Source organism: Bdellovibrio bacteriovorus (assembly GCF_001592735.1).
GTDB lineage: Bacteria > Bdellovibrionota > Bdellovibrionia > Bdellovibrionales > Bdellovibrionaceae > Bdellovibrio > Bdellovibrio bacteriovorus_D.
Genome location: NZ_LUKE01000004.1, coordinates 1 through 57,671, shown reverse-complemented (window position 1 = coordinate 57,671; position 57,671 = coordinate 1). Strand labels below are relative to the sequence as shown.

Here is a 57,671-nt window from a genome sequence, read left to right as displayed (position 1 = left end):
ACCGACGTTTCATGCGCAGAAGGACCTTGCAGAAAGTTGATTTGATCTTGCGCTTTACCCCAAGCATAAATCTCCTCATGAAGCTGCATCAAAACCAGACCCACGTTATCAAATCGGCCTACGATGTCAGAGTCGTACCACAACTGATCATCACGACGTATGACGGCCTGAAGCTCTTTGCAATACACTTTATCGATCTCGTTTTCTTTTAAAAATCCAGAATCCTGAACATCCATTAAGCCATATTCACTGGCAATACCACTTTGCTTTAGCCAGCCCAGCTTATTATGTATTAAAGAAACTTTCTCATAGGCCGCAGGCAAAGTTTTAAGCGAAGTGATCACTTTTGTATAAGCTTCCTCTGTAGACATTCTATTCAGTTGATCTAGCATGGCTTGGCGACCGCCGATCTTTTCAAGCAAATACTGCTCCAGGGGCTTCGCTGAAACGATAGCCGCACGACCTTCCGCGGTCATACGCCAAACCGCCGTAGCTCGGGGGGTTGATCCAGAGTTACCACTGCTAGAGCAACCTTTCGTGCAATCCTCTTCTTGACCAAAAGATTCTTTTACAACCGCCCTTTGCACGGGAATGCTAAAACAAACCAAGGCATCACCACCATGCCCTTCTTGACCTATGAAATCCCGTTTCCATCCTGTCAAAGAATCGTCTGAATCTGGAGCGGCATTGGCTTCCGGCTTGGCAGGCAAAAATGGTTTTAATTCGGAGCCTCCCCCACCCTGACAAGAAATCGTAAGAACTGAAATGAGCAGAAGGGCTATTGCATTATTCATGGTGACTCCTTAGTAAGTGAAAAAAACGAGAGGCTTAAATTATAGACATCATCGGGCTTCGTTTTTCGTGGACGCTCAAGATATTCACAAAGATCGCGACGAACTTGAGTTAATCTTTTTTTAACTTCCGGAATGTCCTCAGTGTGAATCGCCATACAAATAGATGTATGGTCTCTTTGACTGATATCTTCATTCCAAAGTGACTGACGGGCCTTGCTTAAAAGTTCATCCTGCATTTTTTTAAAGGCCAGGGCTGTAAATTCATTCTTCGTGGTGGTGTTTCCGCCAGAGGTCACACGCAGCTGGCCATGTATTTCTTCGAGCAACTCCAGGTCAATCAATCTTTCGATGGCACCTTTGGCTTGGTTGGCCGTAATCCCTAGACGAGCCCCGATCCATTCTGCATCATTTTTAAAATCTTGGACATGCGTCAGTTCAAGAATGGCATAATGAAACCAGTCCGAGATCAGTTTAAAGTATTCTAACTGAAGACCATGAAAATCCAGCTCGCCCTTGGTGGCACCCACGAAGTTTTTAAAGGAATTCATTTGTTCGGGTTCCAAATTCAGATGCGTGGAAACTTTTTTAAAAATCTCGTCTGTGATTCTTCTTTTGCCGTTCAGAATTTTACTTAAAAAAGACGGCGAAAGATCCAGAGATTTTGCAAAGCTCCTTAAGGAGTACGCCGGGTTTTTGCGACAGCGCAAAACCAACTCTTCCTGAAGATAATTTCTGAAATCCGAACTTCTTTGTTCCATGCAAAAAAGTATCGGAATTTGATCTTGGGATGGCAAGAGGTTTGTACACAAACTGTGTCCAACCCTTGGATACACATCCTTTAGGTGAAGTCAGCGAACCTAGGCTTACCGTAAACTCCTCGCCCTTATTTCCATCAATAGATTCGAATTAAGACTTCTCTCCCTGCGCTTACCAAGAAACATGGAGTTATAAATTTAACAACTTTGTTCTTGCCATGATTTTCTTATTCTTAAAATCCTCGATAATAAATGTTTTTGCGCTCTTCGCGATGGATCTCAAATGCAATTTTATCGGTTCACTATGGCTTTATAAACGTCTTTGCGGGTCTTTTGTAAATATCTTACTTAGGCCAAATGCCTCAGAAAAAACCTTAAAAGTCGAGTTTTAAAAGTGATGTTATAACTCTGGCAAAGAGGAAATATCATGACAACGGAATCAACTATGAAGGCAGACTTAAGGCATCTTTCAAACTCGGATCTTGTTTTAAGTTTAAAACGCCTTGCCAAGGCAGAGCGAAAAATCACTCATTTGGTTTTGTTGCATATTATTGAAGTGGAAAATCGCAAGCTGCATTTGCAGTTGGGGTATGATCGCATTTTTTCTTACTTAACTAAAGAACTGGGGTATTCCGAATACAGCGCCTATGAACGCAGGAACTTTTAAGTCATGTTTGTCCCAGCGGCTCCTGGTCAGAGGTGATTACCACTTTGGCAAAGAAAATAAATCAAAGCAAGTTGGGGAAAAATACGTTCGGAATTAAAAATTTGGAATTGGGAGAAGCGATAAATAATAACCCCTTGGCGACGCAAAGCTTCTTGGTAAGCTCAGAACAGAAGACCGCGGGGAGTCGCAAGCAGGATAACAAGGATGTTCGAGATAGAAATAAAATCATGCAACCATACCGGCCCTATATTTCGGTAAAAACCAAGCGCTTGCTTTTATCTAAGGCCCAATACCAATGTGAACATCATCATCCCCACGCCGGTCGATGTCGCTCTAAGTATCAATTGCAGGTGGATCATATTCAACCTTTGTCCGCAGGTGGCGACCAGAAGATTTCGAACCTGCGAATTTTATGTGGGGTTCACAACCGCGCTCGAAACTAAAATTTTAATTCAAGGCGCTGATCAGCTTTCCGGACATCACCGGCTTGCAACTAGCTTTAGCAACAAGATCTGATTCCAGAATCATCTTGAACGATTCATTTTTGCAAGTTTTAACGGAATAACCTTTAAGCATTTCATCACTTAGGTCGCCTTTAAGAGTCTTTTCTGAAGCGCATTGATGAGTGACGTACTGATTATATCCCGCACAAGTTGCGTCTGCGGCAAAAGCACTGAGCGGAAGTACCAAAAGAGTGGCCAGATTAGCGATGACTAGTTTAAGCATGTAAGCTCCATTTATTAGTTATGCGAAAGACGGTTGCAGTTCGCATGCCTAGGTAAACGGAGCCCCAATTTGATATAGAATATTCATGACCGTCAAAATTTTAAACAGCTACAAATTTTGCGCCAGGGGCTAAGGCCACAGATCAGAGCAACCACAGGTCCTTATCTAAGCGAATGACCCAAATAAAGCTCAAAGTCACTGCGCGATCTTTCTAGATCGCTGTATAGGTCGCGGGCTAATTTCTGATGAACCTTCCACTGAGCACCGGATTCTTTATCCAAAACCTCGATGGTTTGTTTTAAGGCTTCAAGTGCCAACTTTTTTTGAACTTGATCTAACTCCCCTGCTGGGGCTTTGCCATTTTCAACATTGAAATAAGCACGAATACCGTAATGATCAGAAAGTGGTTTTTTCGGTGAACCTTTTAAGTTCACTTCAGCGGAAGCAAGTTTTAGCGATGTCTCGGCTGTGCCCGCATTCGAATAAAAGATATAGTCAAACACATGATCTGAAGGCAACCAGCTTAAAGGATTGGCTTTACAATAGGTGCAAAAGTCCGCGGGATAATTGCCATTTGTAAAACTCTCTGCCATGGCGTCTTTCAACCCGACGACACTCATCAGCAGTTTTCTTTCCAAATCTTGCGGATCCGAATTGAAATCGCCAGATAAAAGCATTTTCAAGTTTTGGTTTTGTAAACGCCAACGCAATAAATCCAAAATTTGGGTCAGGCGCACCGCCTGGGAAGAAGGATGAAGATGCGTATTGATGATATAAAACTCTTCATCAATCGCTGGAAGTTTTACGCGCAAGACATGGAAAGCCTTATCAACACTCGCCACACTGCGGGCGCGATCTAAGACTGATCCGGAATTGTTCACCGCAAACGTAAAGGTCTCGCGCGAAAGAATATCCCCCATCACCAAATCCATAATACCGATGCGTGAGTCACGATTCGGTGAGCTGAAGCTGTAGTGGTCCTTCAACGAATTTTCGATATGATCGATGTGGGACTCCATCCAAACTTCTTGCAACTGAACGATGTCACATTTGGGGCGCGCTTTGAGATGTCCCAAAATTCCTTGAGTGCGCTCCGTCCGGCCCGAAGCATAAAGCGGTCCGTAAGCATTGAAGTTTTGAAAACAGAATTGCGGCGGGAGGCTTGAATTTTCCCAATAAGAGGTCGCAAAAGCCGTTTGCGCGGAAAGGGCCACAAAAGAAACCACCAAGAACCCAAAAGCCATGATTTTTAAGAATCTTGTTTTCATGGGGGTGTTTGTACTTGAGGTTCCCCCTTAAGTAGCTAAAAAACCTCGGCCCCTGGAAAGATTTCCATTGGCAGGGTCAAATTTCGAGCGTTCGGTTCTGCCCTAAATCGTGGATTTCAATGCGAGAGATAAAGCTGCCCGAGTCTATTTTATGGCCTTTTAACGGCTCTAATTGCGATATAAGAGCTTCGGCCTCTAAAGCCATCAACGGTTTTAGCAGTTTAAAGCTTTCGTGAGAATAGTCGGCAAGACTTCCCGCTTTGTGCTGCCAATAGATTCGGACCTTTAAAAGACGGGCCGGCGCTTGCGGCGGCAGGATTTCGATGAAATGGGAGTGAAAGAATTCAAGCTCTTCCGGGGATTTCACCGGCACTCGGAAGTTTGAAAAACCGAAGCCCCTTTCTTCGCGAAACTGCAGGCTGGAGAGTTGAATGGGGCCCGAAGACTCCCCGGCCAGCGTCGGATCTTTGACGGCTTTGATTTGGTCTTTTAAAAACTGCGCGGACTCATTATAAATTTCGGCAAAAACGAGATTCAGGCTTTCAGTGGGGGCTTCAAAGGTTTGGGCTTCCAAGTGTTCTTTAAGAGCGGCAAGCAATGTGTCTATGATGGGCAAATTGACGGTCATCCCTGACAGAGGTTTGACCTCTGCCGTAACTCCTACCGCCACATGAAAATGAAAACCCCGTCGATGTGACAGGGTTTTCTGGATTTTTATTGAAATAGGAATCTCACGAACAAATTGCAACATTAGTTCAATTGCAAAGCGTCAGTGTTCATTGTGACGTGAGATTTAGAGCGGAAGAAGTTCATCCACGCATCGACCATGCCGTCCCCACGACGTTTTTGAATCATTTCAACAGCCATGGCCTCAAGAGGTTTTGCTTCTTCCATTTTGCTGTCTTTTAATTTCAAAACGTATTTTGAATTGCCATCACGAACCAAGCGTTTCAAAAGAGGCTCTGACTTTTTAAGATCAAAGATCGCTTCTTGCGCCACAGAGCTTGTGATCTTTGGGAAATTTTCAGCCGTCAATTCCGTCATACCGGTTTCATCCCAAGTTGCTTTAAGGTCTTTCAGCTGAGCATTGACAGCCGCTTCATCACCCTTGTTCAAAGCTTCGTCCAAAGCTTTGATCGCCGCTTCGGCTTTTTCTTTGCCTAAAGCTTTTGTGGCGGCTTCTTCGTCCACTTTTGCGAACGCGACATTCATTTTAGCGGAACGCATTTTTTGCAAGACGTTCATCTCTGCATCCGTGATGCGTGAAGAAAGCTCAAAAAGATAGCGAGTGCGCACATTCGCCACGTCTTTACGAACTTTGTCCTCAAATTTTCCCGGAGACATATGAGTTGATTCTAAATAACGATTGTAAAATTCACGTTGAAAGCGACCGTCTTGCTGAAAAAATGGGATGTCTTTCACGATAAAATCACGCACCTCAGCGTCTGTCGTCATAATGCCATCTTTTTGCGCACCTTGAGAAACGAGCTCCATACGCACGAGGTTTTCCAACGCTTGTTGGCGCAGAAGTTGACGCTGAGAGCTAAAATCCATCTGACTGCCAAAGAGATTTTGGTAGTACTGTTGAATGCGGTTTTCTTCTTGCTGGAAGTCCGCGACCGAAATCAACGTGTTATTTACTCGAGCGACAGAACCAACACTCGCTCCCATATGTGACGGCAAACCGAAAAATACGAATACCATGATGATCGCTCCGAAGAGGATAATAGCCGTCACGCTCTTTGCGGAAAGCTTTCTTTTCATCTTATCTGCCATGCTGTCGCTCATAAATGCCCTTCCTTGTCCTACACTGATTTTTAAGTCGGAAATCATTACCTTACGAATTTCTTATTTTTTCAAGGGGAAATTGTTGAAATCTTTGAGCCTTTTGGTAGCGTTGAGAAAATGAAATGATTGGTTAGTAAATCGCATCGCGCCATAGGTGCCTAAAAATGCGAAAATCCAACGAGGGTACTTTTGAATTTCTTCAACTTTGATCTCAAAAAAATCATCATGATCGGCATTGTGCTCGCTTTGCCTCTGATCTCTATCAACATGCAACAGCGTCCTCAAGAGTCCAACTGGTTGGTGAAACCTTTTGCCCTTTTAGGCAGCGGGATTTCCCAAACCTTCTATGGATTCAGCCATGGAGTCACTGAAACCACGGCGATGTACGTGAATTTGATCAATATCAAAAAAAATAGCGAGCAGTTGCAAAGTACGAACAACGAACTGCAAGCACGCTTAGAAAAAATGAACGAACTGACAAACGAAAATGATCGTTTGCGCGGACTTTTAAGCTTCAAAGAGCAAACCAAAATGAAATTGGTCGCAGCCCAAGTCATCGGCCGCGACTTAGTGATTGATCACAACACTGTCACGATTAACAAAGGAACGACCGACGGTTTGACTGCGGGCCAAGCGGTTATCACGACGGGTGGTGTTTTAGGCTATATCTTTAAGCCCGAACCTTACACTGCTCACGTGATGTTGATCACAGACCGTTATGCGGTTGTCGATGGCATCGTTCAGCGCACGCGCGCTCATGGGATCGTTGAAGGTAAAAGCCAAAATGGTTGCACATTGAAATATGTCGAAAAAACAGAAGATGTGAAAGAAGGCGATCTTGTGGTGACGGGCGGCCTGGACAACATTTTCCCGAAGGGTTTCCCTGTGGCGATTGTTGAATCGGTTGAAAGAAAAACATTCAGCGTTTCGTTGAAAGTTGACTTGCGTCCGGTCGTAGATCCCTACAAAGTGGAAGAAGTTTTTGTCGTGAACCAGGCGTCTAACGAAGATTTCGGCAATCGCTTTGCGCCCCCCCAAGCCGAAAATAACGAAGCCGGAGCTGATACCACAGTAGCAGCGGTTGCGACGACACCCGCTCCCGCCGCAAGTCCCTCGCCGTCTCCCACCGTGACGGCAACTCCGAAGCCTAAACCGGCAACGACCCCTGCGATACCCCCCTCACCCGCTCCGTCTCCAAGCGCTCAAGGGGCTGCGCAGTGAAAATTCGTTGGAATACTCTTTTAAACTTTCTGATCATGTTGGCGGTTTTAATGACCGTCGCCGGATTTCAGACAACCTTCTGGTTTCAAGTCTTCGGACATGTGCCAGCACCCATGTTATGGCTGAACCTTATTGTGTACGTGATTCTTTACCGCCGCCCTAGCCAAGCCATCACTTGGATTTATGCGATGGGATTTGTTTTATTGGCGTTCACCGCGATGCCATTAAAAATGATGTGGTTCAGCCTTTTGATTCTTTTCCTTTTAGTTTACGGGGTTAAGTCCCGCGTTTTCTGGAGTGGTTCAGGATATTATACGATCATGTGTACGTTTTCGGCCGTGGCCTATCACGTCCTGTTTTTGTTGATCTCTTGGGTTTTAGAAAAAAACATGGCGAGCTTTGAAATCGTGGATCGGTTAGTGCAAATCGTTTTAACTCCGTCATTTGCCTTCCCTGTTTACTGGATCTTAGCGAAAATTGATAAGCTCACCCAAAATGAAATGCTTCAAGAATCAGGAGGGCTGGAACTATGAGTACTTATGTCAGCAATCCTGATGAAGCTAAGGAATATCTAAGCCGTTACAAGCTCTTCTATATAATGATCGCTTTTGCCATGACTATCTTCACGATGCGTTTATGGTATCTACAAGTGATCTCGGGGAATGAATTGCGTGAATTCTCGGAAAAAAATCGTATTAAGCAAAACAAAATCACCGCTCCACGCGGCTTGATGCTAGATCGTGACGGCAAGGTTCTGGTAGAAAATCTACCAGGCTTTGAGGCGATCTTAACACCTCAATACATTGAAAATCTAGAAGCCTTGTCTAAAACCGTGGCCCCGGTTCTGAGTATGGATCCCGAAAAGCTTATGCAAAAAGTCCAAAAGAGCCGCCGTCAAAACGGTCCTTTTGCGCAGATTCGTCTTAAAGAAAACTTAAGCCGCGAAGAAGTGTTTCGTCTTAAGCGCATGCGCCTAGATACTCCGGGACTTGAGATCCGTGAATCTATCATCCGTTATTACCCACTCAAAGAAGATGGCGCCCAGTTATTCGGGTATGTGGCCGAAATTTCTAAACGTCAGATTCCGATTTTAAATGAACTTTATAAAGGCTCTTTGAGCTTTGAACAAGGTGACGTGATCGGAAAAAGCGGCTTAGAAGAAACTTTAGAGCGCGACATCCGCGGCACTGACGGTGTCAGCTTTATCCAGGTCGATGCCCATGGTCGCGAGACTGTCACGCAAACACCCAATATTTATGGTGAACAAATTCGGGACCAAGTTCCTATTCACGGGAACAACGCCGTCTTAACTATTGACCGCGAGATTCAAGAAGCCGCTTATAAATCATTTAAAAACTTAAACCGCATTGGCGCGGTTGTGGCGATGAAAACCAATGGCGAAGTGTTAGCTTGGGTGAGCGCGCCTTCTTTTGATCCGAATGAGTTTTCGACCGGTATTTCGGGCGGAACTTGGTCAAAGCTTATCAATGATCCGTTTAAGCCTTTACGTAATAAAGTCATTCAAGACCACAATGCTCCGGGTTCGACTTTCAAACCTTTGGTGGCTGTCGCCGCTTTAAATGAAAAAGTCATTACGCCAACCACGATCGTCAGTGCCCCCGGGGTTTTCTTCTTTGGCCGACGTCCCTACCATGATCACTTAAAAGGCGGTCACGGTAACATCACGGTGTTTGAAGCTTTAGAGCGTTCGTCGAACGTGTTCTTCTATAAAATGGGTATCGCCTTGGGTGTAGATAAAATGTATGACTACATCCACCTTTTAGGTATCGGTCAAAAAACGGGTATCGAGCTTGCGCGTGAGGTTTCCGGCACAATGCCAAACTCGGCGTGGAAAAAAGCCACCGTGGGTGAAGAATGGCAACCGGGTGAAAACTTAAGTACGGCGATTGGACAGGGTTTCGTGAACGTCACTCCGTTGTCTATGGCCGTGGCTTATAATGCCATCGGCACCGAAGGCAAAGTCGTCCGTCCATTCTTAGTCCGTAAAGTCATCGATCAAGATGGAAAAGTTTTGCGCGAAAACTTCCCGCAAGTGGTGCGCGATCTGCAACAAATGCAACCTAACGGCGTGCAAATCACTCCGCAAACTTTCAAAACAGTCAAAGAAGGTATGCGTCGCGTGGCTAACGGCAGCCGGGGTACCGCTCAACGATATAAAGTTCCGGGTGTCGAGATGGCTGGTAAAACAGGAACTGCTCAAGTCATGGGCTTTTCGGCCGACCAGATCTATGTGAAGTGCGAAGGCCGTCCGATCCATATGCGCCATCATGGTTGGTTTGTGGCCTTTGCTCCGGCAGAAAATCCAGAGATCACCATTGCGGCATTGGCTGAACACTCGTGCCATGGTGCTTCGGGGGCGGCTCCGATTGTGCGCGATATCGTGCAAGCTTACTTTGAAAAATATCACCCCGAGGTTATTGAAAATGCGCTTAAAGCTAAAGGCTTAAAAAAAGCGGAAGCCCCGACGGCGCCTCCACCTCAAGAGTCGGAAGGAGAGTAAAGTGTTAACTGCCTTGCACGTTGAAGAACGAACACTTTTTAAAAAATTAGATATCAACTTGATCATTGTGATCTTTGCTTTGAATGTTATCGGCTTAATCAACCTGTACAGTGCCACTCACGGTCCGACATCGACAGACGTGGCTTCGCTGTTCATTCAACAAATTGTATGGCTGGCGGCGGGCTGGTCCATTTTCTTGTTAGTGACCATCGTTGATTATTCCATCGTCAGCCGAATTGCGTTGGTGATTTATGGTTTAAATCTTTTAGCCATTCTGTACGTGACCTTCTTTGGTAAGGTCGCTCTGGGGGCGCAACGCTGGATTGATTTAGGCTTCTTTCGGTATCAACCGTCAGAGACGATGAAACTGGCTTTGATTATGTTGATGGCAAAAATTCTTTCCACTCGCAGCACGCATGGCCCCGGCATGGGCTTTAAAGAAATGTGGCTGCCATTATTGGCCTTGTTAATTCCCTTCGGCTTAGTCGTAGAACAACCCGATCTAGGAACCGCGATGATGTTAGCCGCCATCGGGGGCTCGATGCTTATTTTTGCCAAGATCCGAAAAAGCATCTTGGCAAGCTGTATTGTCCTTGGAATTATCGCGATCCCGGTGGCGTGGAAGTTCGTATTGCATGATTACCAAAAAAATCGCGTTTTTACTTTCCTAAGTCCGGCAAGTGATCCAAGAGGAACTGGTTACAACAGCATCCAATCAAAAATCGCCGTAGGTTCCGGCCGCTTTTTCGGCAAAGGCTTTATGATGGGAACTCAATCTCAACTAGAGTTCTTACCAGAGCGTCACACGGACTTTATTTTTTCGGTACTAAGTGAAGAACATGGTTTTGTTGGTTCACTCGCCGTCATCGGACTCTTCGCCTTTTTATTTATCACAGGAATCAGAATCGCCTCTAACGCCAGGGACAAGTTTGGCGCCCTGCTGACGGTGGGGGTCCTCTGCTATATCTTCTGGCATATGTTTATCAATATCGGCATGGTTATCGGACTCCTTCCCATCGTCGGTGTCCCTTTACCACTGCTTAGTTACGGGGGATCGGGCATGATCACAACCATGGCCGGAATGGGCCTAGTCTCCTCCGTCGCCTATCGTCGCTACTTGTTCTAAAATTCTTGGAACCCGGGAGATGCTTGGTCACCAAGGACGGCTTTTTTCCTAGGAATGGGTAAAGCCGTCAGCTTCGTGGCACGCCATCCGGGCTCATCGTCGCCACCCTTCGGGTGGTTCGCGCATCCATGCGCCGACGAAGGCCACTTCGTGATCGACTTTACCCATTCCTAGGAAAAAAGCCTCTTGCTAACTTCTCATGCTCCTGCCTTCTGCGGAGTTTAGATCAAATAATTTTTCGCTAACGCCTTCAAAGATCTTTTTGAGCCCTCTGCGCTGTTTGAAGTTAGATACGTCATTCGAACTAGATTTTTTCTTTGCAAAGGCTGCTTAGCTTCTTGTGCGGCAGGGCCTTTGCCGGCGCCACGATGGCGCGAACCGTGGCTTTCAGCCACGGCGGCAACTGAGCCTGGAAGGCGCGCCCAGAGCACGAGAAGCTAAGCAGCCTTTGCAAAGAAAAAATCCAGCGTTCGAAGCCCGTTCCCAGACAAGACGTCTCAAGATGAGAAGATGCCCGAAAGTGACTCACTAGTTTTCAGTCAGTGACTAAACTCTGGTAGACACCTGTTCGGCCAACTCGAATGGATAGCTTTTATCCCGCGCTCCAATCTAAGACCTGAAAGATCCCGCATAGTTAGTCCGTCGGCACGACCATTGAACTATTTGGTTGGTAACAGGAGGTCGCGGATATGAAAACGAAACATCTCAAAATCGGACTTGCGCTTATCACCGCAACACTCACCATGGCTCTTTTTAATAACTTCAACTTTGTCTCTTTCAAGTTTCCAGCGGTGCTTGAGAGTGTTCTAGAGTCAGCCCGGGTTTCCCATGCTAAAGAGCTTTTAGGAAAGAAATATTCCGGCAGCGACGCGGAAAAAATGGGAGGCCAAAAAGCTCTCAACTTGATGATTCAAAAGAAAATTCAAAGCTCGCTCGGGCCTAAATATAAAGCTCAAGCACGCGCGATTGCTCGCACCGTTATTGCGGAAAGTGCGAAATATGAACTGGATCCCGTGTTTGTCTTAGCGGTGATTGCGACTGAATCTAAGTTCAATCCCGAAGCCATTGGCAGCGTGGGTGAAATCGGTTTAATGCAAATCCGTCCTGAAACAGCTAAGTGGATGGCGCAAAAAATCGGCATGAAATGGAAGGGCAAAGAGTCTTTGAAAAACCCTACCGTGAACATCAAATTAGGTACGGCTTACATGGATTACTTGCGTAACAAGTTCACTAGCAAACCAGCTCGCTATGTGAGTGCTTACAATATGGGTCCATTAAACGTGCGCCGCTTGGTTGCTAAAAATGTTGTCCCTGCCGAATACAATTCGAAGGTGATGAAAAACTATAAAGATCTTTATGCTAAGATTGCGGATAAAGCGCCGCGCATGGTGGCGACAAACTAAACTCAAATAAAATAAAAAAAGGGAATCTTCACAGATTCCCTTTTTCATTAGAATTTTCTAGTCAAAAACTATACGTTCTTGTTTAAGAAATCCAAGATCGCGTCTTTGGGATGATTTCCCACCAATTGACCAATCTCACTGCCACCTTTGAAAAGCAACATCGCCGGAATTCCACGGATGCCGTACTTGCCTGGTGTCCCTGGATTCTCATCCACGTTCACTTTTACGATTCTAACTTTGCCACCCAACTCTTGAGCGACTTCTTCTAGTTTTGGAGCCAGTGCACGACAAGGTCCGCACCACTCAGCCCAAAAATCGACTAGTACTGGAGTTGATGAATTAAGAACTTCTGTTTCAAAAGAGCTGTCAGTAACAGCTGTTGTATTAACGCCCATAAGGCCTCCGTAATCTTCCCTTAATTTGAACATCAAAACCGGACTCGTCAAGGTCCCAGTCGATCAATCACTTTTTAAAAAGAGCCTTCGTAAACTCGCGACGTAACTTATCGAGTTCGTTCAGGTTTTCAGCATCCCATTCTGCAGCCATTTGCTTCTGACGCCGCCGTGCCTCAACCCGGGACACCGTACTTTTTGGAGCGACCTTCACATCCGCCACCAGGGCAGCATACTTTTCCATGCGATTTTTGAGTGCTTTTTCAGCAGAAGCCAGCTCTCGTTGCGCTTTGGCTTGAAGATCTTTAAGCTCCCTCGCCTCGCTCGTCACTACCGCCGAATCAATGCTCTCTGGAGGCCCACCGCGCACAACCTCACCATCAATAAGGTCTTCTAAAGTCATATCATTCACGGACACATCTTCAAGCGACTCTGGAGGCTCGGTGATCCCAGCGGCAGGTTCAAACTCGCCCTCGGCCGAAGCTCGCAGTTCTGCAGGCGCTTCGGGGACGACAGGCTTTTCTAATTCTTGGGGCTCAATGCGCTCCATTTCGGGAGTTCCGCCGCCCAAGAGCTCTTTTTCCAAAGCCTTTAAATCGACGTCGGCAAAAAGGCTGGAAGATTTTTCGTCCGTGGTTTTGCGGGCGCCTCCCGAAGCGGCGTCGGACATCCGATCCCCAAATTTAAAGGAGACTTTGCGCTTTTCTTCGGGCTCTTGATTGTCGAATGAAAAATTAACGCCGTCTTCCGAACCGATTTTTTCAGAACGCATCGAACGTTCTTCTGAATTTTTATCCACCTCTTCCGTGCGACCCTTGATATAAATCGCTTCGGATTCAAGGTTGAATTTGCCGCCCACCGACGTCGCCGACGACGAAGCTTTTTTTTCAGACTCGGTTGTGGAGTTTTTATTTAAACGCTCTAGCAGCACAGCTTCATCGTGATTGAGCAACTTGCCGATCACTTGAATGAGGCGCAGTGCGGGAACCGGAGCTTCCAACATCATGTCAACGCGGATGCGAATAAGATCTTGAGGTTCAGGTTTAAATTTTGCGGGAAAAATGAGAACGGATTTTCCCTGCCACCGATGCATTTCTTTAAGACGTTTACCAACGCCTAAAGAGTTGACCTTGCCACCGCGGCCCGAACCCACGACAAGATCCGGATTGAAGGCTAAAACTTGTTCCGCCACAGTGTATTCATTGGTAAGACCGATCACATCAAAACCGACTTTTTTCAACGTGCTTTCCACGTTCATCAGATCTGCATAATCTTCGTACACCAAGAGGATTTTGTTCATTAATCTTATTCTCGAACAAGCAAGGGGCAGCGTCAATCCGAGGTCCTGGACAATGGAAGAGATGACACCTTTGTCGTCCCGGTTTAGACTGGGGCTCGGGACTCGTGCACCAGGAGACAGTTTTTTGAGCATTTTTAACGGTAAAAAAGCAGTTCAGTACATTTTCTTTGAGATGCTTCCAAGTTTCATCCTGGGACTTTTGGTTTTTATTTCAATCATCCTCATGTTTCAGGTCCTCCGCCTGACGGAGTTCGCTTTAGTTCACGGCGTCGCCATCAAAGTCATCGCCCAAATTATTGGGTTTGTGATCATCTCTTTGCTGCCCGTCCTGTTTCCGATGGCCCTCTTATTCTCAGTACTACTAACTTATGGGCGCTTAAGTCAGGATTCAGAGATTGTTGCTATGAAGGCGTCCGGATTACCAATGGGAACCTTGCTTTTACCCGCCTTGGTATTAGCCACCTTGGTCGGGATTATTTCAGCTCAAATGTCGTTTAACATCGCCCCTTGGGGGAACCGGCAATTCGAGGTTTTATATTCTCGTTTAGCAAGCACCAAGGCCGGAGCCGTTATTAAAGAAGGTACTTTTTCAGACAGTTTTTTTAATATGGTTGTTTATGCCAACAAGGTGGACTCCAACAAAGGCCAATTAGAAAAAGTATTTATTTACGATGAAAAATCTGGCGACGTTCCACTCACCATCATCGCGAAAGAAGGCGAGATCATTCCCGACCCGGTGAACCCTGGTCATGAAGTTTTATTGCGTTTAAAAAGTGGCGAAATTCATCGCCAAGCCCAAAATCACACCAAGATCAGTTTTGACACCTATGACGTGCGCTTTTCAACGCCGCTAAATATTCAAGAACGTGAAAAATCACCTCAATCTTTGACTCTGCAAGAAGTTCGCGGCCGACTCAAAGAAGATCTTAGCAAAGATCCAGAGTTAGAGCGCACCTTGCGCACGGAGTTTCATAAACGCATTGCGATCACCGTTTTATGTTTAGTCTTTGCGATGATTGGTGTGGGATTAGGAACGACCACCAACCGCCGCGCCGCTAAAGCCGGAGGCATGATTCTTTGTATCGGTTTAATTATCTTTTACTGGGTTCTGTATATCGCGGCGGAAGGCATGGCTCGCGGAGGATCAGCTCCTGTTGCGCTTGCGATCTGGGCACCGAATGTTATTTTTGCGATTTTAGGTGTGCGAGCTTTGCAAAAGAATTGGAACTAAAACAGAGCGATGTAGCAGCGTCCATACTACCACGGTCATCCTTGACCACATCGCCCCTCCCTAGAGCAAATGGTAGAGACAATCTTTAGGCCAGGCAAAAGATTTTTTCAGGTGATTTCATTTTTTCCTTTGAAGTTTTGGCAGTTTAGAAAGCTCACTACCCCTAGTGTTGGCACTCTAAGGTCCCCACTATAGCTATACTAAAAATTCTAACTGCCCTTTTTTGGGTAATGGCTCAGAGTTAAAAGACATGAACAAATCCTCAGCATCACGGATTAAAAAGGCCCCTTCGCTCAAAAGATCTAAACTTCCCCCAAAGTGCACATCGAGGGGATGACCCGGAACAACCCACACCGGTCTTCCCAACTGCAAAGCTTGTTGAGCGGTGATCAAGGTTCCACTGCGTCGACGGGCCTCAATCAACAGACTGGCGCACCCTAAAGCGGCAATCAATCGATTGCGATGATGAAACAGATGTTTATGCATCCGCTGTTCAAACGAATATTCACTTAAAAAACAACCGCCACTAGCAATCACCGGCTCTATCCACTCGCGCAGACTTTCTGGATAAAGATTGCCTAAACCTGAAGGCAGCACCACAACCGTGCTTAAATGATGTCGAAGTGCAATGGCATGCGCTTTTTGATCCACGCCGCGTGCGCCCCCACTCACAACCACGGGCTTTGCGCGTTCACAGAAATCAGAAAACTCTTTTTCCATCCACTGTGTGGATTCAAAACAAGGTTCACGACTGCCGACCACGGCCAAGCTTCTTCCGCCTTGCCAGGAGGGCTGTCCCCAATAACTTAATGTCAGCGGTGGGTCCTCCATCAAATAGCAAGAACGGGGATAAGCCTCTTCACCGTAAGAAATCATCTGCACCCCTTTTTCACTCATACGCCAAGTTTCCTCGCAATGGCGTTTAAAAAGATCATGATTTTGCTGAAGAGCGCCGTGCAATTCAGGAATCTGATATTTTAGAGCTGCTAACAAAGAGTCCGCATTTAAGTTTTTCTGCGATCCTAAAAGAAAATAAACCCGCAGAACCTCATCGCGACGTGTGCGAAACAGGGGATGGTGTTTTAAAATTTGAGAAAGGGAGTAAAGATCATTCATGACGACCGGGCTGTGCAAGACACAAACCCGGCCTTAAAGTGCTTTATAATTCTAAATCAGAATCATCAGATCCGGAATCCGGCGATGACGCATCTTCCACCGGCGCATCGTCCAATTCGAAATCATCTGCAGATCCCGCCTCGTTTTCAATCACGGGTTCAGAGCTTACGGCCGCTGTCGCCACCGACTTACCCGCATAATCCCCGATCATAACGTCATCAATGGCACTGGTAATATAAGCGGTGGCAAAATTATTAGTCACACGCACAACTTTAAGTTTTCCAATCACGCGGTCATTCATCACCGCTTTGACATTTTTATTGCGAGCTCTTTCATCCGCATAAATCGAAAGCGTTTGCCCCTCTTGCAGCCCCTGGCCGCTTCCCGCATCCAAGAACACCAAAGAGTTTTGCCCCATCAAAGCACGTTTCTTTTCAAACTGCCCGCCCATGATGGTCGCCCCTACCCCCGATGTCACCGGACCGGCGGCGGGGTCGATCATTGGTAACGATCCCGCGATCAAAGTAGAACCCACTTCAACCGGTTGAATGGTTTTCGTCACCAAAGCGCGATACATGTTTTCAGCGTCATTCACTTTTTCAAGAACTTGAATCTCGCCTTGCAATTGAACCATTTGGGCCTTGCGCTCTTTATTGCGTGGGTCCTCGAGTTGAGTCAGATTTTTTTGCACAACGTACTTTTTATCCGGAGTTCCCGCAAAGCTGACGTAAATGTATTGATACTCTCCGGCCGTCGAAAGCCCCATTTCCGTACCGGTGATTTTACCGGAACCTTCCACCGGGGCATCATTAATGTAATATTCCAAATACTCATAAGCCTTGGGATATTTATGCTTTAACAAATCCAAACGAACATCATCCTTAGGTCGGATGACAGAGCTGACACGCGATCCAGGTAAACTGCGCGGCAGTTTTTCCACTAAGCCTGCACGTTTTTTTGGTGCCGGAATTTCCACACCGTCCATGGCACCTTTAGGGGGTGCCATCGGAACCGGAATACTTGTCGAAGTGACTTTCTTTTCTTCGGCTTGAGCCGTCACCGCCAATGTGGGTGCTTCGCCCATGCTGCCCGGGAAAAATTGAATTCCCATGCCCGGAGAAATTTCATGCGGATTTAAAATTTGATCATGATTTAAGGACCACACTTTGGGCCAAAAAAATGAGTCCCCGAATAGCGTCGTCGAAATTCCTGAAAGTGTGTCACCGGATTGAACCTTATAAGTTTCCGCATTGCGCTCGCCTAAAGCTTTTTCCCAAGATTCTTCAGAGGTCGGAGCTTCGTTGTAGGTTTTGTAAATTCGATGAAACTCGGACTCTTTTTGGGCATCCGGATCATCGGGAGTTAAATTTTCAAATTGCGCCGTAGATTTTTTTGCACGCTTCGATTTTTTAGGAGCGGGCATTTCTGGCGGCGGCGGAGGAGGCGCGGGAGCCGCGATCTCTGGCGAAGGTGTAGATTCAACCTGAACTTCACCTGGCACTTCTTTAAATTCTGGCATTGCCGGTGCCGCGGGTTCCGCCGAAGGCTGAGACTCCAGCACATCTAAAGGATCAGTTTCCCAATTCGCATCTGGAGGAGCATCTTGTGCTTGCACTAAAAGCGCACAAAAAATCATAGCCAGCATTACGGAGAAATTCTTTTTCATCACTCTTGCATCCTTGCAAAGGTAAAAGGGTCAATCGGTAAGCCGGAGCTGCGTTTCGTCTTCGCCGAAAGCGGCTCGGTAAGCCGGGGCTGCGTTTCGGCTGACGCCGAAAGCGGCCCTACTTAATAATTTTTAGTTCAGCGTCGGCGCGGAAAGACTCGGGGCTTCCTGGGTATCTAGCACGAACTTCTTTAAGCGAGCGAGCCGCATACTCTGGCAAATTCATTTTTTTATAGGTCATGCCTTTAGCAAATTTTGCGGCCGCAGCTTTGTTGCTCTTTCCGTATTTTTTTTCAATTTGTGAAAAGTATTTTATGGCTTGGGCGAAATCGTTGTTGTCGACGGACATGCGGCCCGCTAGGAAAAGTGCATTGTCAGCGTACACACTTTGCGGAAAACGCGACATCATGCTTTGCAAACGACTCTTAAATGCAATTTCATCATTTCTCTCATAAGCGCTTACCATTTCAGCATATAAGGTGATGTCATTTTCTTTAGAAATATCTTTTCCTGTGAGCTCAACAAGCAAAGCTTGTTGCTTAGAATTGATAACCGGCTTCTTTGGCGACGGCTTGGCGAAAGCCGAGATAGCTAAAGGCACAGTGATACAAACGGTTGCTGCTAATCGTCTAAGTTGCTTCATCTCTATTCACCTCTTGATCTTCCTCTAGTATGACACGCAATAAGAATGGCAAACAAGTAAGAGTTATCCACATAAAATGTTGAGTTATTGTAATGCTAGACCTTAGACCTATTTGTTTTCAAGGGTTTCAGCGATTTGCCTAAATAATAATCAGCATTTAAGCATTTGTTTTTACTTAATTATTCTAAAAATACACCCTGCGTTTCAAGCTTGAAATGTCAGATCTTAAAATCCGATTTTCAAAGTTCTGCGGACATCATGACAGATTATTTTAGAAATGGTGCGTGAAACGCTTTTTGCTAAGTCCTTAGAACCATGCTCTTTCTATTGATCATTGCACTTGCTTTAAGCATCACGCCTCCAGACTCATTGCTGAAAAACACATCAGCTCTGTCGAAAACTTATCAACAAAAGTGTCTTAAACAAGTGCCTACAGATGCAACAACCCGCGCTTCGATCCAAGCTCTGCTGTGTGGTGAAAAGATCACAGACTCACGGCTCAAAGAAAATCTCTCAAAGACGTCCCTGATCCATATTTTCATCGTGTCTGGATCCCACTTGATTTTGCTTGATCGTTTTTTAAGCATTCTTAAAATTCCACTCTTTTTAAGATTTCTCAGTCTGGGGTTCTATTCACTGGCCGTGGGCTGGCAGGCGCCGGCAGTTCGCGCTTTGGGAGCGCTTCTACTGCGTTCCGGGTTGCGCTACGGACGTATAGCTTTTCCGGGGGATCTTGTGGTTCTGGCTTGCGGTCTGCTGACATTGGCGATCTTTCCGACCTGGTGGCAGTCCTTGTCTTTTCAAATGAGTTGGTGCGCGGCTCTAGCGCTCAGTGCCCCCTCGGTCTTGGGCCTGTCTTCTCGTTCATGGAAAGGCGCGCTGCTTTCCCACTTTTTGATTCTTTTAATCATGGCACCGCTCTTATGGGGCTGGGCCTCGCTGCATCCAGTCGGCGTGTTAAGCAATCTCTTACTCGCCCCGCTTGTCGCGTTGGTTTTATTGCCTTTAAGTTTCACCGCTGTCTTTCATGAAAAACTGCTGCAACTGTTTTCGCATGTGATGAGTTTTTTTGAGGCCACACTAAGTGCAGTGGCTGAACCCGTTGTCATTCCATCCAGCGGCGTCGGTTCTAGCTCTAGCTTTTGGATCTGGATTTTTCTTTTACACATCTTGTTTCATTTTTTACGTCTGCATCTTCGCCAAGGAAAAGATCTTTTATGAAAACCCTGGTCATGTTTGTCATATTATTTAGTGCCAGCCGAATCGCCCCAGCCACATTGGCTCGAGGTATTGTGGTTTGGAATGTGGGCCAAGGCCAATGGATTACCATGCCGGAACAAAACACCTGTTTTCATTTTGATATGGGTGGCGAGTTCTTTCCTTGGGAAAGTTTAAAAAAACTTTGTGCCCACAGGGCGAACGAAGTGCTTTTAAGTCATTGGGACTGGGATCACATCGGCGCCCTGGCTCAAAGTAAAATTATAAAAACTCTTCCTGACATCTGCATTCGCTTTGCACCGCGGGGTCCGGCCTCCCCTCGCAAAGTAAAGATCTTAAAAAAATTTCGAAGCTGCTCAACAGAACCCCTTTCGATATCATCATGGACCCCGCCCCTTTCGAAAAACTCAAATGACTCAAGCAGAGTTTATCTTTTTAAGAATATTCTTATGCCCGGCGACTCGACGAAAAAGTTGGAAGAACTATGGAGCAAAACTCCTTGGGTTGCCTCCGCCCAGGTTTTAGTTTTAGGCCATCATGGCAGCAACACTAGTACGTCCGAAATGCTTTTAAATCGCTTGGCGAACTTGAAGATTTCAATCAGCTCGGCTCGATGGCGGCGCTATTCTCATCCCCACCCGCAGACGATCGCTCGCCTCAAGAAATTTCGCACCCCCTTGTTGCGCACCGAAGATTGGGGACATATTTGGCTGGAGTGATATCGTACGCAGGACTCAAGGATCTCAAAATATCCACCCTCTACGAGGATTTAACCGTTTTGGACTCTTCATCAACGGAACTTCGCCGAGAAGAATAACTGCGGAACATTTTCTTAAGGGGTTGCACATGACTCAATTGTCTTCGTGGTTTCACGGCATCAAAGGTAAACTTCTTTTAGCGGCCGCCCTGCCGATCGTCGGATTTGGAGTCGCCAACATCATTTCTTCGACAGGCATTTCCAAAATCAATTTTCTCTTAAGCAGTTCTCATAAAGAGATCATTCCCAACATAGAAGCACTTCAGGAAATGCGCCACTCGTCTACCAAATTCGCATTTCATGTCACATCGGCGCTCGCCGAGCTTGAATCTGGCAGACAAGCCGATAGTGATATCAAAGAAGCCCATACGGCGATGCAGTCCTACGAAAAAGCTTACAAAGAATATGTAAACTCTGCATTCATGCCGGATGAAAAGAAGGCCTTTGAAGCTATCAAAGGTACGTTTCCGCAAATGATTGCGCTGATGGAAAAGATCCATTCGCTAGTGGCCACTCACGACCTTGAAAAAGCTAAAGAAGCCCATGTCTTGGCAAAAAAAGATTTTACCGCACTCAGTGCTCCGGTTTCCGCATTTTCTTCGGATACTTTGCAGATGTATCGCCATCGCGCTGAGAGCGAAGGAAAACTTGCCGCGACAACCCAATCGGAAGTCGCAACTTGGACCATGGCGACCATCATAATCTCAAATATCTTTATTTCAGGTTACCTACTGTGGTTAGCATCAAATATGTCTAATACGATGGCCACGATTGCATCAAGCTTGAATCAAGCCGCTAGCAATGTGGCGACGTCCGTTGACCAATTAAATCACGCCGGCACGGGCCTTTCACAATCCTCAACCGAAGCCGCCGCGTCGTTAGAAGAAACGGTGGCCTCTTTAGAAGAACTTTCTTCCATGGTGCAGATGAATTCAGATAATGCCAAACAGGCGGCGTCTTTATCCAGGGCTTCTCGCGAAGCGGCCGAAAAAGGACAAAGCGAAATGGCCAGTTTAAATTCTTCGATGACGAAAATTTCAAGCTCTTCCAAAAAGATCGAAGAAATCATTCATGTTATTGACGATATTGCCTTTCAGACAAATCTTTTAGCACTGAATGCCGCCGTCGAAGCCGCCCGTGCGGGCGAACAAGGAAAAGGCTTTGCGGTCGTGGCCGAAGCCGTCCGCTCGTTGGCACAAAGAAGTGCTTCCGCCGCAAAAGATATCACTCATCTTATTAAGGAGTCTGTACAACAAGTCGCCGAGGGCAGCCGCCTAGCCATCCAAAGTGGCGAGGCCTTAAACACGATTGTAAATGCCGTCAAAAAAGTGTCAGATCTTAACAACGAAATTTCGACGGCGAGCACGGAGCAAACCGCCGGCATTCAACAAATCAGCAAAGCCATGAATCAACTAGATCAGTCTTCGCAATCCAATGCCGCGTCGGCGGAAGAAATCGCCGCCACCGGCACTGAAATCAATGGCCTAGCACAAACATCTTTAAAGCTAACAATGGATTTAAATAAGGTGATTTACGGAAACCAAGGCGCCCCCCACACAGAGTCTGCGCCCGCGACCACTTCAGTCCCACCTAAAACAACAGAAAAAATGCCAGTAGCTTCTCGCGAGGCTAAAGTCATCCCCTTGAACTCAGCGCCGGCGGCCGTTGCCAATGCTAAAGACGCCATCCCGTTTGATGAAGACTTTAAACTTGGAACCACCGACGGCTTTTAGATGCGGCACCTATTTGTAAGGACGATATTCCATGTGCAGGTCGCGCGCTACGGGCTCGTAGCAGACGTAACCGTTGTACACGTTCAAACCTTTGAACAATGCTGGTGATTTTGCAATCGCGTCTTCCACACCCATGGCTGCAAGCATAGAACCGTATTTCGCTGTCACGTTAGTCAAAGCGTATGTTGAAGTTTTTGGTACCGCGCCTGGCATATTTGGTACGCAGTAATGGATGACGCCATCAACTTCGTAAGTTGGGTTTTGATGAGACGTTGGACGGCAAGTTTCGATACAGCCACCTTGATCCACGGCGACGTCAACAACCACAGAACCTTTAGACATTTTTGAAATCATGTCTTTAGAAACCAGAGTTGGCGCTTTGTGGCCCGTGATCAAAACGCCACCGATGACTAGGTCTGAATCAAGAACAGACTCTTCGATGTTTTTTGCGTTTGAATACAAAGTCATGCAACGACCTTGGAAAATATCATCAAGATATTCTAAGCGTGCCGTGTTCACATCGAGGATCGTCACGGATGCCCCCAGGCCGACCGCCATTTTTGCGGCGTTCGTACCAACCACACCACCACCGATGATCGTGACTTTGCCTGGTTTTACGCCTGTCACGCCACCCATCAAGATCCCTTTTCCACCGTGATCTTTTTGTAGGTAGTACGCACCGATTTGCGTCGCCATACGTCCCGCAACTTCAGACATAGGCGTCAAAAGAGGCAATGAACCGTTTTCAAGTTGGATTGTTTCGTAAGCGATCGCTTTCACTTTACGTTCGCAAAGAACTTTCGTGAGCTTTGGTTCTGCGGCCAAGTGAAGATACGTGTAAAGGATTTGGTTTTCCTTCATCAGCTCATATTCGTCTGGAAGCGGTTCTTTTACTTTTTGGATCATGTCCGCTTTCGCGTACACTTCTTTTTTTGTATCGATGATCTTAGCGCCCGCTTTTTCAAACTGTTCATTTGAAATACCAGAACCCACACCCGCGTCTTTTTCGATGATGACAGTGTGACCTTCTTGTACATACTGGCGAACACCAGCATCAGTAATACCGACGCGGTTTTCTAAGATTTTAATCTCTTTTGGAATACCGATAATCATATATAGCTCCTAAAGGGCTCTTGCGAACGCTTTGTTTTTAGTCAATTTGGTATGCGCATGGAACTATGCCAGATTCGTAATAAAAAGCAAGAGGACTGGAGTTCATACTCGAGGAGAAAAACCTCACCCCTGAGGCGGTGCGTAAAAATAATTAATGATTTTATTATGCACTGTTGCGCCCTACCATTTGTGTATGACTACAAGCCTCTCCGCCATTCGCAGCGAGCTCACTCAGAAGCTTCTTCAGTATCATACGGAACGCAATCTGGGCCATTTAGGGTCATGTTTGTCCTCATTGGATATTCTGACGGCCCTCTTTTGGGGACCTCTTAAACAAGACGATCACTTCATTCTTTCTAAGGGCCACGCGGCAAGTCTGCTTTATTTGATCCTAAACCAGAAAGGCTTAATGACGGACGCCGAACTTGCGGGAAGTTGCCGCGACGGTAGTATTTTTGGTGCTCATCCGCCGTCGACGGTTCCGACACCTCATCCATGGTGGGGATTTGCTTCGGGCAGTTTAGGTTGTGGTGTCGGCCTAGGTTCTGGTGTGGCTCTGGCAAAAAAAATCCGCGGTGAGCAAAGCCAAGTGTATGTTTTAATTTCTGAAGGAGATCTCAATGAAGGCTCGACCTGGGAGGCGTTGCACTTTGCCGCGCAAAATCAGCTTTCAAACTTACATGTTCTTTTTGATCATAACAAAACCCAAGCTTTAGGGAGCATCTCGAATATTTATTCGCTTCACCATCTTGAGGTGAGTTTAGATTCTATGGGCTGGGACATGTCTCGCCAAAATGGACACGACGTGCAAAGCATTCATTTCTCTAAAGCTTCCGGCCCCAAACCCCATTTTTATATTTTTGATACCCGTAAAAATTTTGGTTTTGAAGACCGTCTCACTCCAGTGGAGGCTCACTATAAAAACCCTCCCGTGGTGAAGCCATGAAGAAATATTTTTTTTCTTGGATGCGCGAACATTTGCGCCACAATCCTCACTGTGTTTTATTGCTTTGTGATTTGGGCTACCCCGAAGCTTTAGATCTGATTGCTTTACATCCTGATCACGTTATCAATGTCGGCGTGGCCGAACAAAATGCGGCTTTACTTGCTAAAGGACTTTGCTCACAGGGTTTTGAGGTTTTTATTTACGGCATTAGTTCTTTCACTTTGTGGAGAGCCGCCGAAGGCTTACGCATGTATTTTGACCCCACGGATCGTTTGCGCGTGATCGGTAATGGCGGTGGCTTTGGTTACGGCATCATGGGATCTTCCCATCACAGCCTTGATGATTTAGGACTGGTCAGCCTATGGCGACATTGGACTTCATGGATTCCCCGTCGCGACCAAGAACTCACGTCACTTCTTAAGAAAGTTTCGCCGCTAAAAGGTCCGCACTATATCCGACTGACTAATAATGATTTACCAACAACCGATGAGTTTTGTGCCCTTTCAAATACCGGGGGTGGTGAACGCGTCACCGTGGTGACTTATGGACCTTTGCTTGATCTTGTCCTACCGGTTCTTAAAGATGATTCTGACGTGCAGATCTTTGGCATCAACACATGGCCCTTGGACGTCAAAACCATTCAATCTCATTTTGAGAAATCCCAACGGATCGTGTTTTTTGAAGAGCACCAAATCGAAGGCAGCTTGTCTCAAAAAATAGCCTCTGTTTTGGAAGGGCCACGAGCTGGAATTCATATCCACGCCATCTCTCAATCAAGCACCAACGGCAGTCGCAACTATTTACTGGCCAGTCAGGGCTTTGAGAGTCAAAATATAAGAAGGAACGTCAATTCAATAAAAGCATAAGGGTCTGATGATACAGAATTTTCACCCCTATCCCGAATCATTGCTCAATAAAGCACGCGCTTTGAAAGACGAGCACGTCATGATTACGGGAGCCCATGGCTTCATCGGCGCGCAATTATTAAACCTGCTTTCCGTTGCCCACGTCCCTTGCGTGGGCTTAAGTTCGGGTAAAACCACCTCCAACGTCCGGGTGAATTCTTTTGGTCGCAAAAATTTAGTGGTGTGTGATTTGGATCAACCTGCCAGCGTCGCTAGGTCTTTTCATGGCGTGACCATGATTGTGCACACGGCGACTTATGGCGCTTATTCTTGGCAAGTTGAGTCGGGCGAAATCTTTAAACAAGTGCAGCAGCTTGAAACTTTATTAAGCGAAGCCCGAAAAAATGGGATCAAGGCCTTCATTCACACGGGCACGTCCAGTGAATACGGGCAGAACTGCAATTATGCTAAAGAAGACCAAACCCCGCATGCCAACAGTCTTTATTCTTTGGCCAAAATCCAGTGTCACAATCTGATTTCTTATTACGGAAAAACTCTCAATGTGCCGGCCATGACTTTGCGCTTGTTTTCTATTTATGGCCCCGGGGAACATCCCCGAAAACTCATTCCGCATATTTGTTCTTCGATCTTAGAAAACCACCCACTGACTTTAAGTGATCCTGAAACTTCCCGGGATTTCGTTCATATTTATGATGCCCTTGAAATGATCCTTGATGGCCTCTTAGGAATTCAGCCCCAAGATTATGGAGAGGCCTACAATGTTTGCACGGGCGAACAAACTTCACTCAAAAACGTCGCCGATATTTTGGCGAAAGAATTTGATTTTAAGAATCTGCGCTGGAGTTCTGGAGTCGCTAAATCTTGGGATCTAAAAACCTGGGTGGGATCTACAGAAAAAACTTTCAAACGCTTCGGATGGCAAGCCAAAATCTCGTTTGCGGCGGGTTTAAAGCAAACGTTAGAATATTACCAAGAACATCGGTTTTTACTTAATAACGAATTCTTCTTACCTCGCAAAAAGATTTCCGTGATCGCGCCCTGCTATATGGACTTACAAAGCATTCCGATCTTGTTTGAACGCTTGCGCGTGGTGTTTGAAAACCTGAAATATGATTTTGAGTTTATCGTGATTGATGACGTCAGTCCCGATGGTGCCTACGAAAGCCTTAAAGAACATGCGCTGAAAGATGCCCGTTGGGTTTTAGCTAAACACACGCGCAACTTTGGCTCTCAGTCCATATTTATGCACGGCTTAGATATCGCCACTGGCGACGCGGTGGTGTTGATGGATGGGGACCTGCAGGATCCTCCGGAACTGATTCCTCAGTTTATTGAAAAATGGGAACAAGGTTTTGATCTTTGCTTAGGCAAACGCGTTTCTCGCGAGGAAGGCTTTTGGTTTTCGTTTAAATGCAAAGCCTTTTACCGTTTGTGGAATATCGTTTCACGCATTGATATTCCTCTTGATTGCGGAGATTTCGGTTTAATTTCTCGCGCGGCTGCGAAACAAATTGTTTCTTTCCGTACAAAAATCAAGCTATGGCGAACCTTACGCGCCTTCCCCGCTTACAAAACCGCTTTAGTTCCGTATCGTCGTCCTAATCGCGCCTTTGGTTTTAGCACCAACAGCAATCGCAAATTGATTATGTGGTCGCTAAAGTTTTTATTTTCTACGCCTAATTTCATCGCATTTTTTTACTTATTAGGCGGCCTGGCGGGGTTTTTATTTTTTGAAGACTCTTTGTTTTTCGTGATTCCTTATATTTTCTTAGGCTTGGCCCTCTTAGTGGCCTTGGTAAATTTGCTTTATTTAAAAAACTTCCAGTATCCGGAATACACCACCGAAGAGTTGATTCAAAAACAAATCCTGGTGCGATTCCCCGCGGGCGAACATGATCTCGGTCAAAGATGAAAAAGGTCATAGTCAGGTCTGGTCTGAAAATTCCAGCACTGTCTTTCGCGCCCAACAACGCATCCATCAGATTCTTACGCATTTAAAACCAAATTCTCACGTCTTAGAGCTGGGCTGTGGACATGGCGATTTAACCCATGCCCTTTTAAAGGCGGGCCACCGGGTGACCGCCCTGGATCGCTCTGAAATCATGCTGAAGGCGACCCAAGAACGCTGTGCCTCCCATCCCGCCTTGGTGACCGTGCAAGCCGATGTCTTAGAGTTTTTGGAAAAAGAGGGACCCGTCTTTGACGCCGTTGTCGGCATGGGGATCTTGCATCACTGTATTTTGGATTTAGACAAGACTTTACGTCTGATAGCCACGCGGCTTTCGGTTCTGGGGCGAGGTTTTTTTTGGGAACCTAATCGTGAAAACCCCTTGGTGCGCTTTTTATTTGGTACATCTTTAGGAAGAAAATGGATGAATTTAGAACCTGAAGAAAATGCATTCACCGCAAAAATCGCCAAGGACCTGTTAAAAAATATCTATCCGCGATATCAGGTTTTGAAAAAGGATTGGGCTTACCCCTTTATGCCCGTCTTCTTGCAAAAGCAGGTCAAAAAAATCGAGCTCTCAACGCCCGCCATCTTGAACGATTATGTTGCGCAGTCTTTATGGATCGAGTTTTACAAATCTTTTGATGGGACTTTAGAGGCCAAAACGGATAATCCCAAATAAACAGAACTTGAAGTTTTAATTAAAAAACTGGCTTGAGCAAACAAAAGTAAAATCAGCACCAACGGCAACAAGACCAATCCCAAAATAAATGCAGGTGAACGTAAAAGTTTAAATAACGAAAAATTTAAAAACGAACTTAGGACCGTCACTAGGTTTCCGCGTCGATGACTTTGCTCGATCTTAAATCCTGATGCGGTTAAAAGTTTTTCTAATCCACTTTGAGTCCACCGTTGAAAATCCGCTGGGGCTCCGTGTTCACGCGCCATAAAAGGGGTTGTAAGATAAATCCTTCCCCCAGGCTGCAGTATCTTGAAAAGTTCTCTTAAAGTGACTGTGGGATTTTCTAAATGTTCAAAGACTTCACTGGCGACAATCAAATCAAATTTTTCACCTTCTGGAATGTCTGACAAAGACTTCCAATCCGCAGGGAGATAAGGATCTAATGATGTGTATTTGACAACCTGATGACGCTGACGAAAATCCTGCATTCCCGCCCCGAAATCTAAAACCCTGAGCTGAGTCAAATCCAGGTTTTTAAAGATTTTTTTTTCGGTTAAACAGCGGCTTTGAAATTGCAAATCAAGAAGGCGGCGCACTTGCGGGCTTGATAATTCAACCAAATCAGAAAATGGGGAATTTTGTTTAATAAACAATTTCATACAGAATTCCTATTTCAACACCGTCCACCACAATCGTCTTTTTAGAACTCACGGAGACGTTGGCTTCAAAGAATTTTATGCGGCTGTCAAAATCTTCCTTGAATACCTGCATTTCTTGAATCACTTTAGGCCGCGGGTGCACCGGCGCGGGTGTGTTTTGAATAAACACCCAGGGTGTTTTTTTGGCGTATGCCTCGCGTGTAATTTCATTCACCCAATTTAAAAAACTTGTGGAAAATCCAAAGACCGAAAGATCGGCACGATCGGCCGCCAGCGTCGCGCGAGCCAAGTCTGCTCCCGCCGTCCAGACGAAAGATGTTGTTCCTATCTCCGCCCGCACAGCTGATGGAATCAACTCGGTTTTCGAGGTGAATGTACGCCACTTATCGCTGTGGCCCAGATTTGAAATAACCACGACTAAGGATGCCACGGATAAAACTAAAGACATTATAACCAAAACTCTATTCCGCTTATTTTTTTGCAGAGCCCGCGACGCGGCGATGGCGGCCAAAAAAGCCACCACCGGAAGAATAAATGGAAAATGAACAAAGCTTGGACCGAAACCGACACATACCAAAGATAAAACGAAAAGCCCCAAAAGATCCCGGTACTTTTTGTCCTTGTAAGATATATACAAACCCCATCCAAAAAACAGACTGGTCCCTAGGGACAACGGGGTTTGAAATCCCAGGGAGTGAGCAAATCCAAATCCGACGTCTCCGGCTGAATATTCACTCAGTTGCTCCCACCAGACCTGAAGAGGTGGCATCCACCACAAGATAAAAGAATTCAAATAGTGATACACCCATTCGATCGGTTCACGCGTGCTCACCAGATAAGAACCTTTGGCAAAAAAACCTTTTAAGTGATTGCCACCAAACATCGCCAGAACAGCTAAAGTCACCAGCCCCGATAAGATGTCGATGCCCAAAGTCTTCCACTGACGGCGATAGAGGTTTACGAGTCCTCCCCAAACTAACAAAACGCGATAAGAAACGTAATAAAGCAATCCGCCCATATTGCCAAGAACGCGGCCCAAGGGATTTTTGATATCTAGCAAATAAAGAGATGTCCAAAAGCCCGCCACGCAAGGACCTAAAACATACGAAAAGAAAAAATGCCAAGGCATCAAAGAAAGAAAGGCTGTCGCCATCAATGCCGTCTGTTTATCACTGCGACGAGCCGTCCACAGATAACACATCGCGAGTTCTAAAAAAGAAATCGCGACAGCACCCCATCGAGGATTGATCCCCACTAAATCCAGGCCGCCAAAAATATATGCCGAAGGAGTTTCCCACGCTGGCAAATCACCGACATCAATCAAAAGCCATTGCTTGGATTGAATCCACTGCCGTCCCCAATAAACGACATGAACCTCATCACCTTCCATTCCCGTCGGAAAATAAAAAAGACCTATCACTCGTAAAATGAGACCCGCAAATATGAATAGTCCCAATAAGACATGAAACTGCGAATCGCGTTTAGTATCTGATGACATGGGCCTTAAGACGACTTAGATAAAGGGTGCGAGGTGTTTTGGTATTTTTATCGATATATGCTAAACGCATGACAAGACGGCTTAGCGGAATCTTGGCAAGATCGCCGGTATAGTTGCGATCGACTTCTTGCACGCGATAGTAACTAACTTTAAATTCGCAAACAGGTTCGTTCGTAACGGGAATTTCAATTCCTTCTTTATTGTAGCAGCTTTGCTGCGCGCTGGTGTCGTCAAAACTGGCCTCATAGGCAGCTTGGTTAAAACTGGCACCGGTGATAAAGGCCGCGTTGCTCCTAAATGGCAATGAGTCCATCTCTTTGACAAGCTCTTCTTGAATAGCAAAGATAATCCGGGCATTGGAAGATCTTTGAATAACACCTTGGCTCATTTTAAAGACGATTTGTTTTAAGGACATGATCGCAAAAACCAATATTGCCAAAATAGCCGCCGCGACGACCGTCTCAACAACCGTCACCCCTTTTCTGTTTCGCAGTATTTGACCTAATGAACGTCTATTCACCAATTTTTGCTTCCTTGATTAAAGCCACATTGATCAGGGGAACACCAATTCCGGCCATGATTCGTCCGCTCTCTCCTGATATTGCCCCAAGATCCGTACTGCTGGCAATGCCCGGAAGGCCAGGACGTAAAGCTCCTAAGCTGTAGATTTTGACGTTGGTTCCACGGATGTGGCCGCCCATCACAGTTCCATACAAACTTCCACCGGCGGACATTATTAAGTTTTTCACTGGACTTAGGATATAAGCATGGCTTCCGGCCACGGAAACATTCCGCACGCCTCCAGACAACCACACCTTGCCGGGCGCAGAACCTTTACATTGCTCACGAATCACCGGATCAATGACGGTCGAGGTATCAAAAGTGAATTCGCCGCCCGAAAAGTTCACCGGCAGTTTCGAACAGATGTTTCCCATATTATCAATGTACTTAGTAAGGTTGTACGGCAACCCGGTGCCTTTTTCCACACAATACATGGAAGAGTCGTTGGACGTAGGAAGGCCTGAAACGCAAGTGCCATCATTGATCAGAAGTTTAATGGGAAAACCCATCACGATACCTTTGCGAAACTTTTGGGACATCAGCTCACGGGCACGGGCAAAAGTATATCCGGCAGTATTCACGGATCCAGAAATAATAACGACTTCATTAAAAATCGGAAGGCTTTCCAGGGAGTTATCAATATCGCCATTAAATAAAACGCGTCCATTGATTTGACTGGTGCTATTAAGCTCCACGGCGCGTGAAAAAAGTGTCGTGGGTTGGCCTGCGCTGTCTTCCGGATACATCATAAAAAGGGCAAAATCTTTCACCGTGGTTGAATACAAGATCGCTGTTTCCGAAACACTCGCATTTTTTTTATTTAAGCTCGTACCAAAGCTCACGTCGGCTTGCACGTTCACATAGCGTTCGTTGGTTAAAGTTCTAAATCCTGTTGAAGGACCATAAAGAGTAAAAATAAGCTTGGCGGAGAATCCATCTTGACGCATTTTTTCTACGATATTTTGATTTAAATGCAGCCGAATGAATTGATTGTTGGGATTGCGGATCGCAGAATCAAGATCAATGGTCAAAGAATAAGACCCCGCCCCATTTTTAGTGAAAATTTGGGACCGTGTCGCGTTCTGTGTGGCCAGCACTCCCCCGCGCATCACCAATTCACCCACCTGCCCCCCAATGGACCACATTTGCAACATCATATCTTCAAACATTTTTCCGTCCATCAACGGATTGCGAAGATAAAACGGGCAAAACACCGGGGAGTTGTCCGCGCGCAAAGGACCGATTTCCACGGCATTTGCATCATAACCCCCACACGCATTCATCATAAACGAGTTGGCCGCCACAAGTGATCCGTAAGATTGATTTAACATTTCTCGGCGAGTGGCTATGCGAGAGTTATCGACGTTTAAGATATCATTGACATAAACCACGCGCTCATAAAGAAGCATGTATTTTCCAAGCTCGACGATATCGGCGGCCAACATCTTCGCTTGCAAGACGCGCAAATCATCTTCTGTTCCTTGGCGACGTGATTGTAAAAGGTTGAAAATCACGTAACTAAAGATGAAAACCAAAGCACTAATGATCATGACTAAAGGAATCGAGCTTCCTTTACGATTCAAAACGCGCATGAAAATCCTTTTCTAATCGCAGTTAATATAAGCACCTTGAGAACTAAACAGCGGTGTTACTTTATCCGCAGCATAAACCTGTTGTTTGTAAGGTCGTAAGTAGATGCGACGCAACTCCAACCCGGCATGACTTCCCCAATCGCAGTTATCTGCGAGCCCCGTGGCCGAGGCATCCGCCTGCCCTTGCCACTGGCAGCTAGAGTCCATATCCACCCCGAATTTACCGATAGAAACGGTGCTGCCCGTTGAAATCGTATTGTACATCTCGCTCCCCATATCATAGGAAGCCAGTTCCCGATCACATTTAGGGGCGGCGCCGATAAATATATATCGCGTCGGAGCTTCAATCGACTCTACCGAGCAAGGAATCGTTTTGGTCTGATTTATATCCGTGGCAAAGTAGGTCATGGCGGCCACGACGTCGACAATCCCCTTCACCGCACAAGTATAAATATCAAAGCCCGTCGCCGTCTGCGCAAGGCTGATAGTCTGACTCATCCCTATTCCCGTGACTTGGTAAGGTAAATCCGAAGAATCGGGATCATACTTAAAACAATCTATTTGGGCTCCGGTCCGCGGCGAGAAATTGACGTCAATGGTGGCCCCCTTCACCTTGTCCGTAGAAACATAGCCGGCAAGACTGACTGGAACGGTGTCACTGTAATGGGCCGAGCTGACCTTCAAAGACCCTGGTCGAAAATTGACGCCCACCGAGCAACTGGGGAAGGTCGCCGTGATCGGCGCTGAACCCGACGTGAAATTTCGATTCAAATATTGAAATGAATTAAGAGCGTATTGGGCCGTCACGTTTTCTTGCTTGCGCGACGTTTGCTTAGAGCCCATCAACGTGGATTGATTGTGGTCTAAGACCACTTGAAACTTCATCTGACCAAATATTTTGGCCGCCGTGCCATCCGCACTGGCCGCCCAAGTCGATCGGACATTCATGGAGTTCATTTTATCCATAAGTTCTTCGGCCGACCCGCCCGGCAGCGCTGTTCGGGTCAAGGAACCGCCAGTAATTCGATACTGAACAATTTTAATTCGGGTTAAAAGAGCGTTAGAACTTGCCGAAGCACCGAAAAAATCTGTTAACGGTCGCGAAGGCAAAGCAAAGTTGCAATTTGAACCCGCGACCGACAATGATGTCGTATCTAAATTAATACGACCGGTGTCACGCGCGACACTTCGAACCCGGAATAAAGACACCACGGAAGGATCCGCCGCCAGACTTAATAAAACGTAATTGCCCACATCCAAATTGCGCATACTGGCTACAGTCAATTCCGTGGTATTGGGGACGTTACCAATCGTGCTTGAATAGTCCGCGGTCACAAATTCAAGAAAACCACCGCTACTATTAAGATTTACCTCGGAAGTCCCCATCGTTTCCATCAAGCGATTCGAAGAAGCGCAGGAAAAAGCACCGAAACGATGCCAATAACTGCCCTCGAGATCTTGATTCAAACTGCGATGAAAATTAGTGATAGAAAAACTATCCATCAAACGTGTATTCACGTCTTTTTGAAATTGAAAGAGCTGCTGGATCACCGAAGCTCCTATCAAGAAAAAGGCAGAGGCCAGCCCCGTCGCAACGAGCAACTCGGTGATCGTAAAGCCAGAGCTGGTTCTTATACGTGCCATGGACAGTTCCTACTTTTTACTTTTCTTTTCAACGCCGTATTCGTTGAAGTAGTAATCGGCGATGTTCATAAACTCACGGAATTTATTGTTGAAATAAACAGAATAAAGAGTTCTTCCGTCTGTTCCACGATCCGTGATTTTACGATGTTGCAAGTAAATAGTTTCAACTCCGTGATCTGCTAAAAGTTCGCCTTCACCTTCATCGTAAACACCGTCACGATTGCGATCAAACCACAGTCTTAACTTATCAAAGTCCTTATCCTGTTTATCGATCTTCTGGTCTTTGTTGCTGTCAAATTTAGATAAGGCATCAAAGCCATTTTTTGCACGGTATTCACCAAAAAGTTCTTTGCCGGATACAACTTTACCATCTTTGTTTGGCATCACTAAGAACGCCACTTCGTTGGTATTGATCGGCCAGTCGACCAAACGTTTTCGGCCGTCACCGCGAATATCAAATTTCAAGGCATAGGACGCATCACGACTGATTTGGATGCCCGTACCACCGATATCTAAAAGAAGCGGAGACCACGACACCGATACGTTATCAAATTCAAACCCTGAGTTCGGGCATACCGGGATTGAAAGGCGGGCGGCGACGTTACCACCCCCATGGCCATCGTTCGCGCCGCAGCTCTGCCCACCTAAGTTCGAGGACGAACAGAAGTGACCGGCCGGATTGCTAACGCCATTACACTCTTGCGAACCGAAGTAACGAACTTCGAAATTCACATTACGAACGCACTCTGTCGGTGCTTTCATTTTGCGGAAGCTGAAAATCGGTTTACGAGCCGATGTTGAATCTTGGTCCACCGGAAGTGGAATCGTCTCTCCATTATCTGTTAGGTTTCTGCCAGCGGCCAACGCATCCGTACCGAAACGGCATGGAATACAACCCAGGCCCTTGGCACTGCCATAGGCCGGAGGATAAGAAGTGTACGGCAATGGATTAGATCCCCCCATATTTGCCGCCGGAGTATAAGGAATAATTCCTCGGCCTTGGAGGGTTGCGGTCACTTGATCGCCCGGCTTATTATATTTCGCCGCACACATCAAACCTGCGATCATCATTTGATTGTAACCACTAAAACGAATCGCTAAGTTCGCAGAACATTCGCTTTTGCTTTCTAAAACCGCGCAACTTGGTTTGTAAGTCACGGTGGTCACCGGAATTTTCGCCGAAGAAGTCTTTGTGACATTGTTACATACTGTGCGAGAGTTATTTCCCCCGCCCGTCTGATGACAGACCCTGTCCGTTGAGGTCGCAGTTTGGGTCACCCACGTCGTCGTGACCGTACGGCACTGGTCATGGCTCGCAAATGGATCCGTGGTTGCGGCGGCCCCCATGCTGGCTGCTTTAACGTCCCAACAATCTGATTGCACTGTGGGATTTTTAGCCACGCAGGCCGGCTGGCTGCTTGCTTTTAAAAGTTCGGTCGGGAATTGATGATGCGCATGCATGGGCACTAAGTGCATCAACGTCAAATCCACACGACCGTTTTTGATGTCGCCGACCGTATATGGACGAGAATACAAACACTGGGTCACCCCGGTTAAAGCCGGGTTAGGATTTTTCACGTCCGGGCGTAACGGCGGTTTTGCCTGGAATAGCGGAATACAAGATTCATTGGTAAACGGAATCACCTTATCAAAAGGTTTTCCTTCTCGTGTTGAGGGCGCAAATGAATACAGCGCAAACCCCTCTCCGGTGCCGCGAAGGTCCCGAGAGAAATTGGAATTCGGCTGCACCGCCGCCAAGAAAGCTTGAAATACCACGGTGTCGTCATCATTCAGTTTTAACGACGAATCAACCTGACTCATCCGAGTGATCGAATAGTCATTTAAATCCATGACACCCCAAAACAACGGATCTTCAACCTGTCCGCCAGAGCGGAAACGTTTTGCAACGATAACAGCTTTTGAGTAAAGACGTTTATTTAATGGCGGCAACAAGATACTGCCTCCTGAACCCACGATGATTTCACCGGCACTGGACGCTGCCGCATTCATCACCCCGCCATAAGGTACTTCCGGAGTGGTCGTTCCGTATTGAGCATTGATCCCCGGCATTGTCAGGCCTGGAGAAAATCCCTGATTTTGAAAAGATGTTCCGGCCGCATTCATGAAGAAATGCGAACGAAGGGCATCAAAATATCCGCAATCCCCAAAGCGACGCAGACGCACCGTGGATGTCGAACCCCGAGTATCGACCTTTAATTGACAGCTGAATTTATTTTTACTGACTCCTGTTTCGACATTCGCAGTGATGACGGCCGTGCTGTTAGCTGGCGGATTTTCCCAAACCCCTGTTAACGGATTCGGTCCCCCACTGTAAGTGATTTTCGGAGGAACAAGACCGACACCCGTTCCGCCTTTCATATTGACCGTGAAAACTAACATGTCATTTTCTACAAGCGCGGAGGGCGGAACAGTGGCCTGATAACCACCAATAACACCTGAGACACGCAAGTCACAGGCTGTCGCCTCCGTCGCGACGCCCTGAAGCTCGAAAGAACCAAGTCCATGAACATCACGGGCAACATAGGTGCCGGGATAGGAACCTCCCACCTTAGCGCGCGTTAAGAATTGAACGTCATTATTATTCAACTGACGAGTTGAGTTTCCTTTATTCCAAACGTAAAGAATGGTCTGCTTAATAGAGTTTCCATATCGGGTTAATGGCTTATAGCTGCCATCCGCATTGAACTCATACTCGTTCCCGCTATAGGTTCTGCTTTTGACACCATTATAAGGATCTAAGTAACAAGCCCTTCCTTCCGTGCCACGACAATCACTCAAATTTGAAGTGAAAACCCCTTGTGCTGTTAAATTCGCTGGCGAATCGTCAGAGGGATACACGGCTCTACAGGTCATCGTAATTTTGGCGATATTACTTTGAGCAGCATCCCCATTTGGAATCGCCACCAACTCTCCACGAATAGCGGACGTTGAAGTTCCACCTTCATTGAAGGCTTTTAACAATTCATTTTTTGAAACACCCACAGAAACCGCAGGCCGACATTGCAGAACCGCTTCTTCTGTTGAACAGTTGTTTTGAACTGAGCTCCAATAAGCGTTATTACCAGCGCGTTCACAACGCACACTGACGCTTCCTCTTAAACGCTTCCCCTCCTCTGCTTCAAAACTTGAACAGTCCATACTGAGGGGGCCGGAGTCAGCCACCGTCTTAGGCACATTAAAATTCTGGCCCCTCTTTGCGCCATCCGGATTCACCCAAAATGAGCGTGCATTACACTCCGGAGGTGGTGGTGGCGCCGATGGCGACGGCGAAGCACTGGGCGACGGACTTGGATCCGGCGGAGGTCCCCATTGAGCCTGGACCGTCAAGGAGGTCACTAATACTGTGATCAACGTACCAAAGGCGATAAAAGATGGTTTCATAGGACCCCCCTATTGTTTTCCACTAATAAATTTTTACGAATTCTTACTGTATAAATGAAAATCGAAGCGTAAATCCAAAGCTCGGTGTATTCGTAGAAATAGATATGCTGAGACATCGGCAAGAAGAAATAAAATGCCGCCATAATTAAAGAGCTTATAAACATATCTGCCACCGGCCATTTTTGACCCGAGGGAGTTAACTTAAAACCAATGGCGTTTAAAACCACACCCAACACAAAGGCGGCAATATAATACGGAATCAGATTGCTTTCTAAAGGCAAGAGATTGTGCAAGTTGGTTTCGTTTTGATAATTTCTTAAAAAGAAAAATTCAGACGACGGAAAGTTAAATAGACGCTGTCCCCAACTTATTTCTTCACCACCGATAAAGATCATACCGACGCCACCCAAAAGAATCGCTGCCGACAACCACTTCGGCGAAGCCCTCCGGAAAGTTTTAAGGGCCACGACACCCGTCGCTAAGCAAAAAGCAAATTGCAACCACTCACCCAAGTGGTCTTCAGCAAAGAAGGCTTGCGAAATCCAAGAATCCGCAGATGCAAAACGCCAGACCGCGAAATAAGCAATTAAAGTTAAAATAGTAAATCCGAATTGAGATGAAAACGGAGAAGCAACACGAAGGATTTTCGCTGAAGTAAATGTATCGCTGTTTGTACGATTCACATAGGTTTCACTCATCATACGTCCCATATAGCGTCCGGGGCATCCCCACCGATCCGAACGACATTCCCGTTTATTCAGTGTTTAAATGATACCCCTAGGCCACGAAGTTTTGTAGTAAGACAAACGAAAGCTCTCATATTCGTACCAAAATCGAGGATTTATGAATCGTGATGAGACGATTAAAATTGTTCGAATGTTAACAACACGCTAGCCTGTCTTCACTTTAGACGTTCGGGAAAACCTTTCACGGCCCCTATGAAAAACTCGCAGAGACTCACAAAAAAACCTATCTTCGTCAGATCTTTGTAAGGAGTCTTAGCCATGAAATTTATCAGTGCGTTTTCGCTTGTCGTACTGGCTTCACTCAGTGTTCACGCCCAAAGCACCAGTTGGAAAATCACGCAACCCACCTGGACCGAAAGTCATGAACGTCAATTCGGCGAGTTCGTCGCAAGCATTGGCATGGCCGTAGAAAAACGCAACTGCGGCAAAGTCGACGACTGCCTTCGCAGCAGCGCAAATCCCTATTACAAATCAGACCCAGCCGGGCTTAAATACTTCGCCGATTGTGCAGATTTGCCCTATTACTTGCGCAGCTATTTCGCTTGGAAAAACGGCCTCCCCATGTCGGTCATCAGCGAAGTCAAAGCAAAGCCAGCTCCTAGCGCTGACACAAATCCCACCAATGATGTTCGGTATTCCAGTGCAGGCAATTACGTCACCAAACGCTATGATGTGCTTCCACGTGTTACCAACGGCAAAGTTGTTTTTCAAAATGCCTTGAATATCTTGAATAACACCATTCCAGATTACACCTTCTCTGCTTCTTATCGAATGCCGGGCACAAATGACGAATCTCTCAGCTCTGATTTTTACCCGGCCGCAATTTCTCGAGAAGCCATTCGCCCCGGCACCGTGATCTATGATCCCAACGGACACGTGGCGATTGTTTATCGCGTGGCGGATGACGGACGCATCTTTTATATAGATGCGCATCCCGATAATTCTTTAACTCGCGGAATGTTCACTCCTAAATTCGTGCGCAGCAAACCCGGCCAAGGTGCGGGATTTAAAAACTTCCGACCCTTAAAAATGGTGAATGCGAAAAAGGACGCCGCCGGCAATTATTATGGCGGCCAATTGATTGCGAGTTCAAACTCTGAAATTCCCTTGTACGGAACAACGCAATTTTATGGATCTCAACCCGATCCCAACGGTTCTTGGAGCAAAGGAAAGTTTGTTATCAGTGGCCAAAACGTTAACTTCTATGACTATGTTCGAATGAAATTGATGAAGGGCGAAGTTCACATCGACCCACTCAGCGATATGGCGCAATTGACGGACGACATCTGCGTCAGCTTAAAAGACCGTGTGGACGCCGTGGAAGCTGCACGACGCAATGGGATTGATAAAAAACCTCACCCAGCTCGCTTGCCAGAAAATATTTATGGCACTTCGGGAGAGTGGGAAGACTATTCCTCCCCGTCGCGTGATGCGCGTTTGAAAGTCGCCTTCCAAGATTTATTGTCCACCACGAAATCAAATATTGAACGCTATAACCAACGCGATCCTGCGATCAAGTACAACGGCGGCAACTTAGCTAATGATTTATTAGTGGTTTACGCTGAACGCGCGAAGGCTTGTACGTTCTCTTACACAACAAGCGCCGGCCGAACCGTGATGATGAACTTAGAGGCGGGTCGCCAACGTTTGTGGGATATGAGTTTTGACCCTTATCATTGCATCGAACTTCGTTGGGGGGCTCGCGTTGAAGGCGAACTGGCTTCTTGCCAAGACGACGCCAACAAGCGTGCCTGGTATGCAGCAGAAAAATGGCTTCGCTACCAATCAGAGCGCAAATACGACGCGCGCATGGATTATTCTTTGAGTGAACTCAAAGGCCCCTTGCCAAGCGCGGGCGTGGCTTCGCCGGAAGATATTGATATTGTCGGCTACTTGAAGTCGATGCGGTAAAAATAAAAAAGGCTCCTCGAAGGAGCCTTTTTTATCCCGGCAGAGTCCAGCCAGAGAATCTTTGAACTTCGTCTGAGATATCGGCGCCCAGCTCGACATGGCGATAGCTTTGCGGGGAATCCCAGATCTTACGCACAAGCTTGTTCATAATGTCATGACCGGCCTTGTATAAAACCACGTGCCCCATCAATGGCATTTCTAATGTCACCAAATCACCCAAGGCATCAAGGGCCTTATGGCGCACAAATTCATCCGCCCATCGCAAGCCTTCAGGATTGACGACTTTTTCGTTATCGAGCACGACACAGTTATCAAGACTGCCGCCCTTAGCAAGCCCCCGGGATTGCAACATTTCAACATCTTTTAAAAATCCAAAAGTGCGGGCATTCGCGATATCGCGACCAAAAGAATGTTCGTTGATATCTAAATCAATGGTTTGTTTTCCGATCGTCGGATTCGGAAAATCAATTGTCACTGTTAAACGCAACCCATGATATGGAACCACGTAAGCGTGTTTTTCACCTTCGCTAAAATAAATCGGCTCGGTGATATAACAATACTTGCGCGGTTGATCTTGTTCAACCAAGCCTACATCTAGTAACGCATTTAAAAACATTTTAGCACTGCCATCACAGATCGGTATTTCCGGCCCATCAAGTTCGATAAAGATATTATCAATACGCAAAGCTGACAAAGCGGATACACAGTGTTCAATCGTGGCCACAGAAAACACCTCGCCGCCGATCGTGGTTTGATTGGTGGTGGCTTGAACATTGCGACCTGAAACTTTTAAAGAAGGGTTTCCCGGAAGATCGGCGCGAATAAAATAAACACCTGTATCTGGAGGTGCGGGACGAAAAGTTAATGAACAAGGCTCACCAGAGTGAATGCCGATTCCATGAACCACGGTTCTTTTACGAATAGTTTTTTGTAAGAACATACCCTAGAGAGTACTCGAATTAGGCGTTCTTCGCAATCCGCATCTGCCCGACGACTTCGCCCTTCCAGTTTTTCACTTCTGGCAACGTGTAAGGGGAAAGTGCGCGGAACTCAGCTTCAGTTAAGGCTCCCAGCTGCAATAAAATAGTTGCTGTCGCCACTTGGGCCGCCCTCCCCGCACCGTCCGAGGCTTTTATGGCAAAGGCCATACGTTTTTCCGGCAGAACACCGCACATCACGCCTTCGGCTCCAGACTTAATAATCGCCCGGCCTTGTGACTTTTCAATCACAGCTGTGACAAAATTGTCACTTCCCGCGACGTAATAAGGATGGCTTTTTACCGCATCTAAAATACGAATCGATGCCGCTTTGCGAGCCGCCGACTCTTTCGGTGAAATCAAAGACGACATCCCCACCGCCAACGCCTGCAAAGAAACTCCGTAAGTCGGAATCCCACAACCATCCACGCCATGGGCCACTTTCGAGTGATCCACTTTAATCGCTTCCGTGAGAGCTTTACGCAGTCGTTTTTGCGCGGGATGTTCGTACTTGTCGTAACCTTCAGGGTTTTCACCGAAGTGAAGACAGGTGGAAATAAGACCTAAATGTTTGCCGGCACAGTTATTACATAACGGTGTGGCCGCTTGCCCTCGACGAATCATCTCATGCGCACTTTTTTCATCGTAAGGCCAATGGGGACCACACACCAATTGCGATTCACGAATACCCGCCTTTTCCATCCACTGGGAAAGCGCGGAAATATGATCTTTTTCTCCGCGATGAGAACCACAAGCCAAAGCAATGTGCTTAGCTTCAAGATTAAATTTATCAGCCGCCCCGGATTCGATCAGCGGCAAGACTTGTAACATTTTAATAGCACTGCGTGGAAGTGTCAGAAAATTAGGATTTCCCCAGTATTGCGCCACCGAACCGTTTTCATTCACCACCACCGCCATCACTTGATGCAAGCTTTCGACAACAGGTCCTCGGGTGACTTCGACAACTAGGGGCGTCCTTGAGATCATATCCTTAACTCTCCGCTAAGACTGAATTCTTCGCATACTCCGTTACTACGCGACCCCTTTGTGTTTTCTGAATGAATCCTTCTTGAATTAAGAAAGGCTCGTAAACTTCTTCCAGCGTGTCCCGCTCTTCACTCAGGGCCGCAGCTATAGTATCAATACCTACCGGCCCTCCGTTATACTTTTCTTGGATCAGGCTCAAAATACGACGGTCCATAAGGTCTAATCCGAATTGGTCTACACCTAATTGGTTCAAAGCATACACGGCGATTTCTTTTGACACATTTCCATCGCCCTTCACTTGGGCATAATCGCGCACGCGCTTTAAAAGTCTGTTGGCCACACGCGGAGTTCCCCGCGAACGACGAGCGACTTCCTCAGCCCCTTGTTCATCAATGCCAACTTTTAAAATTTCCGCAGATCTCATCAAAATAGTCTGCAGTGATTTTTTGTCGTAAAATTGCAAACGCTCGACGATTCCAAAACGATCGCGGAAGGGCGCATTTAAAAGCCCCGCTCGCGTGGTAGCTCCCACCAACGTAAACGGAGCTAATTGAAACTTCATCGAACGCGCGCCTAAACCTTCCCCCGTCACGATATCGATGTAGTAATCTTCCATCGCGGTGTAAAGATATTCTTCCACGTGGCGGCTGAGGCGATGAATTTCATCGATGAACAAAACGGAGTTCGGCTTGAGCGAAGTTAAGATCGCCGCCAAATCGCCTTTTTTATCAATGGCGGGCGCAGAAGTCACCCGGATCTCTGCCCCCATGTCGTTGGCCAAAATTTTTGAAAGTGTTGTTTTACCTAATCCCGGCGGTCCACTTAAAAGAACATGATCCAGCGGCTCATTGCGAAATTTAGCTGCGGCCACAAAGACTTTTAATTTTTCTTTGACGTCGTCTTGACCCGGAAAGTCCTCGAACTTCTGCGGGCGCAATTCATTTTCCCAGGCCTTTTCGCCACCATCAAAGGTGTCACCTTCTAAGATGCGACTCATGACAAGTTACCTGATAAAGTTTGAAACCCCTTGCGCACGCCTTCTTCCAAAGAAATATCTAAGGGCAAGGTCGCGACAAATTGATCGACGTTTTGCGACTTGTAGCCCAGATTTAACAATGCCGACGTGATTTGCGTATGGGATTCTGATTTTGCTTTTTTTGCCGGGGTGCCGTCCTCGGCAGAAACCAATTTTCCTTTTAAAGTCAGAATGATTTGCTCCGCCGTTTTTTTGCCGACTTTGGGTAAGCTTGAAAGGCCTTTGGCATTGCCGTTTTCAATCATCTCTTGAATTTGCGCGGGCCTTCCGCCAGACAGAATGCTTAAAGCCATCTTCGGCCCCACGCCGTTCACTTTTAACAAAGACAAGAAAAGATTTTTTTCAATTTTGTCGTGAAAACCAAAAAGCTGTAAAGCATCTTCGCGCACATGGGTGTGCACCCACACGATGATGTCTTTTCCCAAAAGGCCTTCCATATCACTGAGCGTGTGTGAGGAGGCGTTGATTTCATAACCGACACCGGCCACATCAATCAAAGCGGTGTCGCCAACTTCAATAATTTTTCCGCGTAAATAACCAATCATATTTGCACCGCTCTTTGCATAACTCTTTGTTTCTTCATTTCAAAAGCATGATGGCACGCCATCGCCAAGGCATCAGAAGCATCAATACGATTGATCGCTTGGATTTTTAAAATCGCCTTTAGCACCGCTTGCACGTCTTCTTTGGAAGCGCCCCCGTTACCGGTGACACCTTTTTTGACGACCCGAGTGGCATATTCAAAAACTTCTGAATCCCCCAAGCCCGCTTCGTACATGATGACGCCGCGAGCGTGACCCAACTTAAAGGCACTGTCGGCGTTCTTACCTAAGAAGATTTTTTCAATCACGACTTGCTGAGGTTTGTACTTTGCCATCACCTCACGAAATGCCGATCCCAATTCTTTCATGCGACCTGCAAAACCCTGTTCTGCATCCAAAAGAATGACTCCGTGGCTGATATGTTCAATCCGATCGCGATCAACACGCAAAATACCAAAACCGGTGATGCGCGAACCAGGATCGACCCCAAGAATTGTCAGTGACATTAAAACTCCGTGCTGCCTGACTCCGACGAAGTCGGAGTGCTTACAGGAATCATTTTGGTTCTGAAGGTCTTGCTTAGTCAATAAATCTGCTTTAGGATTTTAAGTATGCGCTTGGAGATAACAAAACCTGCTGGGAACACGATGAAGATTGACGCGAGCACGGTCGAAAAATATCAAAAGATTTTGGAGAAAGATCCGAACTCTCAGGTTTTTGCGCCGCTCGCAGAGGCTTATCGAGAAATGGGACTGCTACCAGAAGCGCAAAAAGTTGTGACTGCCGGCGTTCAACGCCACCCGCAATTTGTGGGAGGATTGGTCACTTTTGCTCGCGTGTATCGTGATTTGAAACAACCACTTAAAGCGCTTGAGGCCTTAAAAACCGCTACCAGCTTAGCTTCAGAGAATATTTTAGCTCATCAATTGATGGGTGAAATTTATCTTTCCAGTAAAAAACCCAAAGAAGCTTTAAGAGCTTTCAAGATGGTTTTATTTTTAAACCCTCAGTCACAAATCGCGCAAAAAGCCGTGCAGAAATTAGAATCTTTGACGGCCGATGAATACGAAGAAGATGTTTTCTCGATGACGAAACTGCCTGAACTTCATGCAGAATCAACTGATTCGGTGGATTCATTAGACGCGTTAATGCTTGAGGAAACACCTGAAGTCGCGCCCGCAGAAGAAAAGATGGTGGTTAAACCTTTAGCCAACGACCGTCAAAAAGCCATGGAGCGCATGCTCTCATTGATTGATGCCTTTATTGTGCGCAACGATTTAGAGAAAGCTCACGCGCTTTTAAAAGACACGCGTTTAGAATTTGGCGAAAATGCAGAGATCCAAAGACGCATGAAGACGCTTCAAGTGCGATATAATGACTCTGATGACGCCACGCCCTTGCGTCCACTGCAACCTCGCGATCAAGTCATTCGTGAAAGAAAAATTGAAGTTCTTCAGATGATGCTTCGCAAAATAGAAGACTACCGCGGACTTGCCTAACAAAAACGCCTACTTGACCTAATACGACCCTTTGAGCATTATGACCCTTCTGTTAAATAACTGCTCTGGCCTCGCCAGAGTGCAAGCCAGTCACTTGAAGGATAATGCAATGTACGAAACGTCGGATTTTAAAAAAGGTCTTAAAATCATGGTTGAGGGGAAACCCTATGTGATCGTGGATTTCCAACACGTCAAACCAGGTAAAGGCAACCAGTTCACTCGCACCAAGCTAAGAAATCTTCTTACCAGCCAAAATCTTGAGTCGACTTTCAAATCAGGCGAGAAATTTGAAGTCCCCAACGTTGAAACTAAAGAGATGTCTTTCCTTTACAAGGACGACTCTGGTTACAATTTCATGTCTCAAGAGACTTTTGAACAAATCGCAATGTCTGAAGACGACCTGGGCGAATCTAAGTACTACTTAACTGAAAACTTGAAAGTCGTTATCTTGTTCTACAACGAAAAAGCCGTTGCTTGCGACGTGCCAAAAGCGGTGAATTTGACAGTGGCGCAAACAGATCCGGGCATCAAAGGTGACCGCGTGACAGGTGCGACAAAACCAGCCGTTATGGAAACAGGTCTTTCCGTAAACGTTCCTTTGCACATCAATGAAGGCGATGTTCTTCGTATTGACACCAGCGAAGGTGTTTACGTCGAGCGCGTTTCGCAAAAGTAGTTAACGCAAGATATTAAGTCTCCGCAACCACTCAAAAATATACCAAAATAACAAGGTGATTTTGGCATTGATTTGGAAGCGATTTGCGGAGGCTTTTTGTCAGCTTATATCGAGCTTGAAATTCAGAACTTACTTAACGAGACTTCCGATCTCGATGAAGTAGGTCAACGCCTGATTCAGCATCTTGAATCCTCCCTAGAAATTTCCGACGACAATCACTTCACCGCTGAAAATATTAATGCCCTTTCTCGATTTTTGCTGAAGAGCGAATCACCCAGCTTATTGATTGGTTTTGTTTTACGCCATTTAGATAAAAGCGATTTCAAAATTCCTTGGCCGTATTTTTTAGAAGCCCTGACCATGATGGGTTCGGAACTCAACGAAAAAACCCTGAATGCGCTCAGTGAAGGTATCAACGAAACGGACGGTCTTGATTTTGCGGCTCGCGCAAAAAATGCTCCGCCGCTTACGGAGCTGTCGCAACGACGTTCGGATCGTAAATATAAAATTCATAAAGATTATCTGAACAACAAACGCTTGCTTCTTGATCAACTGGTGACGTTACGTACGCAACAGCTTTTTGAACAAGAAAAAAATCTATTGCAACGTTTGCAAAAGCTTTACCCTGGCGATCGCGACATCCGCGACGAGGCCTCCGAATACAAACAAAGAAATGCGTTAGAGATCTTACAAAAGCGCTCCCCTAAAAATCGCTCTTTAAAGCTTGAGACTTTTACGCCTCAAGATCCCGCCGTTGAAATGGCGTTAGCGGCGTTAACTGAAAGCTTGTTAGATCACGCCGAAGCGCAACCCGAGATGGCGATTGATTTTGCGATCGCGCTTTTCATGCTAGAAAATTATGAAGGCGCACTGCAAGTCCTTTCTTATTATCCCGACGACACGGAATCCTTCATGTGGCTCCGCTTAGAAATTTTATTGCGAGCGCGCCACTACGTCGAGGTTTTAAACGATCTTGCCAGGGTGGAAGTGATTTTAGCGAGCGATCCCGAAACTTTTTTTGCGACAGCTTACTTAAGGGCGCAAGCCTTGTGGGGCTTAGGGCAAAAACATGCCGCCGTGGAAGTTCTTGAGGGCTTGATGGCTTCTCGTCCCCACTATCGTGCCGCCAGCGCACTTCTAAGTATCTGGAGTGCGCAGTGAGACGTGTGTTTTGGATTCTGATCACACCTCTAGCCGGGATATTAGTTTTGTGGTTGATCGGCAGCCAGTTTTTAGGTCCCAAATTAGAGTCCTGGATTTTAACCAAAGTTCAAACGTACTCCGAGGAATCCCTCCCCCTGACTTTACGCGCGGAAAGATTGCAGCTGCATCTATTCAAACCCTCATTAAGTGCTGAAGGTGTTGAGGTCATTCCTAAAGGCGAACTGGCTCAGTCCCTGAAGCCTATTCGCATCGGCAGCGTGCGAATTTTTTTAGATTTTTTCACTCTTCTGGGGGGCCGCGTTCACTTGTCGGCGGTGGTGGTGGACTCTCCGGAACTTGAATTGGACATCGATCCCCTTTTACAAAGTGATCAACCGGCCGCGGAGCTTCCGATAGATGAGATCTTCGCCCAAACAGAAAAAATTCCGTTGCAAAGACTTTTCTTACGCAACATCCAAGTCAAAGTGCTTTCTAAAAAATATAAAACGGAATCTGCCCTGCACAGTGGTGATCTGCTTGTCACCAATATGGGAAAAAATCTGACCCTCAAGGCCTCTGTTCCGTCCCTGCAAGTCGAGGTCGATAGAATAGGCAGCTTTGAAGGTTCTTTGGATACTCATTTGTATCTGACTCGCCAGTCTTTAAGAATTTTGCAATTAGGTGTGCGCCTTGATCAGTCGGAGCTTTTGGCGCGTGGTGAAATCAATCCGATAAGCCAAGTCACGATCAAACCCCAAGGGGTGTTGAACGTTTCTGGTAAACTTTCATTAAAAGATATTTATGAGGAAATGAAACGTTTGCGTCCCAAGCTAGAAGCGCCGGCATTTGCGGGACAACTGGATATGGAATCAGACATTCGCTTTAAAAGTCTTGAAGACATCCAAGCCAAAGCAGAAATCAAAACCCAAGATGTGATCGTCGGTCAGCTGCAAATGGGTAATGCCAGCATTCAAGGCGAATACAAGGACCGCATTGTTTCTCTTTCAGAAATCAAATTACAACATCCATCGGGAGAAGCGACGGTCACCCGATCGCAAATTTCTCTAAAAGATGAATATGCTTTTAAAGCCCAAGCCTCTGTGGCTCAGATGGATGTCCAAAAACTTTTTCATTCATTAAACTTAAACAATATCCCGGTGGGGATGAGCCTTTCAGGCACCGTGCCCTGTGAAGGGCATTTTTATCCTGAAATCGAAGTGACCTGCGATGACGTGCAAATCAGTGCCAAGAATTTGTGGGTTAAATCCGGTATGGATAAAAAAGCCACTTCCATCTTAGAACTTGATGGAATGAAAGCAGCGGGCCTGGTACAGATCTCGACAAAATCCGTTCGTTACTCTGCCGAAGTGGGTTTAGGCGATAATACCGGCACTAGCGATGGTATCATTGATTTTGATAAAGGTTTTAAGATCAACTATGCCACCAAGAAATTAGACTTTAAGAACGTCAAAAATCTAGCCAATCTGAAACTGCGTGGCAGTGCCGAAATTCAAGGTTCCACCTCGGGCGGCACCGATGCGGCGATCTTTGATATGTCCGCCAACGCCCGGGACTTCGTGTTTGAAGACTTCACTTTAGGAAACCTGATTGCCAACCTCCGCTATCGCGGCGGCACGTTGAATTTTGAGGAAATTGCGGGCGCTTTAAATAAAACCCAATATGTGGGTGATCTTTCGTTAGACTTAAATCACGACCGCCTTAGCGGTGAATTCAGTGTTCCTTCCGTCGACCTGGCGGATGTCTCGACCGTTTTTTCGCAAATCTTCACCCTGCCCTTCCCCGTACAAGGCCAAGGGGCCGCCAAAGCAAAAATCTCGGGTCCCCTTAATTTTTGGAAAATGGATTACAAACTTGAGTCCGCTTTCAAAAATGTTTTTATCGGACCTGAAAGCTTTGATGCTTTAACTTTCAATGTTTCAGCAGATGATGGAAACATCAAAACCGACAATGTAACCTTGATCAAAGGAGATGCCGTCTTAGGGTTGCGCGGGGGCATCAGCTCAGATCAAATGATGAATCTTTATGCCGATGGAAAAAACTTCCGCTTAGAGCAATCCGATATCATCAGCAAAATCAACTCTAGCCTCATCGGCAATTTGAATTTTTCAGCCGAACTTAAAGAATCCGTCAAAGATCCGCATATCGCGATCAAAGGTTCGATCACCGACACTTCGTTTAATGAACAAGACATTCCTAATTCAAACTTCATCTTGCAGGTGCGCAAAGACCTTTTGGGCGCCCAGGTCCATCTTTTCGGAGATCGAGTTCAAGGGGAAATCGAAGTTCCGTTTGAACAAAATCGCCGACCACTGACAATCAAGGTCAACACCAAGGAATGGAACTATTCGACCCTGCTGGGACTTTTCGGCGGCGCAAGTCTTGTCGGTGAGTATGACTCCGCCCTGACTTCGCAAATTGATTTGCGCTCAGAAAGCGGAAGTATTTTAAAATCCACTGGGCACATTAACGTCGATAAGTTTGAATTAAAGCGCGGCAACTTAAGCCTGACCAACCCTGCCCCGATGAAAATCAATATGAAAGATGGACTTACAAGCATTCAAGACTTCCGCTTGGTGGGTCCGAATGCTGATTTTTCTATTCGCGGATCTAATTTCACCGCCGAACGTCTCGACATGGATTTGAATCTGCAATCAGACATGCGTCTTTTCCAAATCTTTCTTCCTTTCTTAGAAGACCTAGGTGGCGGCATTAATATTTCTACCAAGATGTCCGGCGCGTGGAATAAGCCTTCTATTTTGGGGAACCTCAGCAGCCGTAATGTTTTTTTAAAAATCAAAGGCTTGCCACATCCCATTGAGCGCTTAAATACGGAGGTCGTCTTTTCCCAAAGCCGAATCTTGGTGAGCTCCGTCCGCGGGGTGATGGCCGGCGGAACACTTTCCGGCGACGGTGGAATTTTAATTAACGGCATTCGCGATTTACCGACTTCAATTCGTTTGCGCTTGGATGGAGTCACCTTTAATGTTCCCGATAAAGTTCGTAGCAGCGGTAATGCGGATCTGCTTTTCGCGGGCCGTTGGTTCCCATTCACCCTTTCCGGGACCTATTACATTTCAAATGCTTTGATGGAAAAAGAAATCACCGAGGGTTCGGGTGGCGTCACGGGTGTGCGTCAAAGCATGTATTTACCTAAGTTCATCCGCGAAAGTCAGTTCGAGCCGGTGATCTTAGATTTGCAGCTGATTTTAGAAAACAACATCGCGGTCAAGAACTCTCTTTTAGATGGTTCGGTGTCCGGAAATCTTCAAGTGAAGGGACCTCCAGGAAATCCGGTGCTTTTAGGTCGTATCACCACCGACCGAAATACCAAGCTGATCGTTAAAGATCGCGTTTTTGAAATTCAAAGTGGTGTGATTGATTTTAATGATCCCGATGAGATCAATCCGAACCTTTATATCACCGCGATCACGCGCGTAAATGAATACGATGTCACGGTCGTCGCTCAGGGGACCGCCAAAAACTTAACCATCCGTTTTTCAAGTATTCCGCCATTGCCAGAAAATGATATTATTTCGTTGATCGCTTTAGGCGTTATCACGTCGTCTAAAGATCAAAACCTGCAAGGTGGTCAGTCCGAAAAAGTGGGGGCGGAAATTGGGGGCGCGGTTTTGGCAGCACCGATTAACAAACAACTTGAAGCCACCGGCTTTAACGTCGCCGTCACTCAGCAATACGATTCTTACCGCAGCGTCAGCGTCCCGAAAATCACTTTAAGTCGACGCCTCACTGACAAGGTAAAAATCATTGGCAGTCGTCCCGTGGGTGATTCGCAGTCTTACGACGTGCGTATGGAATATCAAATTAACAGCAACTATACGGCCGTAGGCTCTTTTGAAAGTCGCGGTAATGACAACACGTCCACCGGATTAGGACAAAGCACGGAAACTACGACCGGGGCTCAAGAAAATATTTTCGGTTTGGACTTAGAGTTTAAGAGGGAGTTTAAATAATGCGTAACATCCCTCTGCGTTCGCTTATACTTATTTTTGCCAGCAGCTTTATCTTAAGCACCCCTGCTTTTGCTAAAAAAGTTTTAAGCATGGCTAATATTCCGCCTGAAGTGCAAGAAGATCTTGAAAAACGCTTCCCGGGCATCGGCAAAGACCGCATGACTTTAGATCAAGTCGATAACGTCATTCGCTATTTGCAAATGCGCCCGCAATTTGAAATGGTGCGCGTTTACGATGAAGATCGCACTTATAAGCTTGAATTCTTAACGACCAAAAAGATTTCTAAGGTTCAGTTCCTTAACTTTGCAAGTCTGTCGGCCTCCGAAGTCGAAAGCGTCTTTGAAGTGAAGGCGGGGGACGTCTTTGATCAACAGAGCTTGATTGAAGGCGGCGAAAGACTGCGCCAAATTTACCGTTCCCGCGGATTTTTAAATGCTTCGATCGATATTGAGATGCCTCCAGAAAGCGAAAGCCTGGTGGGAGTCTTAGTGCGAGCGACTGAAAATCGCCAGACTCATATTCGCAATATCATCCTGCAAAGTGCCAACGAAGATTTAAATCGCAGCATGGCAAAAGAGCTCAGTTCATTCTTGAATGATGCTTACACCGATAACATCGTCGGCGCCATCCAAAAAGACGCCCGCGAGTTTTTAAGAAAAAACCGTTATGTTCGTGCCGATATCATAGGTCCAGAAATGCAATACAGCAGCGATGAGGGCGAAGTGACCTTGTACTTCCGCTTAGAGCGCACGGAAAAATATGTATTTGATTATTTGGGAATCCGCTTTCTTAAAGACCGCGACATCAAAGACGCCTTGGATTTGGATAACTTCTATACCGCAAATCCGTCTGTCGCGACCGAGTTGGCGCAAAAAATCCGCAATTACTATCTGGCTCAAGGACATGCCCGAGTCGAGGTCAAAGCGGAAGAGACCGAAGGTCGTCGTCCGTTTGAGCGTAAAGTGGCTTTTACCATTGATGAAGGCCCGCGCATTAAGATTGAAGAAATCTCGATCAAAGGTCGCTTTAGCCGCAAAGAGGACTATTACGTTCGTCAAATTCGCGAACACAGTTCAGACATTGTCAATTCTGGCTTTTATAATAAAGACGATATCGATGTTGGTCTTAAAAATCTGGTTCTGCAAATGCAGAATAACGGCTACCTGCAAGCTAAAATTCTTTCCACCCGCACCCAGTACAACAAAGATAAAGACAAGGTCTCATTGTTTGTAAATATCGATGAAGGTCCTCAGACCATCGTGGAATCTGTCACCTTTAACGGCAATCAATCTTATAGCACTGAAGAACTGCTAAATGTCGTGCGGATTCGACCGGGGCCCCTGCGCTTAAATCAAATTGAAACCGCGATCGCCCGCTTAAAAGAATTTTATGCGGAAAATGGTTATATCGAAATGATTTTGCTCAATGAAAAGCAAGATCTTGTCACTTACGACGAAACGACCACCAAAGCCTCGATGCAGTTCAAAATTTTTGAAGGTCCTAAGGTCAGCGTGGCCTCGATCGTTATCGAAGGCAATACCTTCACCAAAGAATACGTTATCCGTAAAGAGCTTGAGTTTGATACGGGAGATATTTTAACTCCTTCTAAAACCGAAGAGTCGATCGCCCGCTTACAAAGAACCGGCTTTTTTGGGTCCGTGGATATCCGCACCGTTGAAGCTAAATCAAATACTGCGGCCCGCACCGTTTTAATTAAAGTCACCGAACGTGATCCGGGTGTTTTCACTTTAGGCGGTGGTGCGACCAATGAACGAACTTTAACTTTACGTGGGTATATCGGGGTTTCTTACCGCAATTTGCTTGGCACCGGTCGTGGAGTTTCTTTACGTTTACAAGGTAACTATAACGTCACCGACATTCGTTACCCTGAAAGCCGTGTCGTACTTGGTTATTTAGAGCCTTATATCTTTGACACCCGTATTCGCGGGCGCTTGAATCTGACCCGATCTGCGTCAATCACCGATTACGATAAGAAAAAAGTCAGCCAAGTTAATGCTTCGACCGTTTCACTTGAACAGGATTTTACGTCGCATATTTTAGGAACTTGGGATGTTTGGTCTTTAGCCACCATCCGCGACTATGGCTTGGATTCGGGCATCTATAACAACGATCAAACCCAAGTGATTGGGGCGACCGGACCGACTTTGGATTTGGATTTCCGTGACAGTCCATTCAACCCCACACGCGGCACCTTCACACGTTGGAGTGCGGAATACTCTTCACCGGCTTTAGGCAGCACAAGTACAAATGATTACGAAATTGAATACTGGCGTACCACTTTAAACTTCACGCACTATTGGAATGTCGGACGTTTGCAACGCCAGCCCGTCGTATGGGCAAATCAATTGCGTGGCGGATATTTGAAAAGTCTTTCCACTCGCGCCAACGGAGGCGTTCCTTGGGATAAAAAAGGTTTTACGCTGGGTGGTCTTTCCACCGTGCGCGGCTTTCAGGCCGGCACGCAAGACGTCTTCCCGAATGATGCCGACTTAGGCGTTGGCCCTAATCAACCGCCTTACACTCTGAAAACGGAATCCACCATGTATATGATTAAGTCGGAATTGCGTTTGCCTGTTTACGGAAACTTAGGCGGAGCACTTTTTTATGATGGCGGTTCGGTGCAAATAGAAGGTGTGGAATTTGCCGATAGCTATCGGGACTCCGTGGGATTTGGTTTCCGCTATAACACTCCGGTAGGTCCCGTCAGTTTTGACGTGGCTTGGAAACTTGACATGCGCCCCGGTGAGGCTCCGTTATATTACTACTTGTCGGTCGGCACGTTCTAAGGGGCGGCAAGCTACCAAGCTGGAAATCGCCACGATCTTTCCCCCGCGAACCAGCGGGGCCACATGCATTCCATCACAGAATATTTCTAAGCGTTCTAATGAAAGACGTTCTTTGATCGTATGCGAACCAAAAAGCAAAGACTCTTTGGCGTTTCCCTCGCTCACCATCTTTTCAATTTGCCCGAACATGTTTTCCGAAAAATCTTCGGGACGTTCGTAAAGATCATGCCAAGGGCGGCAGTAGATATCTTCTAAGGTGTAACTTGTGAGCTCAAAATAATTAAAGGTTCTAAAAAGCTGAAGACCCTTTAAAGAGTAAAATTCAACCACGACATCTATATCATAAGCTCGTAATTGAAACTCCGGGTGAGGCTCAACCCCAAAATAATTGAGTGCGGTCTTTACGAAAAACTCGGCATCTTTTAAAGACTTTCCCTGCAGTAACACTCTTTTGACGGCACTCAGAAAATGCTTAAGTCCGGAGATGGTTTCACGCTGCTGCTCATCACTCATTTTACGGAAATAAAACATCTGAGGGTCAGAATAAGGACGGACGACCACGCCTTCCTTTTCCAAAAAGGACGCCAGCTCTTCGGTGAGTTTTTTAAATATTTCCCGTGTCGACATCGCAGAGCTCAATAACCCATCCCCAAGAACAAAAAGAGCCCCAAAATATGGGGCTCTAAAGAACTTAAATTGTCGCTCAATTTAGAAGAAAATTAACGAGCGCGGCTGCTAGCAAATTTGCGGCGCAAATCTTGAGTCACTTCTTGAATCGTGGCATTCAATGTCACTTCAAAAAGATCTTCGGCAGACACTTTGTAAAGTTCACCCAATTTTTTCAAAGCATTGATTGGCGGATGAGATACACCACGTTCCCAGTTAGAAATAAATTGTGGAGTTGAATATCCTAATTTATCAGCGACATCTCTTTGAGATAAGCCAGCTGCAACGCGTTTCTGCTTTAAAAAATCAGCTAACATATTTTTTTGTCTCATGCGCCTCCCTAGTATTAATCTATCTTAATCATTATAATATCATCATGACAAGCAATCTCAAGCCATGAATTGATATAACGAAGTAACTAAATTACTTCCTGTTTTTTTGCAAATATATTTTTTAAGGCAATCAAAAACTTGTTTTATTGCATGAAGAGGGCGCAACAAAAGTATGAGTAAAACTTCAAATTCTTGGGAAGAACAATTTAAAATCACAAGTCTGCTGGTCAATCCCCTGGGAAGACTGGGCCTTTTTGGATTGCTTAATCTGCTGCAAGAAACGGCGTGGATGCATGCAGAAAAATTTGGCTTCGGAATGAAAGACATGGAAAGCCAAGGACTGTTTTGGGTGTTAACTCGTCAGACCGTGGAGATTTCAAAATGGCCCTCATTTGGTAACGAAGTTCACATTCGCACTTGGTTGCGGCCGCCAGAGGGCGCATTTGTTACGCGTGACTTTACAATTCTTGATTCGAATAAACAGGAGATTGGCAAGGCAACCACCAGCTGGCTTGCCCTAGATCGTCACACTCGCAAGATCTTGCCTATTCAAAAACTTCGCAACTGGGAAGACATCACCTCCACCGAAAACACCGGACTGTCGACAGATAAAATTTCGGTGGCAGGCGCATACACCAAATTAGCTAAGTACCGAGTGCGAAATTCCGATTTAGACATCAATCAACATGTCAACAATACCAAATATGCACAATGGATCTTAGATTCCATTCCCTACTCTTTACATAAAGGATTGAGGCTTAAATCTTATACCGTCAATTTTCTGGCTGAAACCCACCTAGGCGACGAAGTTCAAATAGACCGCGCCGAAAATTCATGTGATCCTGAAACTACGAACCAAGGTGCAAGCACCTATCGTGGGATTTGTGTTGAAGATCAACGAATTCTATTTACGGCCAAGATGAATTGGGAGAAGCAACATGAATAAATTAGTTCCCTTTCAAAAAAATACTTCGGCGGATAAGTTTCAGATCCAGGCCCGCTTTGTGCAAAAAAGTCCCTTCGAGATCCACCTTGAATTTCTGCTTCAAGGTCCTATAAGCCAAATGCTCTGCCCGCCCCCGGAAGAACCCTCGCGCCAAGACGAACTGTGGAAAAGCACCTGTTTAGAGGCCTTCTTCGGCCAAAAAGGCGGCGCTTACTTAGAGATCAATTGCTCACCAAGTGGGCATTGGAACGCCTATGAGTTTGAATCTTATCGCAAGGGTATGCGACGCGCAGAGCATATCACCGTGCGTCTGACTCGCCTGGAAAAAGATGATCAAGAGGCGAGATTTTTTGTCCAAGTGATCAGCGAAAAAGAGTTCGCGCTCTCTCAAGTAGGTTTAACCATGGTTTTTGAGTCCACAAATCATGAAAAAAGCTATTGGGCTCTTCGCCATCCCGCGCCCCAAGCGGATTTTCATAATGCCGAAGCTTGGACCTTACCCGCGACGCACTGAGCGAACTCTTTGATTCCCTACCTATTCTTGACCCTTTCAGAGCTGCAAGATAGCTTGTTTTCCATTGCAAAAGCTATCTATGACCGAGGAAAGGGTTTCAAATGAAGAAGCACGTAGTTCGTGTATATCCATCTAAAGAAAAATTAGACCGCAAGGATCAACTGGCTTGGAAAATTGCAGAAATTGCTTCTGACAATGCTCCGATCAAAGCGGATGTTGTCGATATGATCATCAACCGTATCATCGACAACGCTTCCGTCGCGATCGCAGCGGCGAATCGTCGTCCGGTGGCTTCAGCGCGTGCCATGGCTTTAGCTCATCCTCGCAACGGTGGTGCGACTGTTTTCGGTATGCCTAATGATCAAAAATTTGACTGTGAATGGGCGGCATGGGCCAACGGAACTGCGGTTCGTGAATTGGACTTCCATGATACTTACTTAGCTGCGGATTACTCTCACCCGGGTGACAATATTCCACCTATCTTAGCGGTGGCCCAACAAATGGGTAAAAACGGGAAAGAACTTTTGAAAGGTCTTGTCACTGGTTACGAAGTTCACGTGGATCTTGTAAAAGCCATCTGTCTTCATAAACACAAAAAAGATCATATTGCTCACTTGTGCCCAGCTCAAGCGGCCGGCATCGGGACTTTGTTGAATCTTCCAACGGAAACAATCTTGCAAGCCGTGCAACAAGCGGTGCACGTGTCTTTCACGACTCGTCAATCACGCAAGGGTGAAATCTCTTCTTGGAAAGCTTACGCCCCCGCACACGCCGGTAAACTAGCCGTTGAGGCGGTGGACCGTGTTATGCGTGGCGAAGGTGCTCCCTCACCCATCTATGAAGGCGAAGATTCAGTGATCGCTTACATGCTGGACGGTAAAGACGGAAAATACGAAGTTCCGCTTCCAGAAGTGGGCGAAGAAAAGCGCGCTATCTTGGAAACTTATACCAAAGAACATTCCGCGGAATACCAATCTCAAGCACTGATCGACTTGGCTCGCAAAATGAAGCCATTGATCAAAAACTTTGATGACATCAAAGACATCGTGATCCACACGTCTCATCACACACACTATGTGATCGGTACCGGGGCCAATGATCCACAAAAAATGGATCCAAATGCATCTCGCGAAACTTTGGATCACTCGATCATGTATATCTTCGCGGTGGCTCTTCAAGATGGCACTTGGCACCACGTTAACTCATACGCTCCAGAGCGTGCGAAACGTCCAGACACGGTGGCTTTGTGGCATAAAATTTCAACCGTTGAAGATAAACAATGGACGGCTTGGTACCACGAAACGGATCCAGATAAAAAACGCTTCGGTGGCCGTGTAGAAATCACGATGAAAGATGGAACTAAAATCGTGGATGAACTCGGTGTCGCAGATGCGCATCCAGCGGGCGCAAGACCTTTCAAACGTGCGGACTACATCCGTAAGTTTGACACTTTGACTGAAGGAATCATCACTAAGCAAGAACGTGATCGTTTCATCGGTCTTTGTGAGCGTTTAGAATCTTTGACGGCAGAAGAAGTTCAACAATTGAACGTTCAAATTCCGATCGATAAACTTGTGAACAACAAAAGAGACAACAAAGGGATCTTCTAGATCTTTTTCGTAGCCTCTTCGAGCGCGGACGCTTGCTGGAAGAGGGAGCTT

Annotated in this window: 51 protein-coding genes (1 of these 51 running past the window's edge); 24 read left to right on the top strand and 27 right to left on the bottom strand. The window is 46.2% G+C overall.

From position 1 onward, the window contains the following. Both AZI86_RS15370 and AZI86_RS15365 read right to left on the bottom strand, forming a co-directional pair. Positions 1 to 794, bottom strand: partial view of a hypothetical protein gene (locus AZI86_RS15370; protein WP_061836174.1) — the 5' portion only. Its footprint begins 421 nt before the window's first position; the window shows 794 of its 1,215 coding nt (coding positions 1–794); it begins with the start codon at positions 792 to 794; its stop codon lies beyond the left edge, outside the window. After that, positions 791 to 1,552 carry a TIGR02147 family protein gene (locus AZI86_RS15365; protein WP_061836173.1) on the bottom strand — a complete coding sequence of 254 codons (762 nt, stop codon included), beginning with the start codon at positions 1,550 to 1,552 and terminating at the stop codon, positions 791 to 793. Before AZI86_RS15365 ends, AZI86_RS15370 begins: the two co-directional genes overlap by 4 nt. Before the next feature lie 424 nt (positions 1,553 to 1,976). Between AZI86_RS15365 and AZI86_RS15360 the strand changes: the two genes are divergently transcribed. Together AZI86_RS15360 and AZI86_RS19260 are read left to right on the top strand one after the other, a co-directional pair. After that, on the top strand, positions 1,977 to 2,216 hold the full coding sequence (locus AZI86_RS15360) for a hypothetical protein (RefSeq protein ID WP_061836172.1): 240 nt from the start codon (positions 1,977 to 1,979) through the stop codon (positions 2,214 to 2,216). Positions 2,217 to 2,443: 227 nt separating this feature from the next. Further along, the gene (locus AZI86_RS19260; RefSeq protein ID WP_157684727.1) at positions 2,444 to 2,659 is read left to right on the top strand and encodes an HNH endonuclease; all 216 of its coding nucleotides are present in this window, start codon (positions 2,444 to 2,446) and stop codon (positions 2,657 to 2,659) included. A gap of 4 nt (positions 2,660 to 2,663) precedes the next feature. Here AZI86_RS19260 and AZI86_RS15350 read toward each other — a convergent pair whose 3' ends face one another. The 4 genes from AZI86_RS15350 to AZI86_RS15335 form a co-directional block, all read right to left on the bottom strand. After that, positions 2,664 to 2,942 carry a hypothetical protein gene (locus tag AZI86_RS15350; protein WP_061836170.1) on the bottom strand — a complete coding sequence of 93 codons (279 nt, stop codon included), beginning with the start codon at positions 2,940 to 2,942 and terminating at the stop codon, positions 2,664 to 2,666. A gap of 161 nt (positions 2,943 to 3,103) precedes the next feature. Beyond that, positions 3,104 to 4,210 carry an endonuclease/exonuclease/phosphatase family protein gene (locus tag AZI86_RS15345; protein ID WP_061836169.1) on the bottom strand — a complete coding sequence of 369 codons (1,107 nt, stop codon included), beginning with the start codon at positions 4,208 to 4,210 and terminating at the stop codon, positions 3,104 to 3,106. 76 nt (positions 4,211 to 4,286) lie between these two features. Then, the gene (locus AZI86_RS15340; protein ID WP_157684726.1) at positions 4,287 to 4,961 is read right to left on the bottom strand and encodes a hypothetical protein; all 675 of its coding nucleotides are present in this window, start codon (positions 4,959 to 4,961) and stop codon (positions 4,287 to 4,289) included. Continuing rightward, positions 4,961 to 5,998: a SurA N-terminal domain-containing protein gene (locus AZI86_RS15335; protein ID WP_061836167.1), complete on the bottom strand. Its 1,038-nt coding sequence runs from the start codon at positions 5,996 to 5,998 to the stop codon at positions 4,961 to 4,963. The genes AZI86_RS15340 and AZI86_RS15335 overlap by 1 nt, the downstream gene beginning before the upstream one ends. A 189-nt stretch (positions 5,999 to 6,187) precedes the next feature. Between AZI86_RS15335 and mreC the strand changes: the two genes are divergently transcribed. Genes mreC through rodA form a run of 4 tightly spaced genes read left to right on the top strand, consistent with a single transcriptional unit; the run spans position 6,188 to position 10,866 of the window. Continuing rightward, positions 6,188 to 7,219 (top strand): rod shape-determining protein MreC, encoded by a 1,032-nt coding sequence (gene mreC, locus AZI86_RS15330; RefSeq protein ID WP_061836166.1) that lies wholly within the window; start codon positions 6,188 to 6,190, stop codon positions 7,217 to 7,219. After that, on the top strand, positions 7,216 to 7,752 hold the full coding sequence (locus tag AZI86_RS15325) for a hypothetical protein (protein WP_061836165.1): 537 nt from the start codon (positions 7,216 to 7,218) through the stop codon (positions 7,750 to 7,752). Before mreC ends, AZI86_RS15325 begins: the two co-directional genes overlap by 4 nt. Next, on the top strand, positions 7,749 to 9,740 hold the full coding sequence (gene mrdA, locus AZI86_RS15320; protein ID WP_061836164.1) for a penicillin-binding protein 2: 1,992 nt from the start codon (positions 7,749 to 7,751) through the stop codon (positions 9,738 to 9,740). The genes AZI86_RS15325 and mrdA overlap by 4 nt, the downstream gene beginning before the upstream one ends. A gap of 1 nt (position 9,741) precedes the next feature. Continuing rightward, positions 9,742 to 10,866 (top strand): rod shape-determining protein RodA, encoded by a 1,125-nt coding sequence (rodA, locus tag AZI86_RS15315; RefSeq protein WP_061836163.1) that lies wholly within the window; start codon positions 9,742 to 9,744, stop codon positions 10,864 to 10,866. 221 nt (positions 10,867 to 11,087) lie between these two features. Here the strand turns inward: rodA and AZI86_RS15310 are convergent, their stop codons facing one another. Beyond that, positions 11,088 to 11,261: a hypothetical protein gene (locus tag AZI86_RS15310; RefSeq protein WP_157684725.1), complete on the bottom strand. Its 174-nt coding sequence runs from the start codon at positions 11,259 to 11,261 to the stop codon at positions 11,088 to 11,090. Between the two features lie 294 nt (positions 11,262 to 11,555). Between AZI86_RS15310 and AZI86_RS15305 the strand changes: the two genes are divergently transcribed. Beyond that, positions 11,556 to 12,269, top strand: a complete 714-nt coding sequence (locus tag AZI86_RS15305; RefSeq protein ID WP_061836161.1) for a lytic transglycosylase domain-containing protein — start codon at positions 11,556 to 11,558, stop codon at positions 12,267 to 12,269. A gap of 68 nt (positions 12,270 to 12,337) precedes the next feature. On the opposite strand, the gene trxA is transcribed toward AZI86_RS15305, so the two are convergent. Continuing rightward, positions 12,338 to 12,664: a thioredoxin gene (trxA, locus tag AZI86_RS15300; RefSeq protein ID WP_061836160.1), complete on the bottom strand. Its 327-nt coding sequence runs from the start codon at positions 12,662 to 12,664 to the stop codon at positions 12,338 to 12,340. A 67-nt stretch (positions 12,665 to 12,731) separates the two neighbouring features. Then, entirely contained in the window at positions 12,732 to 13,961 is a 1,230-nt protein-coding gene (locus AZI86_RS15295) for a hypothetical protein (protein WP_061836159.1), read from the bottom strand. A gap of 124 nt (positions 13,962 to 14,085) precedes the next feature. Between AZI86_RS15295 and lptF the strand changes: the two genes are divergently transcribed. Further along, positions 14,086 to 15,192 (top strand): LPS export ABC transporter permease LptF, encoded by a 1,107-nt coding sequence (gene lptF, locus AZI86_RS15290; protein WP_061836158.1) that lies wholly within the window; start codon positions 14,086 to 14,088, stop codon positions 15,190 to 15,192. Positions 15,193 to 15,387: 195 nt separating this feature from the next. Here the strand turns inward: lptF and AZI86_RS15285 are convergent, their stop codons facing one another. From AZI86_RS15285 to AZI86_RS15275, 3 genes are all read right to left on the bottom strand, one after another. After that, a complete protein-coding gene (locus AZI86_RS15285) occupies positions 15,388 to 16,308 on the bottom strand; it encodes a DNA-processing protein DprA (RefSeq protein ID WP_061836157.1) in 921 nt (306 codons plus the stop codon). Positions 16,309 to 16,351: 43 nt separating this feature from the next. After that, a complete protein-coding gene (locus AZI86_RS15280) occupies positions 16,352 to 17,974 on the bottom strand; it encodes a LysM peptidoglycan-binding domain-containing protein (RefSeq protein WP_061836156.1) in 1,623 nt (540 codons plus the stop codon). Positions 17,975 to 18,092: 118 nt separating this feature from the next. Then, positions 18,093 to 18,617 (bottom strand): tetratricopeptide repeat protein, encoded by a 525-nt coding sequence (locus AZI86_RS15275; RefSeq protein ID WP_061836155.1) that lies wholly within the window; start codon positions 18,615 to 18,617, stop codon positions 18,093 to 18,095. 315 nt (positions 18,618 to 18,932) lie between these two features. Here AZI86_RS15275 and AZI86_RS15270 point away from each other — a divergent pair, with 315 nt between their 5' ends. The 3 genes from AZI86_RS15270 (at position 18,933) to AZI86_RS15260 (ending at position 22,325) form a co-directional block, all read left to right on the top strand. Then, positions 18,933 to 19,838: a ComEC/Rec2 family competence protein gene (locus AZI86_RS15270; protein ID WP_061836154.1), complete on the top strand. Its 906-nt coding sequence runs from the start codon at positions 18,933 to 18,935 to the stop codon at positions 19,836 to 19,838. Further along, a complete protein-coding gene (locus AZI86_RS15265) occupies positions 19,835 to 20,554 on the top strand; it encodes a ComEC/Rec2 family competence protein (RefSeq protein WP_061836153.1) in 720 nt (239 codons plus the stop codon). Before AZI86_RS15270 ends, AZI86_RS15265 begins: the two co-directional genes overlap by 4 nt. Positions 20,555 to 20,681: 127 nt before the next feature. Then, the gene (locus AZI86_RS15260; RefSeq protein ID WP_061836152.1) at positions 20,682 to 22,325 is read left to right on the top strand and encodes a HAMP domain-containing methyl-accepting chemotaxis protein; all 1,644 of its coding nucleotides are present in this window, start codon (positions 20,682 to 20,684) and stop codon (positions 22,323 to 22,325) included. 9 nt (positions 22,326 to 22,334) lie between these two features. Here AZI86_RS15260 and ald read toward each other — a convergent pair whose 3' ends face one another. After that, the gene (ald, locus tag AZI86_RS15255) at positions 22,335 to 23,438 is read right to left on the bottom strand and encodes an alanine dehydrogenase (RefSeq protein ID WP_061836151.1); all 1,104 of its coding nucleotides are present in this window, start codon (positions 23,436 to 23,438) and stop codon (positions 22,335 to 22,337) included. A gap of 193 nt (positions 23,439 to 23,631) precedes the next feature. On the opposite strand from ald, the gene AZI86_RS15250 reads away from it, so the two are divergent. Genes AZI86_RS15250 through AZI86_RS15235 form a run of 4 tightly spaced genes read left to right on the top strand, consistent with a single transcriptional unit; the run spans position 23,632 to position 27,880 of the window. Continuing rightward, positions 23,632 to 24,384, top strand: a complete 753-nt coding sequence (locus AZI86_RS15250; protein WP_157684724.1) for a 1-deoxy-D-xylulose-5-phosphate synthase N-terminal domain-containing protein — start codon at positions 23,632 to 23,634, stop codon at positions 24,382 to 24,384. After that, positions 24,381 to 25,250, top strand: a complete 870-nt coding sequence (locus tag AZI86_RS15245) for a transketolase C-terminal domain-containing protein (RefSeq protein ID WP_061836149.1) — start codon at positions 24,381 to 24,383, stop codon at positions 25,248 to 25,250. The genes AZI86_RS15250 and AZI86_RS15245 overlap by 4 nt, the downstream gene beginning before the upstream one ends. A 7-nt stretch (positions 25,251 to 25,257) precedes the next feature. Continuing rightward, a complete protein-coding gene (locus AZI86_RS15240; RefSeq protein WP_061836148.1) occupies positions 25,258 to 27,162 on the top strand; it encodes an NAD-dependent epimerase/dehydratase family protein in 1,905 nt (634 codons plus the stop codon). Then, positions 27,143 to 27,880 (top strand): class I SAM-dependent methyltransferase, encoded by a 738-nt coding sequence (locus AZI86_RS15235; protein WP_061836147.1) that lies wholly within the window; start codon positions 27,143 to 27,145, stop codon positions 27,878 to 27,880. Before AZI86_RS15240 ends, AZI86_RS15235 begins: the two co-directional genes overlap by 20 nt. On the opposite strand, the gene AZI86_RS15230 is transcribed toward AZI86_RS15235, so the two are convergent. Genes AZI86_RS15230 through AZI86_RS15200 form a run of 7 tightly spaced genes read right to left on the bottom strand, consistent with a single transcriptional unit; the run spans position 27,829 to position 37,946 of the window. Continuing rightward, entirely contained in the window at positions 27,829 to 28,539 is a 711-nt protein-coding gene (locus tag AZI86_RS15230; RefSeq protein WP_061836146.1) for a class I SAM-dependent methyltransferase, read from the bottom strand. The genes AZI86_RS15235 and AZI86_RS15230 overlap by 52 nt on opposite strands. Next, positions 28,523 to 30,037 (bottom strand): hypothetical protein, encoded by a 1,515-nt coding sequence (locus AZI86_RS15225; RefSeq protein ID WP_157684723.1) that lies wholly within the window; start codon positions 30,035 to 30,037, stop codon positions 28,523 to 28,525. Before AZI86_RS15225 ends, AZI86_RS15230 begins: the two co-directional genes overlap by 17 nt. Next, a complete protein-coding gene (locus AZI86_RS15220; RefSeq protein WP_061836144.1) occupies positions 30,021 to 30,557 on the bottom strand; it encodes a hypothetical protein in 537 nt (178 codons plus the stop codon). The genes AZI86_RS15225 and AZI86_RS15220 overlap by 17 nt, the downstream gene beginning before the upstream one ends. Beyond that, the gene (locus tag AZI86_RS15215) at positions 30,550 to 32,190 is read right to left on the bottom strand and encodes a hypothetical protein (RefSeq protein WP_061836143.1); all 1,641 of its coding nucleotides are present in this window, start codon (positions 32,188 to 32,190) and stop codon (positions 30,550 to 30,552) included. Before AZI86_RS15215 ends, AZI86_RS15220 begins: the two co-directional genes overlap by 8 nt. A 12-nt stretch (positions 32,191 to 32,202) precedes the next feature. Further along, positions 32,203 to 33,834 (bottom strand): hypothetical protein, encoded by a 1,632-nt coding sequence (locus tag AZI86_RS15210; protein ID WP_061836142.1) that lies wholly within the window; start codon positions 33,832 to 33,834, stop codon positions 32,203 to 32,205. A 9-nt stretch (positions 33,835 to 33,843) separates the two neighbouring features. Next, the gene (locus AZI86_RS15205; protein WP_061836141.1) at positions 33,844 to 37,236 is read right to left on the bottom strand and encodes a hypothetical protein; all 3,393 of its coding nucleotides are present in this window, start codon (positions 37,234 to 37,236) and stop codon (positions 33,844 to 33,846) included. Continuing rightward, positions 37,233 to 37,946 carry a hypothetical protein gene (locus tag AZI86_RS15200; protein WP_061836140.1) on the bottom strand — a complete coding sequence of 238 codons (714 nt, stop codon included), beginning with the start codon at positions 37,944 to 37,946 and terminating at the stop codon, positions 37,233 to 37,235. The genes AZI86_RS15205 and AZI86_RS15200 overlap by 4 nt, the downstream gene beginning before the upstream one ends. 294 nt (positions 37,947 to 38,240) lie before the next feature. On the opposite strand from AZI86_RS15200, the gene AZI86_RS15195 reads away from it, so the two are divergent. Further along, on the top strand, positions 38,241 to 39,893 hold the full coding sequence (locus tag AZI86_RS15195; protein ID WP_061836139.1) for a hypothetical protein: 1,653 nt from the start codon (positions 38,241 to 38,243) through the stop codon (positions 39,891 to 39,893). A gap of 31 nt (positions 39,894 to 39,924) precedes the next feature. On the opposite strand, the gene lpxC is transcribed toward AZI86_RS15195, so the two are convergent. Genes lpxC through ruvC form a run of 5 tightly spaced genes read right to left on the bottom strand, consistent with a single transcriptional unit; the run spans position 39,925 to position 43,941 of the window. Then, positions 39,925 to 40,833 (bottom strand): UDP-3-O-acyl-N-acetylglucosamine deacetylase, encoded by a 909-nt coding sequence (gene lpxC / locus AZI86_RS15190; protein ID WP_061836138.1) that lies wholly within the window; start codon positions 40,831 to 40,833, stop codon positions 39,925 to 39,927. A 19-nt stretch (positions 40,834 to 40,852) separates the two neighbouring features. Next, a complete protein-coding gene (locus AZI86_RS15185; RefSeq protein ID WP_061836137.1) occupies positions 40,853 to 41,857 on the bottom strand; it encodes an asparaginase in 1,005 nt (334 codons plus the stop codon). Between the two features lie 4 nt (positions 41,858 to 41,861). After that, positions 41,862 to 42,854: a Holliday junction branch migration DNA helicase RuvB gene (gene ruvB / locus AZI86_RS15180; protein WP_061836136.1), complete on the bottom strand. Its 993-nt coding sequence runs from the start codon at positions 42,852 to 42,854 to the stop codon at positions 41,862 to 41,864. Beyond that, positions 42,851 to 43,438, bottom strand: coding sequence for a Holliday junction branch migration protein RuvA (gene ruvA, locus AZI86_RS15175; protein ID WP_061836135.1), 588 nt, complete (start codon positions 43,436 to 43,438; stop codon positions 42,851 to 42,853). The genes ruvB and ruvA overlap by 4 nt, the downstream gene beginning before the upstream one ends. Further along, positions 43,435 to 43,941 (bottom strand): crossover junction endodeoxyribonuclease RuvC, encoded by a 507-nt coding sequence (ruvC, locus tag AZI86_RS15170; protein WP_061836134.1) that lies wholly within the window; start codon positions 43,939 to 43,941, stop codon positions 43,435 to 43,437. Before ruvC ends, ruvA begins: the two co-directional genes overlap by 4 nt. A gap of 141 nt (positions 43,942 to 44,082) precedes the next feature. Between ruvC and AZI86_RS15165 the strand changes: the two genes are divergently transcribed. The 5 genes from AZI86_RS15165 (at position 44,083) to AZI86_RS15145 (ending at position 53,552) form a co-directional block, all read left to right on the top strand. Next, a complete protein-coding gene (locus AZI86_RS15165; RefSeq protein ID WP_061836301.1) occupies positions 44,083 to 44,934 on the top strand; it encodes a hypothetical protein in 852 nt (283 codons plus the stop codon). 109 nt (positions 44,935 to 45,043) lie between these two features. Further along, positions 45,044 to 45,610, top strand: coding sequence for an elongation factor P (gene efp, locus AZI86_RS15160; protein ID WP_061836133.1), 567 nt, complete (start codon positions 45,044 to 45,046; stop codon positions 45,608 to 45,610). Positions 45,611 to 45,706: 96 nt separating this feature from the next. Further along, positions 45,707 to 46,771, top strand: coding sequence for a hypothetical protein (locus tag AZI86_RS15155; RefSeq protein WP_061836300.1), 1,065 nt, complete (start codon positions 45,707 to 45,709; stop codon positions 46,769 to 46,771). After that, entirely contained in the window at positions 46,768 to 50,745 is a 3,978-nt protein-coding gene (locus AZI86_RS15150) for a translocation/assembly module TamB domain-containing protein (protein ID WP_061836132.1), read from the top strand. The genes AZI86_RS15155 and AZI86_RS15150 overlap by 4 nt, the downstream gene beginning before the upstream one ends. Continuing rightward, complete coding sequence (locus AZI86_RS15145) at positions 50,745 to 53,552, top strand: POTRA domain-containing protein (protein ID WP_061836131.1); 2,808 nt, start codon at positions 50,745 to 50,747, stop codon at positions 53,550 to 53,552. Before AZI86_RS15150 ends, AZI86_RS15145 begins: the two co-directional genes overlap by 1 nt. Here AZI86_RS15145 and AZI86_RS15140 read toward each other — a convergent pair. Together AZI86_RS15140 and AZI86_RS15135 are read right to left on the bottom strand one after the other, a co-directional pair. After that, positions 53,520 to 54,179, bottom strand: coding sequence for a hypothetical protein (locus tag AZI86_RS15140; RefSeq protein ID WP_061836130.1), 660 nt, complete (start codon positions 54,177 to 54,179; stop codon positions 53,520 to 53,522). The genes AZI86_RS15145 and AZI86_RS15140 overlap by 33 nt on opposite strands. A gap of 92 nt (positions 54,180 to 54,271) precedes the next feature. Continuing rightward, positions 54,272 to 54,550, bottom strand: a complete 279-nt coding sequence (locus AZI86_RS15135) for a helix-turn-helix domain-containing protein (protein WP_061836129.1) — start codon at positions 54,548 to 54,550, stop codon at positions 54,272 to 54,274. Positions 54,551 to 54,722: 172 nt separating this feature from the next. Here AZI86_RS15135 and AZI86_RS15130 point away from each other — a divergent pair, with 172 nt between their 5' ends. The 3 genes from AZI86_RS15130 to AZI86_RS15120 all read left to right on the top strand — a co-directional run bounded on the left by AZI86_RS15130 (position 54,723) and on the right by AZI86_RS15120 (position 57,620). Next, positions 54,723 to 55,496, top strand: a complete 774-nt coding sequence (locus AZI86_RS15130) for an acyl-[acyl-carrier-protein] thioesterase (protein ID WP_081111963.1) — start codon at positions 54,723 to 54,725, stop codon at positions 55,494 to 55,496. Then, a complete protein-coding gene (locus tag AZI86_RS15125) occupies positions 55,489 to 56,010 on the top strand; it encodes a DOMON-like domain-containing protein (protein ID WP_061836128.1) in 522 nt (173 codons plus the stop codon). The genes AZI86_RS15130 and AZI86_RS15125 overlap by 8 nt, the downstream gene beginning before the upstream one ends. Before the next feature lie 101 nt (positions 56,011 to 56,111). Continuing rightward, the gene (locus tag AZI86_RS15120) at positions 56,112 to 57,620 is read left to right on the top strand and encodes an MmgE/PrpD family protein (RefSeq protein WP_061836127.1); all 1,509 of its coding nucleotides are present in this window, start codon (positions 56,112 to 56,114) and stop codon (positions 57,618 to 57,620) included. The last annotated feature ends 51 nt before the right edge of the window (positions 57,621 to 57,671 follow it).

Coding starts and splice junctions, on each gene's coding strand:
- AZI86_RS15365 (WP_061836173.1), bottom strand. CDS start 1,552: ATGGAACAAAGAAGTTCGGATTTCAGAAATTATCTTCAGGAAGAGTTG.
- AZI86_RS15360 (WP_061836172.1), top strand. CDS start 1,977: ATGACAACGGAATCAACTATGAAGGCAGACTTAAGGCATCTTTCAAAC.
- AZI86_RS19260 (WP_157684727.1), top strand. CDS start 2,444: ATGCAACCATACCGGCCCTATATTTCGGTAAAAACCAAGCGCTTGCTT.
- AZI86_RS15350 (WP_061836170.1), bottom strand. CDS start 2,942: ATGCTTAAACTAGTCATCGCTAATCTGGCCACTCTTTTGGTACTTCCG.
- AZI86_RS15345 (WP_061836169.1), bottom strand. CDS start 4,210: ATGAAAACAAGATTCTTAAAAATCATGGCTTTTGGGTTCTTGGTGGTT.
- AZI86_RS15340 (WP_157684726.1), bottom strand. CDS start 4,961: ATGTTGCAATTTGTTCGTGAGATTCCTATTTCAATAAAAATCCAGAAA.
- AZI86_RS15335 (WP_061836167.1), bottom strand. CDS start 5,998: ATGAGCGACAGCATGGCAGATAAGATGAAAAGAAAGCTTTCCGCAAAG.
- mrdA (WP_061836164.1), top strand. CDS start 7,749: ATGAGTACTTATGTCAGCAATCCTGATGAAGCTAAGGAATATCTAAGC.
- AZI86_RS15305 (WP_061836161.1), top strand. CDS start 11,556: ATGAAAACGAAACATCTCAAAATCGGACTTGCGCTTATCACCGCAACA.
- trxA (WP_061836160.1), bottom strand. CDS start 12,664: ATGGGCGTTAATACAACAGCTGTTACTGACAGCTCTTTTGAAACAGAA.
- AZI86_RS15295 (WP_061836159.1), bottom strand. CDS start 13,961: ATGAACAAAATCCTCTTGGTGTACGAAGATTATGCAGATCTGATGAAC.
- AZI86_RS15285 (WP_061836157.1), bottom strand. CDS start 16,308: ATGAATGATCTTTACTCCCTTTCTCAAATTTTAAAACACCATCCCCTG.
- AZI86_RS15280 (WP_061836156.1), bottom strand. CDS start 17,974: ATGAAAAAGAATTTCTCCGTAATGCTGGCTATGATTTTTTGTGCGCTT.
- AZI86_RS15275 (WP_061836155.1), bottom strand. CDS start 18,617: ATGAAGCAACTTAGACGATTAGCAGCAACCGTTTGTATCACTGTGCCT.
- AZI86_RS15270 (WP_061836154.1), top strand. CDS start 18,933: ATGCTCTTTCTATTGATCATTGCACTTGCTTTAAGCATCACGCCTCCA.
- AZI86_RS15265 (WP_061836153.1), top strand. CDS start 19,835: ATGAAAACCCTGGTCATGTTTGTCATATTATTTAGTGCCAGCCGAATC.
- AZI86_RS15260 (WP_061836152.1), top strand. CDS start 20,682: ATGACTCAATTGTCTTCGTGGTTTCACGGCATCAAAGGTAAACTTCTT.
- ald (WP_061836151.1), bottom strand. CDS start 23,438: ATGATTATCGGTATTCCAAAAGAGATTAAAATCTTAGAAAACCGCGTC.
- AZI86_RS15250 (WP_157684724.1), top strand. CDS start 23,632: ATGACTACAAGCCTCTCCGCCATTCGCAGCGAGCTCACTCAGAAGCTT.
- AZI86_RS15245 (WP_061836149.1), top strand. CDS start 24,381: ATGAAGAAATATTTTTTTTCTTGGATGCGCGAACATTTGCGCCACAAT.
- AZI86_RS15240 (WP_061836148.1), top strand. CDS start 25,258: ATGATACAGAATTTTCACCCCTATCCCGAATCATTGCTCAATAAAGCA.
- AZI86_RS15235 (WP_061836147.1), top strand. CDS start 27,143: ATGATCTCGGTCAAAGATGAAAAAGGTCATAGTCAGGTCTGGTCTGAA.
- AZI86_RS15230 (WP_061836146.1), bottom strand. CDS start 28,539: ATGAAATTGTTTATTAAACAAAATTCCCCATTTTCTGATTTGGTTGAA.
- AZI86_RS15225 (WP_157684723.1), bottom strand. CDS start 30,037: ATGTCATCAGATACTAAACGCGATTCGCAGTTTCATGTCTTATTGGGA.
- AZI86_RS15215 (WP_061836143.1), bottom strand. CDS start 32,190: ATGCGCGTTTTGAATCGTAAAGGAAGCTCGATTCCTTTAGTCATGATC.
- AZI86_RS15210 (WP_061836142.1), bottom strand. CDS start 33,834: ATGGCACGTATAAGAACCAGCTCTGGCTTTACGATCACCGAGTTGCTC.
- AZI86_RS15205 (WP_061836141.1), bottom strand. CDS start 37,236: ATGAAACCATCTTTTATCGCCTTTGGTACGTTGATCACAGTATTAGTG.
- AZI86_RS15200 (WP_061836140.1), bottom strand. CDS start 37,946: ATGGGACGTATGATGAGTGAAACCTATGTGAATCGTACAAACAGCGAT.
- AZI86_RS15195 (WP_061836139.1), top strand. CDS start 38,241: ATGAAATTTATCAGTGCGTTTTCGCTTGTCGTACTGGCTTCACTCAGT.
- lpxC (WP_061836138.1), bottom strand. CDS start 40,833: ATGTTCTTACAAAAAACTATTCGTAAAAGAACCGTGGTTCATGGAATC.
- AZI86_RS15185 (WP_061836137.1), bottom strand. CDS start 41,857: ATGATCTCAAGGACGCCCCTAGTTGTCGAAGTCACCCGAGGACCTGTT.
- ruvB (WP_061836136.1), bottom strand. CDS start 42,854: ATGAGTCGCATCTTAGAAGGTGACACCTTTGATGGTGGCGAAAAGGCC.
- ruvA (WP_061836135.1), bottom strand. CDS start 43,438: ATGATTGGTTATTTACGCGGAAAAATTATTGAAGTTGGCGACACCGCT.
- ruvC (WP_061836134.1), bottom strand. CDS start 43,941: ATGTCACTGACAATTCTTGGGGTCGATCCTGGTTCGCGCATCACCGGT.
- AZI86_RS15165 (WP_061836301.1), top strand. CDS start 44,083: ATGAAGATTGACGCGAGCACGGTCGAAAAATATCAAAAGATTTTGGAG.
- efp (WP_061836133.1), top strand. CDS start 45,044: ATGTACGAAACGTCGGATTTTAAAAAAGGTCTTAAAATCATGGTTGAG.
- AZI86_RS15145 (WP_061836131.1), top strand. CDS start 50,745: ATGCGTAACATCCCTCTGCGTTCGCTTATACTTATTTTTGCCAGCAGC.
- AZI86_RS15140 (WP_061836130.1), bottom strand. CDS start 54,179: ATGTCGACACGGGAAATATTTAAAAAACTCACCGAAGAGCTGGCGTCC.
- AZI86_RS15135 (WP_061836129.1), bottom strand. CDS start 54,550: ATGAGACAAAAAAATATGTTAGCTGATTTTTTAAAGCAGAAACGCGTT.
- AZI86_RS15130 (WP_081111963.1), top strand. CDS start 54,723: ATGAGTAAAACTTCAAATTCTTGGGAAGAACAATTTAAAATCACAAGT.
- AZI86_RS15125 (WP_061836128.1), top strand. CDS start 55,489: ATGAATAAATTAGTTCCCTTTCAAAAAAATACTTCGGCGGATAAGTTT.
- AZI86_RS15120 (WP_061836127.1), top strand. CDS start 56,112: ATGAAGAAGCACGTAGTTCGTGTATATCCATCTAAAGAAAAATTAGAC.